Here is a 55,045-nt window from a genome sequence, read left to right on the forward strand (position 1 = left end):
AGTTCTGAGGTCGGCAGCAGTGGCGGACCGGACTCTTCTGAGCGAAATCGAGGCCCAGGAAAGTTCGTCGATAAATCGCTTGCAATTAGATCGTGCGCTATGTAAATTGCGCTCATGGACACCGCCACAGTCAACGCCGCCCGAACCAACGCGCTGCTGCAGCTCGATAACCAGCTGTGCTTTGCGCTGTATTCGGCCAACCTGGCGATGCACAAGCTCTACCGCGGGTTGCTGAAGGCACTGGACCTGACCTACCCGCAGTATCTGGTCATGCTGGTGTTGTGGGAGACCGACGAACGCAGCGTGTCGGAGATCGGCGAGCGCCTGTATCTGGATTCGGCCACGCTGACGCCGTTGCTCAAGCGCCTGCAGGCGGCAGGGTTGGTCACCCGCACGCGTGCGGCCAATGACGAGCGCCAGGTGATCATCGCGCTGACCGAGACCGGCCACGCATTGCGCAGCAAGGCAGGCGCGGTGCCGGAACAAGTGTTTTGTGCGTCGGCTTGTTCGTTGGACGAACTGCGTCAACTCAAGCGGGAATTGGAGACGTTACGTTCCAGCCTCGGCGCCGGGTAGGTTCGCTCGCGCGCCATCATGTTGTGCAGCATGTCGTACACGATTCAAGCGTCAACTCTTCAACCCCTCATGCGCCGACCGCGCTCACCCTGGAGTATCACCATGGCCTCACCTGAAAAAATCCTCTATACCGCCCACGCCACTGCAACCGGCGGCCGCGAAGGCCGTGCGGTGTCCTCGGACAAGGCGCTGGATGCCAAGCTGTCCACCCCGCGCGAACTGGGTGGCGCCGGCGGCGATGGCACCAACCCGGAACAGCTGTTCGCAGCCGGGTACGCCGCCTGCTTCATCGGCGCGATGAAGGCCGTGGCCGCACAGGACAAGCTCAAGCTGCCGGGCGAAGTAAGCATCGATAGCAGCGTCGGCATCGGCCAGATTCCGGGCGGCTTCGGCATCGCCGTGGAACTGCGCATTACCGTGCCGGGCATGGAGAAGGCCGAGCTGCAGACGCTGGTCGACAAGGCCCATCAGGTCTGCCCGTACTCCAATGCGACCCGCGGCAATATCGACGTGACCCTGACACTGGCGTAATACAGGCCAGGCCTTGCTGCGCATTGCGCATCGCGGTAGCAACAACGGCCCGGCGCATGCGTCGGGCCGTTGTTCGTTGTGGCGTGAGAAGGCTCCCGATTCGCGAACGCGCACTGCCGCGATGACGCGGCAGCGGCACACCGGCGTCGCCTGCGATTCCCCGCACCGCACAGAGCGCTTGCACCCTGTTGCGCAGCGCTAGCGCCGACCCACGCAGGCGTACCGCCAGATGCGCTGTTTCAGCGCGTCACCCTCGCCATGATGCTGCTGGAGGCCGGCGCATGCGCCGGCGCTGGATGCGTGTTGACTTCCAGCATCTGCAAGGGCTTGCCGTTGAAGCGGTACTCCAGCGCTTGCTGGACCGCGTAGAGCGCTTGTGCCTGCACGCACAGGGCGCGCGCCTGGGCTTCCAGCGCGCCGCTGCGGCCCTGCATCTGCCGGTCCATCTGCGCATCCAATTCTGCACCGCGGCGTTCCATCTGCGCGGTGCGTCCGGTCAACACCGTCCACAGCACGCTGCGGGTCAGGCTGCCGGCCAACTCTTCTGCGGCATGCTCGACGCTGGCTTCGAAGCGCGCGTTGAACGCTGCTTGCTCCCAGCGCCCGCGCCCGAGGCTGTCCCCCACTTGCGTCCGTGCGGCCGTGCGCAGCTGCTCGACCTTGCGCTGCTGGCGCGCGCTGCCAGACAGCACGTGCACCACCCCGGTCAGCGCGTCGAAGGTGATGTCGACCACCGACTGGGCGATGGACGTCACCGCCGGCATCAATGCGCGCGTGCGTTGCTCCAGCTCGCGCAGGCGCTGCGCGTCGGCGGCGCTGACAGGCTGCGGCTGGCGGTCCACGTTGAGCTCGCCACCATGGAAGAAGATTTCACGCGGCACGCCCTGCTTGCGGCGCAGCCAGATGCCGCCGCTGTCTGCCAGCACGTCGTAGGGGGTGCTGACATCGCACTGCTGCGCGGACAGCTGCGGGGTGCCGGTCTCGGCATGCGCAGCGCAGACCAGCAGCAGCAACAGCGGTGCGAGAAGAGCGGTGCCACGCATGGGGATGGCCTTGCAATCGGGGCCTGCAGCATTGCGCAGGGCCGACGCCGCCGTCATGGGGCGAAAGTCAGGGTGCCGCAGGTCGTGGTGGGAGATGGTGGCTGCGAAGCGTGAACCGGGTCCGGTATCGGCGCACTGACAGCTTTTAAACGACTAGCTCACTTGATTCTCACAGCGTATGGTGTGAATTATGTTGCACAGCAGCATCGGAGCTCCGCAATGCTCGACCCACGCATCGAAAAGGTAGACCTGGCGCTTACCGAGATTGCCCAGGACCCATCGGCAAAGATGGCGTTGTGGCAATGGGCGTGCCGCGAGATGCTGCACGAGACGCTGATCGGCATGCATCAGCTCTCGCACTTGGCCGGCATCGCCAGGCAGGTGGCCAACGACTGGCGCGAGCCGGTGGACGTCATCGCACCGGCGAAGCCCTATCTGGCCGCATCGGCGCTTGCCGATCGCCGTTTGCCGCAAGTACTCGACGGCCTGGGCAACACGCACGACGACAACGACCGTGCCACCCTGTGGCGGCTGCGTTACGCCAGCCTGATCGCCTCGACAGTGCAAGGCATGCAGGCGCTGGCCGAAAAGCACCGCATCGACCGCCAAGAGGTGGCGACCGGTCAGTTGAACTAGCGGATAGCGTATCGCGCCGTGTGCAGTCTCGCGTGTTTTGCGGCGCGCAGTGATCCGGCGACGCGCTGCGATCGCGCTGGGGTTCCGATGACTGTCTAACGCGCGACAGGCATGACTGCCGGGCGCTGCCGGATTGGCTTTGCGGTTGTTTCGATGTCTCGCGGAAGCGAGCGATGCGCACGATCGACCGCATGCTCTTCGCAGTGCCCATGAACCAACGAAGTCGCGCCTAATTTAGCGCTTCAACAGTGACCTCAACGCTGAGCGGGTAACGAACTCGTTGTGAGCGGCTTAATGCCGAACGGCCGCATCTTCCAGATGCCGCCAGGCATGCCGCACGATCCAGCGCGCCTGATCCCAGGGCACCGACAGCATCGGCAGACAGTGATAATAGGCATCCTGCAGCACGCGGTAGAGCTGTGCTTCGGTTGCGCGCGGGTAGGCCAGGTAGATGTCGTAACCGAGGGCGAGCAGTCGGGCATAGTCGGCGAAGGCGTAACCGCCCAGATGCCCTTCGGCATGGACGTCGCGCCAATAAGCGATTTCAGCGTCGAGATTGGCGCCGCGGCGGGTCAAGACGGATGCGCTGTGCATGGATAGGGCTCCGGAATCGAGACTACCCCCCTGTGCTGCCACCGTAGCAGCGGCTGGCGCAGGCAGCCAGCGCGCGACGACGAGCGGTCGTCGCGGCTGTTGCTGCCATGCACCAGCGATCCGGATGCATGGCGGAAACCAGGACCTCAATCCCAGTCGGGCGCGATCGCTTTCGGGTTGGCCAGGCGGTGCCCACGGTCGAGTGCGGCAATCTCGCCCATGTCCTGCTCGGTCAGCTGCAGCGTCTGCGCCTTCAGGTTGCTTTCCAGATTCTCGCGCTTGGTCGAGGAAGGAATCACCGAGTATCCCTGCTGCAGTGCCCAAGCCAGGGTGACCTGTGCCGGGGTGGCGGCGTGACGTGCGGCAACCGCCTGGATCACCGGATCCTTGAGCACTTCGCCAACTGCCAGCGTCATATACGATGTGACATGGATGCCTTGCTCGCGCAGGAAGTCGGTCAACGCACGATTCTGCAGATAGGGATGCACTTCGATCTGGTTGGTGGCGATGGCGTCGGCACCCAGGATTTCGATGGCCTGCTTGGTCAGGGCGACGGTGAAGTTGGACACGCCGATCGCGCGGGTCAGGCCCTGCCGTTTGGCCTGCGCCAGCGCTTCCAGATACTCGCGCATGGGCACCTGGTCGTTCGGCGACGGCCAATGGATCAATGTGAGGTCGACATAGTCGGTGCCGAGCTTGCGCAGGCTTTCCTGCAGGCTGGGCAGAAAGGCGCCGTCGCCGAACTTGTCGACCCAGATCTTGGTGGTCAGATATAGCTGATCGCGCGCAATGCCGGAGGCCGCGATCGCTTCGCCGACCTGCGCTTCATTGTCGTAAATCTGGGCGGTATCGATCGCGCGATAGCCAAGTTCGAGTGCATTGCGCACCGAGTCGATGACGACGTGGTCTTTGAGGCGAAAGGTGCCGAGGCCGAATGCGGGGACGGTCATTGTGTTCCTTTGTGAATGGGGAATCGGGAATGGGAAATCGTGAGCGCGAAAGGCGTGCAAGGCGCCACGGATTTCATTCGTCGAGGGCGACGACGGCTTTTCCGAAATTCTTGCCACGCAAAACATCGATCAGGCCCTGCGGAGCGCTGTCCAGGCCGTGCAGCACATGCTCGCGGTACTGGATCTTGTGCTCGCGCAGCCACTGGCCCATTTCGCGCAGGAAGGCAGGCATCAGGCGGATGAAATCGTGCTGGATGAAGCCGCGCACGGTGAGGCGGTTGCGCAGCACCTGGCCCATGAACTCCGGCAGGCGATCCGGGCCGGGCAGCGCTTGCCCACGGCTGTTGTAGGTCGCGATCACGCCGCACACCGGGATGCGCGCGAAGTCGTTGAGCTGCGGCAATACCGCATCGAATACCTTGCCGCCGACGTTTTCGAAATAGATGTCGATGCCGTCGGGTGTCGCGGCGCGTAGCTGCTCGGCAAAATCGTCGGCGCGGTGATCCAGCGCCGCATCCACGCGTAACGTGTCGCGCAGGTAACGCACCTTTTCTTCGCCACCGGCAATGCCCACCACGCGCAGGCCTTGCAGGCGTGCCAGCTGTGCCACCGTGGCGCCGACCGGACCACTGGCGGCGGCCACCACCAACGTTTCGCCGGGCTGCGGCTTGCCGATTTCATGCAGGCCTGCATACGCAGTAAAGCCGGGCATGCCATACACGCCGAGCGCGGTGCTCAGCGGCAGGCTGTCGTCCTTGGGCAGCTTGCGTAACGGCGTTGTCGGGGTCAGCAGGCGATGCGTCTGCCAGCCGCCGGGCAGCACCAGCAGATCGCCAGGGTGATAGTCGGCGTGATTGGATTCGATGACCTCGCCCACGGTACCGCCTTCCATCACCGCGTCGATCGCCACCGGTGCGGCATAGGAGGGGCCTTCGTCCATGCGTCCACGCATGTACGGGTCCAGCGACAAGAAGCGGTTGCGGACCAGGATCTGGTCGTGTCCGGTCGGCGCGATGGCAACGTCTTCGATGCGGAAGTTGTCGGCGCTGGGTTCACCACGCGGACGCGATGCCAGCACGATGCGGCGATTGGTGATGGATGTCATGGGGAATTCCTCGCGAAGAGTCCGCGCGTGCGCGGTCGGATGCGCACAGCCGCCAGGGCGGCCATGCGAAGGAGTGCCGTAGGAGGCGTATCAGGGCGCATGTTCGGGAAACAAGCGACATGCCCACGCGTTGCATCACGCCGCTGCCGATGGCTCCGGCGCGCTGGCGCTGTCGAGCTGCGCAATCTGATCGCCACTCAGCGACACGTGCGCGGCTGCCAGCACGTCGTGCAGCTGGGTCACGCTGGTGGCGCTGACGATCGGTGCGGTCAGACTCGGGCGTGCGATCAGCCACGCCAGTGCGATCTGCGCAGGGGTGGCGTTGTGCGTGGCGGCCAGATCGTCCAGCGCCTGCAGGATGCGCAGCCCACGCGGGTTGACGTATTGCTTGACCACCGAGGCACCGCGCGCGCTGCTTTTGCCGGCATCGTCGGCGCTGCGATATTTGCCGGTGAGAAAGCCGCTGGCCAGCGAGTAGTAGCTGATCACGCCGAGTTCGCGCTCGCGCACCAACGGTTCGAGTTCGGCTTCGTAACCAGCGCGGTCGTAGAGGTTGTATTCCGGCTGCAGGCTTTCGTAACGCGGTAGCTTGTATTGCTCGGAAATATCTAGCGCATCGCGCAGGCGCGCAGCGCTGTAGTTGGACGCGCCGATCGCACGCACCTTGCCTTGTTCGATCAATCGGCCGAACGCAGCCAGCGTGGCTTCCAGCGGAATCGATTCGTCGTCTTCATGCGCCTGGTATAGATCGATCACATCGGTCTGCAGACGTTTCAACGAGTCTTCCACCGCCGCGGCGATGTTGTCCGGCGACAGGCCCGGGTGCTCGCTCCACTTGGCGACCTTGGTGGCGATCAGCACTTTGTCGCGTTTGCCGCTGCGCGCAAGCCAACGCCCGATGATGGTTTCCGATTCGCCACCGCGATTGCCAGGCACCCAGCCGGAATACCCATCGGCCGTGTCGACCAGATTGAAGCCGGCATCCACGAACGCATCGAGCAACGCGAACGAGGTCGCCTCATCGGCGCTCCAGCCGAAGACATTGCCGCCGAAGACGATTGGTTGAACCTGCAGGCCGGAGCGGCCGAGTGCGCGGGATTGGGTCATTGTGGATGCTCCTGTTTCGAACTGCGCTCAGGATAGTCACGCGTATCGATGTTGCGTGTGACATCTGTGTGGATTCAGCGTTCCGCCGATCGTCCTCGGTAGCTCACAGGATCTGAACATGTCGGCGGCAGACGATGCCGAAGCCCGCTTTGCACGATGGTGCTTCGGGCACATGGCATGCCCCGGAGCACATGCTAGGCTCGCGCTACTTTTCCCGGAGGAGGGCGCTGCGATGATCCGCAACAAGCTGGCGTGTGCATGTGTGATGAGTGTGGTGGTGGCGATGAGCGTACCCGTGGCGATGGCCGTGAAGCCAGCCGATAGTGCGACGTTGCCGGCCCCGGACGCCGCGTTGCAGGCGGCCATCAACGGCAACTGGCGCGACCGCGTGTACGTGCAGCGCGATCAATATCGCCACCCTGGCCAGACGCTGGCGTTCTTCGGCATCAAGCCGACCCAGACCGTCATCGAGATCAGTCCGGGTGGCGGCTGGTATTCGGAAATCCTGGCGCCGTACCTGCGCGAGAAGGGCAAGTACGTTGCGGCAGTGGTCGACCCCGCATCGGCGCCCGAAGGTCGTAGCCGCGACTACGCACAGCGCGCGCGCGACGACCTGGAGAAAAAGTTCCAGGCCAAGCCGGAGGTCTATGGCAAGCCATCGTTCGTGTCGTATGTGCCGAAGTCGCCCTCCTTCGGCGTGGACAACTCGGCCGACCTGGTGCTGACCTTCCGCAACGTGCACAACTGGCGCATGGCCGGCAATGCCGAAGCGATGTTTGCCGGCTTCTACAAGGTGCTCAAGCCCGGCGGCGTGCTCGGCGTGGTCGAACATCGCGCCAAGGCCGACGTGCCGGCCGACGACAAGAGCGGCTATGTCGGCCAGGCGCAGGTGATCGCAATGGCGGAGGCAGCCGGTTTCACGCTGGTGAGCAAGAGCGAGCTCAACGCCAATCCGCGCGACACCAAGGATTATCCGGGCGGTGTGTGGACGCTGCCGCCGAGCAACAGTCATGACAAGGCCGACGACGCCAAGTACAAGGCTATCGGCGAAAGCGACCGCATGACCTTGAAGTTCGTCAAGCGCTGACGCATGGCCCACATGCCGGCGCGTTGCGCGTGCCGGCATGCGGGCATCTGGAGTCATTGGGGCTTGGGCAGCGCGTCGCGCAACAGGATTGGCATGTTGGTGTTGTTGAACAAACCCTACGGCGTGCTGTCGCAATTCAGCGACCGCTCGCAGCCGCCCAAGCGCACGCTGGCCGAATTCGGCTTGCCGGCCGATGTGTATGCGGCAGGCCGGCTCGACCACGACAGCGAAGGCTTGTTGTTGCTGACCGACGATGGCGCATTGGCGCATCGGCTGACCGACCCGCGCCACAAGCGGCCCAAGACCTACTGGGTGCAGGTGGAAGGACAGCCGCACGCCGAGCAACTGCAGGCGTTGCGCGACGGGGTGGTGCTCAACGATGGTCCGACCCGGCCGGCACAGGTGCGCCGCCTCGATCCGGCACCGCAGCTCTGGCCGCGCGATCCACCGGTCCGCGTGCGCAAGACCGTGCCCGATGCCTGGCTGGAACTGCAGATCACCGAAGGCCGCAACCGGCAGGTGCGGCGCATGACCGCAGCGGTGGGCTTACCGACCTTGCGTTTGGTGCGCGTGGCCATCGGCGGCTGGCGGCTGGACACGCTCGCACCCGGGCAGTGGCGCATTGCAGACACGACCAGCGCGCGGCCGAGCCGGAGCCGCCGCTGAGCGTGTGCATCTGCCGCGTGTGCGGCACGACGCGACACTGCATTGGCGTCTAGCAGCTAGCGCCACGATTCGTGGCTGGAAAAATGATCGCCTGGCTGTCGGGTGGGCTTGCCAGTGCTTTGACCTGGGACGTCCCAGGCCTGCATCACACCTCGTCTGCGCCATCCACGGCTAAAGGTTGCTCGGTCCGTTTGATGGTCGCCCTATCGCATGACGCGCACGGCCCGCAGAGCGGATATCGCAATGGCGGACATCGATGCAGTGCGCTGCATGTATGGCAGAAACGACAACGCCACGGCGTAAGGCCGTGGCGTTGTGGGCCGCTTCGAGGGTTGGCTTATTCGATGCCGTCGCTCGGGGTCACGGCACCGCGACGCTGGTAGGCTGCGCGACGCGCATTGGCATTGCCGGCATGTTCGCGATCCAGGCGATGCACATTGCTGCCGAGCACCTGCTGGTCACGCTGACGCTTGCGGTACACCGCGTAGCCGATCAGTCCCAGGCCTGCGACCGCCGCGGCAACCGTGACGGCCGGGTTGCGCTTGACCAGCTTGCCGGCAGCTTTGCCACCATTACGTACTGCACCGATTGCGGCGCCGCTCTTGAGCCATTCGCTCGCGCCCGGGCGGAAGTGACGCAGGCTGCTACCGGCATTGCGCGCCTGATCGCCCGCATTGGACGCGGCATGACGCAACTGGTCGCCTGCAGTGCCGGCCAGTTCCAGGGCACGCTCCAGGGCGCGTTCGGTGATCACAGTCAGCTTGCTCATCGGAAGCGTTTCCTTTCTGATTACGTGGCCCGCAGTCTGTGCGCTGATGCGTATAGGCGGCGTTAGCGGGCTCGCGTGCCGTTTGGCTTACGGTTAAGAACAGCGCTGCACGTCGGTGTGATGTGCCGGTGCGAAGTGCTTAGGCAATGCGGGATCTGTGGCTTGGTGTGGCTTCGCTAGAGCAATGGGATGTCGCCCGTTCCTTTTCTTTCTGGAACATCTCTCTCTGCGCGCCCACAAGGCAGATGAGGGGCGAGGCCACTGGGCGGTTGCATGAGTTGGCGGCTTTGCCCCGTGCCCTACCCGCCTCTGCTGCCGACGCGGGATGTGTTCTCAGGTGCCGCGTGGCTTGGCTCGATGGGTCGCTGCGGCCGTCCAGGGGGGCGCCTCGGAGGAACTCGACTACGGAATGCGCTCACCGCCGCCGCGGGTCCGTGCGTATCAAGTGCCGCGTGGTTTTGCTCGGTGCGTTGCTGCTGCGGTCCAGGGGTCATCTGGCCACGGATGCCGCGGATACCGCCCTTTCATCTCCTTTCGGACATCCGGATACGTCGTCGCCCAGAAACTCTTCAAGTCCTGGGTGACCTGCAATGGGCGCCCGCCCGGGGAGAGCAGGTGCAGGGTCAACGGGATGCGGCCGTCGGCGATGCGTGGGGTTTCGGCCAGGCCGAACAATTCCTGCAGTTTCACTGCCAGCACCGGCGGCAGCGGTTGGCCGGTGTCGTCGAGCGCGTAGCTGATCTGCCGCTCCATGCCCGACGGCACGCTGATGCGGGTGGGGGCATGACGGTCGATGGTCTGGCGGCGCTCCCATGGTAGGGCGGCCTTGAGCGCTTCGCCCAGGCTGGCCTCGTCCAGCGCGTCCAGGCGGGTCTTGCCGGCGAAGGCCGGGCGCAGCCAGGTGTCGAGCGTGTCCAGCAACGTAGTGTCGGACAGATCGGGCAAGGCGAGCTCCGGCATCCACACGCGCAGCGACTGCACGCGTGCGCGCCATTGCTGCAGGGTCTCGGTCCATGGCAGGGCGTCCAGGCCGAGCTGACGCACCGCGTCGGTGAGCGCGTCGGCCGCGTGTGCCGGATCGACGCGGCCGGCCGGGCGGCTGTCGAGGACGATGCGGTCGAAGCTGGATTGGCGGCGGGCGACCAGGGCGCGCTTGTCGGCGTCCCACTGCACCACGTCCTGCTGCAGGAAACGCTCGGGCACGCTGCGGCGCAGGTAGGCCTCGTCCACCGGGGCGGCACGCAGCAGCAAGGCGTCCTTGGCTTCGTAGCGCAGTTCGCTGGCCACCAGCCACGGTTCGCCGCGCAGATCGCTGTGGTCGAACAGGCGCGCGTTGCGGCCGTTGGCGAGCAGGTAGCGCAGCGGGTCGGCCGGGTGACGGGCGGCGATGCGATCGGGGAAGGCATGCGACAGCAGGTCGCCGAGCGCGTGCGCCTCCACGCTGGAAGGCGGGGCGCTGTCGCAGCGCAGGCGGCGTCGCCATTGTTTGGCGGCGCTGTCGATGGCGGCCAGGCCGCCGCGATGGGCATCGGCCGCGCTGCGACCCTGACGGAATGCCGCCAGCGCACGCCAACGCGCGGCCAGCCCGTCGCCGCCCTGACGCAGCGGGTCGCGTGCTTCCAGCAGTGCGGCCAGGTCGCAGGCCAGCGCCACACGCGGCGCATCGCCGGCCTGCGCCAGCATCGCCGCCAGACGTGGATGCGTGCCCAGCGCGAGCATGCGCCGGCCCAGCGCGGTGATGCCGCCGCTTGCGGTGAGCGCACCCAGCCGCTGCAGCAGTTCATGCGCGGCGGCCAGCGCACCGCTGGGTGGTGCATCGACAAAGCGCAGCGCAGTACTGCCCCAGGCAGCCAGTTCCAGCGCCAGGCCTGCCAATTCCACCTGGGTAATTTCGGCACGACGCTGCGGTTCCAGCCGTTGCGATTGCGGCCACAGCCGGTAGGCCCAGCCGCTGGCGACACGCCCGGCGCGGCCGGCGCGCTGGTCGGCCGAGGCCTGCGCAATGGTCGCGACGTCCAGCCGCGAAAAGCCGCTGTTGGGGTCGTAATGCGGCTCGCGTGCGAGTCCGCTGTCGATCACCACGCGCACGCCGGGCAAGGTGACCGACGATTCGGCCACGTTGGTCGCCAGCACGACGCGGCGGCGGCCTTGCGGGCCGGGCTGCAACACCTGGCTTTGCGCCTCCACCGATAGCTCGCCATGCAGCGGCAACACCTGCACCGCTGGGTCCAGCACGTCCTGCAGTGCGGTGTGCACGCGCGCGATCTCGCGTTGGCCGGGCAGGAACACCAGCACATCGCCGGGATGGGTGGACAGCGCGTGTTCCACCGCCCGCCGCGTCTGTGGCTCCAGCGCTTCGTCGCGGCGTGCGGGAAAGTGCGCCACGTCCACCGGGAAACTGCGCCCGGCACTGCTCAGCCGCGGGGCTTCCAGAAAGCCGGCCAGCCGTTCGCCGTCCAGCGTGGCCGACATCGCCACGATGCGCAGGTCTTCGCGTACCTGCGCCTGCACATCCAGCGCCAACGCCAGACCCAGGTCGCCGGCCAGGTGACGTTCGTGGAATTCGTCGAACAGCAGCACGCCGACGCTTTCCAGCATCGGGTCGTCCTGGATCAGCCGGGTCAGGATGCCTTCGGTGACGACTTCGATGCGGGTGCGCGCGGAGGTCTTGTTCTCGAAACGAATGCGGTACCCCACTGTCTCGCCGACCGGTTCGCCGAGCTGACGCGCCATGAACTGCGCCGCGCTGCGGGCCGCCACGCGACGCGGCTCCAGCATCACGATCTTGCGGCCGGCCAGCCACGGTGCGTCCAGCAGCGCCAACGGCACCTGGGTGGTCTTGCCGGCGCCGGGCGGCGCTTCGAGCACCAGCCGCGGATGCGCGGCGAGACTGTCGCGGATCTGCGGCAACAACGGGGAGATCGGAAAAACGGGGTCGGTCATGCGCGGCAAGGATACGGGCTGCGGCACGCTGCGGCGACGCTGTGACGGGCGGCTGGGTGGCAACACGGACCGTGCGAGGTACGCGTTGCCGCAGTCAGTGGATCGATGCGGCTGCGGCACGCGGATGCAATGCAGGTCTTGCCTGCACCGTCATCAGTTCCCTGGCAGCGGCGGCGACACGTCGCCCTGGTACTGCTTGCCGAAGCATTTCTGCAAGCGCTGGTCGCGCTCGCCTTGCGTGCAGGGGCGCTCCAGTGCGCCAGTCAACGAGAGCGCTGCACCGGCCAGTTTGGAGCGGAATGCCCAGGTCTGCTGGATCTCGCCACCGTCCGGTGTCCAGGCCTTGGCGAAGCGGGTGGTGTGGTAGTCCACAGGTGCCGTGCGCTGCATCAGCGTGCGCGTGGTGGGTGCAGGTGCGATGGTCGCTGCAGGCAGTGCGAGATTTAGCGGTTGCTGACTGTTAACTGCTGTCGGGGCGGCGCTGCCATGAATGCTCTCATCCTGGGCAGCGTGCGCTGCTGGTGGCTGAAGCGCGGTGCGGTTGGGTGCTTGCGCGCGCTGAGGGAGTGCCGCGGTGGTTACGCTGCCGGAATGCGAGGCTGCAATCGGCCGGGTTGCGATGACAGTTGGTGTTGTCTGCGAAGTGGTTGGCGGCTGTACGCGCGCGATGAACTCCAGCGTCATGCGTGGCGCGTCGATGTGGTTGCGATCCGCTATCGCCGATGACCCAACGCGGCTCAGACAAAGCAGCAGTAGGCTGTGTACTGCCAATACCAGAGCCATCGCCGCGGCATGCTCGGGCCAACGCGCACTGCGCTGGCGCAACCTTGCAAAGTCCATCCGATCACATCCGTGTATGCAGGCCGCGAGCGTATCGTTAGCGGCATTGGATTTGCGTTACGCGCTGCGGCGAGCGGATATGCACTGCATCCCATCGCGATTGATCTCGTAGTGGCGTGTAGATGAAGCCACTTTGCAGCTGCGGAATCAGAGGCACCTCATGCATTGCTGGCACCCTGCAGCAAATTCGCGGTGTCAAGTGCGCGGTGTCCTCAGCGCTTGCGCGATACGCCGTGAACCCGTCCCTGCGGGCTCGATGGCGGCATCCATGCCGCCAACGGTCCCGCATCGGCGAGGACACCACGCCAGAACGTTTGCTGGTTGAAAAACGCTGAGCACCGGCTAACTCGACTGGTGCTTGCCCGCTCACCGTCACGGGACCTGACGCGGCATGGATGCCGCAAGTGCTTACAAGGACGTACTTGCAGCGTGTCGCGCGATGGCGAGCGAGCGAGGGCCCTGCGGCAAACGCAACGAGGGCGAGGAGATCACACGAGATAGTTTGTTGATGGTTTGTTGGAGAAAGACGACACCGCGTCGCGGTGTCGTCAGACCGGCCGAGTCAGACCGATCCCACCAACGGGACGTCGACCGGACATCAACCCGCTTCGCGCATCCGGGCAGTCAGGCCCTTGAGGAAGGCGCGCAGCAGCTGGTCGCCGCAGGGGCGGAAATTCTTGTGGCCGGGTTGGCGGAACAGTGCGGAGAGTTCCGGCTTGGACAGCGGGAAGCCGGCGCTGGCGAAGATGGCGTGCATGTCGACGTCCTTCAGCTCGAAGGCCACACGCAGCTTCTTCAACACCAGGTTGTTGCCGACGCGCGTTTCCAGCGGGCGGACCGGTTGGCTCTCGTCGCGGCCGCGGAAGCGCAGCACCAGGCCGTCGAGAAAACGCACCAGCATCGCATCGGTGCAGGACTCGAAACCGGGCTCGTCTTCCTTCTTCAGCCAGGTCTGTACCTGCGGCTTGTCGAGCGCGAACTCCGGGTCGGCCAGGTGGGTGATCTCCACCACCTTGTCGTCGCTGAGGTCGAGCATGTAGCGGATGCTGCGCAGTACATCGTTGTGGATCATGACAATTCCGGGGCCCCGGCCTGTCGCCGGAAAGGCGCCATTCTACGGCGCTTGGGTGAAACCGGTCTGACACCACGCGTAGCAGTTCACTCGCGCTGGCACGACGGTGGAAGCGCAGACCGTCGAGCAGCGCAGCCCGGGCTGCCTGCGCTGCGGGCGACGCAGCGCGCTCAGCTGCCGCGATAGGTGGAGTAGCCGTAGGGCGAGAGCAACAGCGGCACGTGGTAGTGGCCGTCGTCGGCGATGCCGAAGGCGATCGGCACCTGGTCCAGAAACGGAGGGTCGGCCAGCGCCATGCCGGTGGCCTGCCAATAGCGGGCGACGTCGAATTCCAACCGGTAGCGGCCGGGCTGCAGCGTGAGTGCGGCCAGGTCCGGGCAGCGGCCGTCCGCGTTGGTTACGGTTTCGAAGCGCAGGGTGTCGCCGGCGAACAGGCGCAATGGCACGCCGGCGGCGGGGCGGCCGCTGGCGGTGTCCAGCACGTGCGTGGAGAGCGTACTCATGCCACCGCCTGGCTGGGTTGCGGCCATTGGCCGACGAATTCGGGCTGGTCGTAGGCCAGATAGCTGTCGACGATGGCCTGGCGATCGTCCAGGAACAGCTGGTCGGCCACCGCGCGGGCCAGCCGCGGCAGTGCCACCTTCAGCCCGGACAGCGCCGCCGCCGAGGGGCCGTGGTTGATCAGCGCCGAATAGTTGAACGCGAACAGCCCGTGCAGCAGCGCCGCATCGTCGGGCGTGCGCGGCAGCAGCTCGAAGCCCGGCCCCAGGTAGGGATGCGCATCCAGCACCGGGTTGGCCTGGCCCGGCGGCGGCTGGTAGCGATCGGCCCAGCAGGCGATGCGCCCGGACAGCGCGGCCAGTTCCGGGCGCAGTTGGGGATCGGTGACCAGGCCGGTGGCCACGGCCAGAAAATCGAAACGGTGTTCGCCCTGCGGTGTGCGCACCACCACCTCGCCATCGCGCTCGGCCACGTCCAGCCATGGCGCACCCAGATGCAGCGCAAAGCCGGTGTGCGCGCAGGCGCGTTGGAAGGTGTCGTTGGTGGGCGGTTGGTTGTGTGCGAAGAAGCTGGCCATCATGCGGTACTTGTCTGCATCGGGCAGCGTCAGAAAGCGCGGAATGATGCCGGCCTGCTCCATGTGGCGGAACGGGTTGATGCGCGGCAACGCGTCGCGTCGCACGAACACCTCGGCACTGGCAACGCCTTGGTCCAGCGCGAAACAGGCGTTATCGAATGCGGAAGCGCCGCCGCCCAGAATGCCGACGCGCTTGCCGGCCAATACGCCGAAGTCGATGTGGCCGGAGGTGTGGGCGTAGCGGTGGGCAGGCAGGGCACGCCCGATCCAGTCGGGCACCACCCACTGCCCGCCGCCCTGGATGCCGGTGGCCAGGATCAGCTTGCGCGTGAGCAGCGGGGCGCCCATCGTCAGATGCAGGCGGTGGATGCCGGGCGCGACGTCCGGTTCGACGCGCGCCAGCTGGGTGGCGTTGCGCACCGGCAACCGCAGCGCCGCGCGATACCAACGCAGATAGTCCATCCAGCTGCCGCGCGGAATCTTGTCCAGCGTGTCCCATGCGGCGCTGCCGTGCTGGGCCTCCCACCAGGCGCGGAAGGTGAGCGATGGCATGCCCAGGTCGATCGAAGTGATGTGCTTGGGCGTGCGCAGGGTCTGCATGCGCGCGTAAGTCACCCATGGGCCTTCCTGCCCGGCGGGGTTTTCGTCGATCACCAGCAAGTTGTGCACGCGCTCGCGTTGCAACGCGAATGCCGCGCCCAGGCCGCTCTGGCCGGCGCCGACGATGATCACGTCATACACGTGCCCGGCCGGATGCACGCGCGGTTGCACCCACGCATCGCCACCGTGGGCCAGGCATTGCAGGTCGCGGGCGAGCGCGCGTTCGAGGTGGGCCAGGCTCATGGCAGTGCCTCCAGGCGCATGTGAACGATCTTGCCGATTTCGGCGATGGCGGTGGCGATCTCTGCGTTGCGCGATGCATCCAGCCGCCGTTCCAGCGCGGCGAGAATGCCGGCCTTGTCGTGCAGCCGCACGCAGATCACGAACGGAAATCCGAACCGGTGGCGGTAGGCCTGGTTGAGCGCGTGGAAGCGCTTGAATTCGTCTTCGCTGAGCCGATCCAGCCCGGCCGATGCCTGCTCTGCGGCCGATGCGGCGGTGAGCGTGCGGTCGATCGACGCCTTGCCGGCCAGCTCGGGATGCGCGCGAATCAGCGCGACCTGATCGTCCGGCGATGCATCCAGCACCACCTGCATCAAGCCGCGATGCACATCGTCGAACGGGCGACGCTGTGCGGCACGTTCCACCACCCATGGCGAATGCTCGAACAACTCGCGGTAGCGCGCGACGAACGCTGCATCGTCCAGCACCGGATCATCGGTCACGCTCATGCGTGGCTCCCCTGCAGCGACACATGCGCCGCCACCACCTTCCAGCCATCGGCAAAGCGCACCCAGCTCTGGCTTTGGCGGCCGCGCACGCTGCTGCCTTCGCGCAGGAACTCGGCATGCGTGGTCGCGCAGTCGTGGCCGTAGCTATGTACCTCCACATGTCGAAGCTGACGTTGCGGTGAGCCGCCGCGGCCGATGCGAAATGCGCGGATCGCATCGATGCCGTAGAGCACTTCGCCGATGCCATAACGCACGGTGCTGGGGGCTGCGTGAAACAGCGCATCCATCGCGGCGATGTCATCGCGCATCAATGCGCTTTCGTAAGCATGGAAGGCGGCCGTCACCTGCGCGATCACCTTGGGCAGATCGATGTCGGAGGCTGCGATGCTCACGCCGGATGCATCTGCAGCCAATGGCGGGCGATATCGATGCGGCGCGCCACCCATGCATCGCCGCTGGCCAGCACGTGATCGACAAAACGCGCCAGTGCGGCCGCGCGTGCGGGCTTGCCGACGATGCGCCCGTGCAGGCCGATCGAGAGCATGCGCCCGCCTTCGCTGCGCAGCTGCTCGAAGCTGTCGCGCAGATAGCGGAAGAACGGCTCGCCATCGGCAAACCCGTTGTAGGCGACGAACTTCATGTCGTTGGCGTCCAGCGTGTACGGCACGATCAACTGCGCGCGGCCGTGGCGGCTGTCGTAGTACGGCACATCGTCGGCGTAGCTGTCGGCGTCGTAGACGAAGCCGCCTTCTTCGGCGATCAAACGCGCGGTATTGGAACTGGTGCGGCCCTGGTACCAGCCTAGCGGGCGGCTACCGGTGACGCGGGTGTGCATTGCGATGGCTTGCGCGATATGCGCGCGCTCGGTGGCTTCATCCACATGCTGATAGTCGATCCAGCGCAGCCCGTGGCTTGCGATTTCCCAGTCGGCCGCCTGCATTGCGGCTACCGCCTCGGGATTGGAGGCCAATGCCTGCGCCACGCCGAACACGGTGACCGGCACGTCGCGTGCGGTGAACAGCCGATGCAGCCGCCAGAAGCCGGCGCGGCTACCGTATTCGTACAGGCTTTCAATCGCCATGGCGCGCGTGCCGGGGTGCGATGGCGCACCGACCATTTCGGACAGAAACGCTTCCGAGCCGGCATCGCCGTTGAGCACGCAGTTCTCGGCACCTTCTTCGTAATTGATGACGAACTGCACGGCGATGCGCGCGCCACCGGGCCACTGCGCCGGCGGCGGCGTGGCGCCGTAGCCGACCAGCTCGCGCGCCGCGCTCATGCAGCCGGCTCCGCATGCCAGGCCGCCAGAGCCGCTTCCACAGCCAGGCCTTGCGTGCAGGCATAGCCTTCGGCGCGCAGCACCGCTTCCAGTGCGGCCAGGGTGATCAGCACCTTGTGCTTCATCGCGTTGTAGCCCATCGCGCCGATGCGCCAGATCTTGCCCTGCAGCGGACCGAACGCCGTGCCGATCTCGATCTCGAAATCCTCGCGCATGCGGCGGCGCACCGCATCGCTGTCGATCCCCGGCGGAATCACCACGCCGGTGACGTTGGTCATGCGATGCGCACCGTCGCCGAACACGTCCAGGCCCAACGCGCGGATGCCGGCACTCACCGCACGCCCGGCTGCCGCGTGGCGCGCGTAGCGTGCATCCAAGCCTTCCTGCAAGGCCACGCGTGCGCATTCGCGTGCGCCGTACAGCATGGTGGTGGCTTCGGTATGGTGGTTGAGGCGCTTGTCCGACCAGTAATCCATGATCATCGCCAGATCGAAATAATTCGATGCGATGCGTGGGCCGCTGCCGTTGGTGATGTCCTCGCGCACGATGCCGCGTTCCACATGGCGGCGCGCGAAGATCGCCTCGGCCGCGCGCTCGGACACGGTGATCGGCGCCGAGCCGGACGGCCCGCCGAGGCATTTCTGCAAACCGCCGGTGACCACGTCCATCTCCCAGCGATCGCTGGCGATCGGCATGCCGCCGATGGTGGCGGTGGCGTCCACATAACTCAGCGCGCCGGCCGCGCGACACAGCGCGCCGACGCCATCGAGCGGTTGCGCCATGGTGGTGGAGGTGTCGCCATGCACGGTCGCGACCACTTTAGGTGCCACGCGTTCGATCGCTTCGGCAATGGCGCTCAGCGGCAGCACCTCGCCCCACGGCGCATCCACGGTGTGCACGTCGGCGCCGAGCCGGCCCAGGATTTCGGTGAGCAACAAGCCGAAGCGGCCGAAGTTGAGCACCAGCACGCGGTCGCCCGGGCTGATCAGCGACACCAGCGCCGCCTCGATACCGGCACGCGCGGTGCCATCGATCAAAAACGTCCAGCGGTTGTCGGTGCCGAACAATGGCCGGTACAGCGCCATCACCTCGTTCATGTAGGTGGTCATTTCCGGATCGAACTGGCCCAGCAGATCGGCCGCCATCGCGCGCAGTACGCGCGGATGCGCATTGACCGGGCCGGGCCCCATCAACAGGCGCTGTGGCGGGTCGAGTTCGCCGAAGGTGTGCAGGTGGCGCAGATCAGGTGACAAGCGGATCTCCCAGGTGTTCGATGAAGTGGCGCATGGCCGCCAGCGCAAGTTCGGCATCGGCCGGGTCGACATGTTCGTCCGGATGATGGCTGATACCGCCGGCGCAGCGCACGAACAGCATCGCCGTGGGGCATAGCGCGGCCATCACCATCGCATCGTGGCCCGCACCGGAGATCAGTTGGCGCGGTGCGATGCCGTGTGCGGCCACCGCGTGTTCCAGGCGCGTGATCAGTGCCGGCGCGCAGGGGCTGGCGGCCAGTGTCTGCAGCGGCTCGATGGCGATGGCGATGCCACGGTGGATGGCGATTTGCGCAAGTGCCTGTTGGATCTGGTGAACGGCCGCATCGCGGGTTGCGTCGCTGCCGGCGCGCACGTCCAGCGTGCAGTCCACACGGCCTGGCACCACGTTGGTGGCGCCGGGCGCGACCTGCAGCGTGCCGACTGTGGCGACCAGATCGCCGCTGCCTGCGCGCGCGATGCGTTCGATGGCCAGCAGCGCTTCGGCCGCTGCACTCAATGCGTCGCGGCGCAGCGCCATGCTGGTGGTGCCGGCGTGACCGGCGCGGCCATCGAAACGCAATGCGAAGCGACGCTGGGCGGCGATGGCGCTGACGATACCGAGCGGCAGTCCTTCGGCTTCCAATACGGGGCCTTGTTCGATATGCGTTTCCAGATACGCCAGCACGCTGCCCGGTGCGCGTGCGGCGCGCTGCACATCGGCGATGTCCAGGTTCCACTTGGCCAGGGCGCCGGCCACCGTGATACCGGCGGCATCGGTGACCGCCAGCGTGATGGGGTCGAGCGTGCCGGCGAGCGCGCGGCTGCAGAACATGGAGGCGGGAAAGCGCGAGCCCTCTTCGTCGCCGAAGCCGATCACCTCAATGGCGAACGGCAGCCGGCGGCCCTGCGCATGCAGTGCGGCGACGCATTCGATACCGAGCAGAACGCCGAGCGGGCCATCGTAGCGCCCGGCATCGCGCACGCTGTCCAGATGGCTGCCGATCAGCAGGGCGGGCGCGTCTGGCTGCGTGCCGGCGTACCGGCCGACCAGCGTGCCGAGCGGATCGATGCGCACCTGCATGCCGGCCGCTTTCATCCAGGTGGCGACCTGTTCCACCGTGGCGCGGTGGGCAGGGCCAAGCCAACCGCGGAACAGCCCGGTATCGCTGTCGCTATAAGGTGCAATGCCCAGCGCATCGCAGCGTGCCACGGCACGCGCACCGCCAGCAGCGGTGAGATCGGCGGTCGCTCGGCGGGAGGGCGAGGCAGCGGACATCGACAGGACCAACGGGGCTCGCAGAACGTTCAATCGCAGTCCGGGAGCAGGCGGGAGAGGTGATGCGTCGACTATAGGGAGCCAGTCCTGTCGCCATCAAAGAGTTTTTTCGCGAGCTTGTGCTGCAAAAAATGCAACGCGGCGATGGACAGGCGGGTCACGCATCGCACCGCGATGATCGAAGATCGGCCGATGCCAGCCATGCGCATCCGCTCGACCACGAGCGCCAGCTCTGCAGAACGCCAGCACGATCACATGTCTGCACGCAGCTGCCGGCGTCCTGTCATGGGCAGACGGGGCCCCGTCTTGCTCCCCCGCGGGCGCGCAGGCCGAGCGCAAGGATCTGCCAACGGCCGAGGTGAACTGCGTGATCCGGGCCACGTTGCACGGCAGACGCATGCGCTGGAGATTGCCAAGTGCATCACTGATGTGCGCTCGCGCACGCGTGGGGCATCGGCGTCACGCGGTGGGTTCGTCTCCGCAATGCGGAAGTGGCGACAGGGGTGCGTATACGCGCAGATTGCAGGGCAATTGGGCGTGCTAGCTTGCTGCGATCACCGCCGAGATCTGCCGATGATCACCTCGCACCGATGGACCGCGTTGTTCGTGCTCGTCAGCCTGATGCCGGTGGCTGCGTTTGCAGGCACCCCGGAGGGCGGTTATCGGCAGCCACCGGAGCCGCTGCTGGGCGTGATGCGCGCGCCGCTCAATCCATCGCCGCGGCCGGATCCCACCGGCAAGACCTTGTTGCTGGTGCAGCGGACCCAGTATCCGCCGATCGCGCGGGTGGCCGAGCCCTATCTCAAGCTCGCCGGCGTGCGCGTGGAGCCGCGCATGCATAGCCGCCACGACATGTCCAACGGATACGGCATTCGTTCCTGCCTACAGGGCTTCAGCCTGTTGGACATTGCCACCGGCAAGCAGACGGCGGTGAACTTGCCGGCCGGCGCATGTCCGGCGTCGCCGGTGTGGTCCCCGGATGGGCGCCGGTTCGCCTTCAACAACACGGCCGCCGACCGTGTCGAGCTCTGGGTGGGGGACGCTGCCACCGGGCAGGTACGCAAGATCGACGATGTGCAGCTCAATCCTGTGCTTGGGGGCGAGATCCAATGGCTGGGCGGAAGCGACACCTTGCTGTTGAAGACGGTGCCGAACGACCTGGGCCCCGCACCGCGCAGGGCGGCAGTGCCGCCAGGCCCGGAGGTCAAGGAAACCATCCAGGGCAAGGGTGAAAGCAGCACCTATGAAGCGCGCGACACGCTGTCCAGTCCAGAGGACGAGGCGTTGTTTACCTATTACGCCACCGCGCAGCTGCTCACGGTGGACGCGGCAACCGGTCGCCAACGCAAGCTCGGGTCGCCGGCGGTGTACGACACGGTCGACGGCGCGCCGGATGGTCGCCATGTGCTCGTGGAACGGTTGAAGACCCCGTATTCCTACGTCACGACCTATGCGCGGTTCGCCCACGATGTCGCGGTGCTGGACCTGGACCATGGTGGCGAGCGTGTGCTGGCCAATCTGCCGGTCGCCGACCGGGTGCCGGTGCAGGGCGTACCCACCGGCCCGCGCGCCTACGCATGGCGTGCCAACCAGCCAGCCACGCTGGTATGGGCCGAGGCGCTGGACGGCGGTGACTGGAAAACCAGCGTGCCCGCACGCGACAAGCTGATGACGTTGGCGGCACCGTTCACCGCCAAACCGCGCGAACTTGCCCGCGTGCAGCAGCGGTATGCGGGCCTGTCGTGGTTCGCCGAAGGCGGGCAAGCATTGCTGGACGAGTACGACGAGAACCGCCATTGGCGGCGGACCACGCTCGTCGATGCCGACCGCCCCGGCGTTGGCGAGCGCGTGTTGTTCGATCTGTCCACCGACGATCTTTATGCGGACCCAGGTCTGCCCGAGATGCAGGTGCTGGCCAACGGCCAGGCCGTGCTGCGCGAAATGCAAGGTGCGTTGTTCCTGAGCGGGCCAGGTGCCTCGCCGGCGGGTGACCGGCCATTCCTGGATCGCTACGTACTTGCCACCGCCAAGACCCAGCGGCTGTTCCGTAGCGACGCCAAGGTGGACGAGGTGTTCTTCGGATTTGCAGGAGACGATGCGTCGCGCCTGTTGACCTGGCATCAGTCGCCGACTGATCCACCCAATGTGTATCTGCGCACCTTGGGCCAACCGCTGCCGGCACCGGCAGCGGGCGAAGCCGCCGTTGCGTCCACGGCCACGCCGGTGACCGATTTCCCGGATCCGACCCCGCTGGTGCGGAAGATCAAGAAGCGGTTGGTGAGCTACAAGCGCAAGGACGGCGTGGACTTGTCGTTCACCCTGTACACACCGCCCGGCTACAAGGAAGGCACACGCGTGCCGGCCATCCTCTATGCCTACCCGCTCGACTATGCCGATCCCTCCAAAGCCGGCCAGGTCAGCGGCGCCAGCGAGCGCGATTTCACCCGTCTCAATGACCACCAGCTGCTGCTGCTGGCCGGTTACGCCATCATCGACGATGCTGCGTTCCCTATCGTGGGCGACCCCAAGACCGCCTACGACACCTATCTGCAGCAACTGGTGGACGACGCCACCGCTGCGGTGGACAAGGCGGTGGCGTTGGGCGTGGTTGACCGTCAGCGCATCGGCGTTACCGGACATAGCCACGGCGCGCTGATGACCGCCAACCTGCTGGCGCACACAGATCTGTTTCGCGCAGGGGCCGCCACCAGCGGAAGCTACAACAAGACGTTGACGCCCTTCGGATTCCAGAGCGAGCGTCGCTCGTTCTGGACGGCACCGGACGTCTATGCGCAAGCGTCGGCGTTCTTCCACGCCGACAAGATCAACGAACCCTTGTTGATCGTGCATGGCATGGACGACGCCAACCCCGGCACCGAAACCACGCAGGCACCCCGCTTGTTTCAGGCCATTCGTGGCAACGGTGGCACCGCACGCCTGGTGCTACTGCCGTTCGAGCCGCACTGGTACAGCGCACGCGAATCCAACGAAGATGTGGTGGCTGAAATGCTGGAGTGGTTCGACCGTTACGTAAAGAACGCGCCGCCACGCAAGACGGGCAGCACGCCAAAGATGTGAGATGCGGGCACCTCACACCAAGGCAACACGTGCCAGGCTCAGTCCGCCGACAGCGATCCCAGGGTGAAGCCGGACACGGCATTGACCTTGCCACGCCACAGCACGCCACGGTTGCTTGGCAGCGGCTGGCCGCCGGGTGAGAAGCAACGCGATTCGATCAGGTGGATGAACTGCGGCGGTGTACTGCTCTGCTGCGCATCGTCTTCGGAGTCGTAGATGCTGGCGTGGCTGGCAAATGCGCGACGGATCTCCTCTTTTTCGTCGTCACCGCCGGGGTAGGCAGCAGAGAACTCTTGCGCAAATGCTTCGAAATACCGCTTTCCGCTGACCATCTGGCCGGAAACGACGATGCCTTCGACAAACAGCGTGATGCCGAACTGCACGTCCGCGGTGTTGGCAATGCCGACCAGCTTCTGGAGATACCAATCCACGCTCTGGCCATCGAATGCCAGCTTGACGTCTTCCAGCGACGGTTGATTTTGATCTTGGTCTGTCATGTTGCTTTCCTTGAGAGTGGATTCAACGACGCGTTAGCAGTAACGCAGATGTGGATGGCTCGCCATCGGCGTGCTTAAGCATGGCACACCGATCGCCGAAGGTGCCGCGGTTGGGTTCGCTATGGACGCTCCGGCACGACGGTCTTGCGACGCATGGATGCTTTCATCCCGTGGGAGAAGCCGCCCCAGGAGCGCAACGACCGCGATGGTCACCACGCCGCCACCGCGCCATCCGAGCGCGGATCGCTTGCGCCACTCAGGACGCCATCGACCTCGCGCACCAACGCGCCGGCATGCCCCATCACCGAGGTGTAGGCCGGGTGCAGTTCCACCGCATGCCCGGCATCGCGCAGGGCCTGCACCACTGCAGGATCGAAGCGGTTTTCCAGCTTCAATGACGTGCTCTGTTCGCCCCAGCCGCGGCCGAGCAGCCAGCGTGGTGCGGTGATCGCTTGTTGCAGCGGCATGCCGAAGCGGGCGTAGCGGGAGAACACGGCGGCCTGGGTTTGCGGCTGGCCTTCACCGCCCATGGTGCCGTAGGCCATGACCCGGCCGTCGTCGAAGGTGGCCAGGGCGGGGTTGAGTGTGTGGAAGGGTTTGCGCCCCGGGGCGATTGCGTTCCAGCCATCTGGAGCGAGACGGAAGCCGCAGCCGCGGTTCTGCCAGGCGATGCCGGTGCGCGGCAGCACCAGGCCGGAGCCGAATTCGAAGTAGGTGGATTGAATGCAGCTGACCGCACGGCCGTGCGCGTCGATGGCGCCGAACCAGGCGGTGTCGCCGGCTTGCGAGGGGTGCGGCCAGGGCAGGGCAGTGGTCATGTCGATGCGTGCGGCAAGTGCATCGAGCGCGGCGTGGTCGTCGAGCAGGGCTTGTGCGTCGAGCGTCATCCAGGCAGGGTCGCCGATGTGCGCGTCGCGGATCAGGAACGCCTGTTTGCTGGCTTCGATGAGCCCGTGCAGATACGCATAGTTGTCTGCCTGGTCCACCGTCAGACGATCGAACAGCGCGAGGATCAACAGCGATGCCAGCCCCTGCGTCGGGGGTGCATGGTTGTAGAGACGCGCGCCATGGATGGCAACCGATAACGGGACGCTGGCTTCGGCGTGATGGGCCGCGAGGTCGTGTGCGGCGAGCGGACTGCCGAGTGCCTGCAGGTCTTCGGCAATGTCGTGGGCAATCGCGCCGCGATAGAAACTCCCCAGTCCTTCATCGACGAGCCGCTGCAAGGTGCGTGCGAGCTGCGGTTGCTGCAGCAGCGCACCTTCGTGCAGGGGGGCGCCATGCGGCTCGAAAATCTCGGCATAGGCGCCCGGTTGCGCGCGCAGTTCAGCGCCATCGCTGGCGGCAATCTGCGCGCCGCCCAGCGTGACCGGCACGCCTGCGTCGGCGTGATGGATCGCGTCGCTCAACAGGCGATGCAGCGGCAACGTGCCACCCGCGTGCTGCAGCGCCAGCGCCCAGCCGGAGACGGTGCCGGCCACGGTATTGGCGGCACCGGGGCCACGCCACGGGATGCTGGTGTGGCCGTTGTAAAAGTCCAGCGTTGCTGCGCGTGCGGCACGGCCGCAGGCGTCGATGGCATGCACGCGCCCATCGGGCTCGTGGATCAGCCAGAAGCCGTCGCCGCCGATGCCGGTCATGTGTGGGTAGACCACGGCCAGGCAGGCGGCGGTGGCGACGGCGGCTTCGATGGCATTGCCGCCGTCGCGCAAGACGTCGCGGCCGGCCTGTGCCGCGAGATGGTGCGGTGCGACCACCATGCCGCGGCGTGCGCGCAGGGTATGCAGCATCAGCGCGTCTCCGGCGGTGGGCTGAAGGCGAGCAGGCCGTCGCGTTCGAGCTGCGCGGCGAGCGCAAACAGGCGGTCCTCGCGGCCGGGCGCGGCGATCAGCTGCACGCCCAGCGGCAGGCGCCCGGGACGCGGCAACGGTGCGGCCAGGACCGGGCAGGCGGCCAACCCCAGCGGCTGGGTGAAGATGCCGAGATTCGCGCGTGCGGAGACCGGCAGGCCATCGATCTGGATGGTGTCCTGGTCGATGCGTGGTGCCACGCACGGCGTGGCCGGTGCAATGAGCACATCGACGTCGTCCCACAGCGCGTGCATGGTCTCGGCAAACCAGTGCGCGAAGCGGTGCGCGTCTGCCACTGCGCTGGCGGGCAATTGCAGGCCGGCGAGCAGACGGTCGCGCGTGGCCGGGTCGAACTGCGCGCCGTGTGCGCTCAGCGCGCTACGGTGGCGGTGTCCGCCCTCGGCAGCGGTGAGGACGAAGGCCGCTGCGCGCGCGCGTTCTGCGTCCGGCAGGTCGATCGAGGCTGTGCTGTTGCAGGCAGCGAGCAACGCCTCTAGTCCGGCCTCGAGATCCGGATCGAGATTGCGTTGAAACCAGCCGCCCAGCCGGGCGATGCGCAGGTTGCCGGCAGTGCGCGAGGGCAGCGCATGCCCGCACATCACCTCGTAGACGCGGCGTAGATCGGCCACCGACGTGGCGAAGGGGCCGACCACATCCAGTGCATCGACAAACGGAAACACGCCATCCAGGGGCACGGCGCCATGCGTCGGGCGCAGGCCGTAAATACCGCACAGCGCGGCCGGCACGCGGATGGACCCGTTGGTGTCCGAGCCGAGCGCGAACGGTACCAGCCCGGCGGCCACCGCTGCCGCCGAGCCGCCCGATGAGCCGCCGGCCAGGTGCTGCTGGTCGTGCGGATTGGTGGTGGTGCCGTAATGCGCGTTGACAGTGGCAAAGCCGTACGCGAATTCGTCCATGTTGGCAGTGCCCACCAGCACCGCGCCGGCATCGCTGAGCCGTTGCACAACCGCCGCATCGCGGGTCGCAGGCAAGCACTGCGCGCGAACCGCAGCACCGGCAGTGGTGACGTGCCCGGCGACATCGAACAGATCCTTGACCACGAAGGGCACGCCGGCCAACGCACCACCATCGCTGCCGCCGGCGAGCGCGGCCTGCACGCGTGCGGCATCGGCGGCGGCACGCGCCGGCAGCAGGCGGGTGATGGCGCACAGACGCTCGTTGGCCTGATGGATGCGCGTCAGCGTCTGGGTCGCCAGCCGCGCGGCCAGCGCGGGCTGGGTGCGCGTGGTGCTGACGATGCCTGCAATTTGGCCGCGTGGCCCGCCGCCATCCCGTGCAGTTGCCGGTGGCGCGTGGAAGGTGGCCAGCAACTGCGTGTGGCCGCGGAGCACTTCGGTATTGCGATCGACGCCGGCCTGCCACTGCGCTGGGAGTTGCATGGGTCACCTGTTGGGAAGCGGGGATTTGAGATTCGCATTGCTGCTAGCGTGCAGGGAGCGTAAATGTGCTTGCTACTGCGTGGGAAGCTGGATGCCACGCTGCTGCAAGGAGCGCGTGAACCGTTGAAGCACGAGCTGGTACTGCAAGGACAGCGTGTGTGCGGCTTCTTGCATTGGATCTAACACGCGAAAGCGGCATGGGTCGTCGTTTTTTCTCAGGCTGGCCGCCCCTGTCACTGGCTCCTCTCCTGCCGGGGCGGCAAGGCACGGCTTGCGCGCCACTGACGCGCGTGACTTGGAGCGCCCGCGCTGCTAGCGCGGGCCGGAGCGTGGAGCAGAGGTTGGGGTGAGGGTGCCCCACGAGTTGGAGATGTGTCAGGCATTCGCTTCCACATTGTTTACGGGCTATCCAATCAGCGCAGCACTGTCATCCGCCCTACGGGGCCCTTTTTCCCGAAGGGAGAAGGGGGAGCGGCAGCCCCACCGCCGGCGGTTGCGGCGCAGTGAGTCGGTCAATCAAGAGTTGCTCGAATGCCTGCACATCCACCGTATGCACCACCGTCTGCGCCTGCTCGCCCAGCCCTGGCTGATACCCCGGTGCCCACGACACGATATCGCCATAGCCGGCGTCGAAGGCGGTGTTGGTGTCGATATAGAGCGTTTCGGTATGGATTGCCAACTCCGGGTGCAGCCACACTGCGGTGGCCAGCTCGTCCCACATCGGAAAGCCCGGTTCGCGGCGGCGCAGTGCGTGGCCGATCGTGGTGTCGGCAGCACTCATGCGCGCCAGCAACTCGGGTGTGAGTTCGGTGGCCGTGGATGGGTCGACCGGCACCATGGTGATCTGGCGCCACGGTGCGCGCATGACGATGCTGGCCGCTTCCGGGTCCCAGCGGAGATTGAATTCGCGCCGAGGGGAGTTGACGAATTCGCGCGCGAATTGCTGTGCGCTCACGCTGTTGCGCTGCTGCCGCGGGTTGAGGCTGCCGCCCATGTAGACCAGCTCGCGCGCTAACGTGGCGAAGGCCGGGTCCAACGATTGCGCCAGGGCCAGATTGGTCAACGGGCCGGTGGCAACGATGCTCACCTCGCCCGGGTATTGGCGCACCATGCGCAGCATGAACAACGCGGCCGGTTCATCGGATGCGCGCACTGCGCTGGGATTGCCCAGCGCCAGATCGGGCACCACATCGTGCGCGTGATAGCGCGGCGCGCTTTGCACGGTGTCGCCCTCCACCCAGTGTTTGGTCCACGCGCCTTTCCAGACGAGTTTGCCGTACAGCGCTTCCCAGCGTTCGGTGGCCAGCTCGCTGTTGAGCAGCGGATGCACCGGGCCGGGCAGCACCGGGATCTGCGGATGGCCGGCCAGCTCCAGCAGGCGGCAGGTGTGCGCCAGCACTTCATCGCGCCAGATGTTGCCGCTCACGGCGCTGATCCCCAGTACCTCGACCTCGGGCGATTGCAACAGCAGCAGCTGCGCGGGCGTGAAGCCGTCGATATCGTCTTCGAGAATGACGCGGCGTTTGGGCAGAACAGCGAAAGAATCGGTCATTGGTGTCCGGCGATCGGAGGGGATGCATCGGGGCGATGGGAAGCCATGTAGCGATTGCGAGGCTGTCGGAGCGCGTCCGCGTGCAGTCTGGCGTTACCGGTGAGGCAGCATCGCGCCAGTGCTCCTGTGTGATGCGCATCGGCACTAGCGACGCTGCGCAAGCAACGTACGCTCGTACTGCGCCAGGTCGGTTTCCAGCTGCCATTGCAGGCGCGCCTTTTCGCTGCTCTTGCGGAAGTCGCGACAGGCCGCGTCATCCGTCTCGCGCTGTAGTGCCGTGGCGCAGGCCGGTGCAGGAATGCCTTCGGCACTCCACAGGCTGGCACCTGGCAGGAAACTGTAGCTCAGACCATTGCGGGCGAGTTGTTTGAGGCTGGGGTAGTCGATGCCTTGTTCCTGCATCGCGCGTTGGTATTCGTGGGTCATGTCCGCGCGCGAGACGCCGGCATCGTCGGTCGACAACACCACCGGCACGCCGGCACGCAGATACATCGCCAGCGGATGCGCGGCTCCCTTGACGCCGAGGATTACATCGTTGCTGGTGAGGTTGATCTCCACCGCAATGTGCTCACGACGCATGCGTTGCAGCAATGCATCGGCATCGTCTTCATAGGGCAGATCCACGCCGTGACCGATGCGGCGCGCACCCGCCTCCACCGCCTGCCGGATATGCGAGCGTAGCTGCACCGGCGGCACCAGTCCCAGCGCCAGCTCGCCGGCGTGCAGCGACAGCGGCACACCGGGGTAGCGCGTTGCGAAGAAGCGGAACATCGCCATATGCCGTGCGTAATCGGCAAGTGCCACTGGGTTATCTTCCGGCGCGACGATGTTCAGCGCCACCACGCGGCTGCCGCCGGCAGCGACCAGCGCATGCGCCAGCGCCATCTGCCCGAACACCATCGGTTGCGGCAGCACACGCAACACATAGGCAACGTAGCGGTAATCGACCTTGCAGCCGGGACGCGCATCGGCCTGGTCGCACCGCAGCACACCACGTACCTGAGCATCGACGTCGGCGAGGTCGCGTTGCGCGGCATGCACCAGTGGCGGTAGATCGGCCTGCAGTGCGTGCAGATTGGCTGCATCGTCCTCGCCCTTCCACGGCGAGGCTTGCATGCGCTTGGCAGCCTGATCCATCTGCGGTGGGTTGGCGATGATTTCCACATACGGCACGCGGTCGCGTGCGGCCTGTTCCAGGACCGCGGCGACGGTGTCGGCAACGCGGGTGCGCACCACCGCATCGAACTTGCCGAAGGTGCTGAAAAACTGATCGTGGCCGCTCGATGGCGCCGGGCCGGGCAGGAAGTTGCGCATCGATAGGGAATCCACCACCCGTCCATACAGCGCAGCGTTGCGTGCAGCCAGGCCATTTGCCGGTTCACGGCCGGCACCGCATGGCGGCGCGCGCAGGCTCAGATCGTCCAGTTGCACGCAAGCGCCATCCTCGCTGGCCCATTGCAGGTATTGCTCGGCATACACCGACCCGGAGAGGTGGTTATGCAAATCACCACCTTTCGGCATGGCCTGTAGCCAGGTGCGCAACTGCGCCGGTTGCTCGGCCGCAGTACGGAACAAGTGCGCCACCTGTTGTTCGCGTTGTTGCGCAGATGCGGACGGCGGGCGGGCATGCGCGAGGGTAGGGAACACAATGCACATGCTCAGGAGCAGGCAGCGGTGAAGCGTGGGCATGCAGGACGCTCGGTAAGAGGTGCGGTGGCGTGCGACCGCCAATGAAGCTGTAGCTTGCCTTGCAGCGTGGCGCGCGGCCAGCCGCTTGCGCGCCTGCCAGTAGGCGCAGCGCACATGGAGGCGCGGGTCATTCCAGCGCATAGCGCAGCACGAACAACCCCGCGATCGCCCAGGTGGCCGGGTGCACGCCGCGCCAGCGCCCACTGCCGAGCCTGAGCGCCGCATAGGTGATGAAGCCGAACGCCAGTCCGGTGGCAATGGAATAGGTCAGCGGCATGGCCAGCATGCAGAGGGCGGCCGGCAAGGCCTCGCCCACATCGTCCCAGCGGATCTGCGTGCATTCGCGCAGCATCACCGAGGCCAGGTAGATCAGCGCCGGTGCGGTGGCGTAGGCCGGCACCATCGCGGCCAGTGGCGAAAACAGCAGGGCAAGCAGAAACAAGGCGGCAATCACCAGCGCGGTGAGGCCGGTACGCCCGCCCACCTGCACGCCGGCCGCGCTTTCCACATAGGCGGTGGTGCTGGAGGTGCCGAGCAGCGAGCCGGCCAGGATGGCGGTGCTGTCGGCAAGCAGCGCGCGGTCGAACTGGCGGTGCTGTGCAGGCGTGTGCAGCAGGCCGGCGCGTTGTGCCACGCCCATCAGCGTGCCGGTCGCATCGAACATCTCCACCAGCACGAACACCAGCACCACGTGCAGCACCGCAGCGAGCGCGCCGCTGCCGCCCTGGCCATGCAGGGCGCCGACGATGTCCAGCTGCAGCAAGGTGGGCGCCAGGCTCGGTGGCAGCGACAGCACGCCTGCGTACTGCACCAGTCCCAGTGCCAGCGCGGCCACGGTCACCGCCAGAATGCCGAGCAACATGGCGCCACGCACGCGGCGCAGTTCCAGCACGCCGATCAGCAGCAATCCGGCCAGCGCAAGCAGCGGCTCGGGCTGGTGCAGATCGCCCAACGTCAGCAAGGTCTGCGGATGCGCCACCACCAACCCGGCTTTCTGTAGTCCGATCAAGGCTAAAAACAAGCCGATACCGGCTGCAATGGCGCTGCGCAAGGTGGGCGGAATGCCATCCACCAACCAACGCCGCGCACCGCTGACGGTGAGCAGCAAAAAGATGCAGCCGGAAACGAACACCAGCCCCAAGGTCTGCTGCCAGCTGTAGCCCAGCGTGCCGACCACGCTGAAGGCGAAGAACGCGTTCAAGCCCATGCCCGGCGCCATGCCGATGGGATAGTTGGCCAGCACGCCCATCAACAGCGAGCCGAGTGCGGCGGCCAGGCAGGTGGCCACGAACACCGCGCCGTGATCCATGCCGGTGGTGGTCAGGATGTCGGGGTTGACGAAGACGATGTACGCCATCGTCAGGAAGGTGGTGGCACCGGCCAGCACTTCGGTGCGAACCGTGCTGCCGTTGGCGGCGAGCGCGAAGCCAGGCCAGCGCATCAGCGTGTGCTCTGACGGTGGAGCCGATTGACGGCAGGACAAACGAACATCGGCAGATATCTCATCAATACGGGACAGCGTGCGGTGGTAGCGCACGCATGCGGGGTGCTTATCTTGACCTGTTGTGCTGCGCTTGCCACGGATAGCGGGCACGGATTGCGGTGCAAGAGCCACTCACAAAAAAAGCAGCGCAGAATTGTCAGGCGGGGACATCGCGCAGTGTCGCGCTGTATGTGCAAGGGCTGGGCGTGCAGCGCAGCGTGGATGCGGTCGGATGGCGCCGTCGGTTGCGCGTCAGCGGCGTACGCAAGCGAATCACCAGACAGCGCGAGGTTTGAACAAGCACAGTCGCATCTCAAAGACAGCGTTCAAAGATCCAGCACCAACCGCGGCGTGCGGCTGCGCGAGCAGCACAGGGTCATCTGCCGGTTGGCCGCGCGTTCGGTATCGCTAAGCACACTGTCGCGGTGATCCGGCGTGCCAGCCAGCACGCCGGTCAGGCAGGCGCCGCACATGCCTTGTTCGCACGACAGCGCCACCTCGATACCCGCATCGAGCAGGGCGCTGGCGATGCTGCAATCGGCCGGTACCTGCACTACGCGGCCGCTGGTGGCCAGCTCCACGTCGAAGGCACTCTCGGCATCGTGGGTAACACCAGGCGCGGTGGCGAAGTGTTCGCGATGCAGTTGCGCCGCCGTCCAGCCATGCGCCTTCGCCAGCACGGTGAAGTGGTCCATGAAGGCCGCCGGCCCGCAGAGATACAACTGGTCGCGCGCACGCGCCTGGCCCAATTCCTCGGGCACATGCACGCGTGGGCTCTGCCCACCGTCGCTCAGATGCAGGTGCACCTGTCCATGTCTAAAGCCTTGTTGCAGCCGCTGCGAAAACGCCACATCCGCATGCCGGCGCGCGTAGTAATGCAGCACGAAGGACTCCCCGCGCGCTTCCAGCGCTTCGGCCATCGACAGCAGCGGGGTGATGCCGATGCCGGCCGCCAGCAGCACATGGCGATCGCCGGGATGCAGTGGAAACAGGTTGCGCGGTGTCGAAATACGCAGACGATCGCCGGGTGCGAGCTGTTCGCACAGATGCCGCGAGCCGCCGCGCGAAGCATCGGCCAATTTGACGCACAGCAGATAGTGATCGCGCACATGCGGCGCGCTGGCGATCGAATACTGGCGGATCAACCCATCCGGCAGATGCAGGTCCACATGCGCGCCGGCTTCGAATGCCGGCAATTCCGCGCCGACCGGTTCCAGCCGGATCGCGCGTTGGCGATGGCCTTGATCGACGACGTCGGCAACACGCACTTCATGCAGGCTCATGGCGCGCTCCTTGGCGGTCAACGCAGGAAGAAGTCGCTATAGCCCTGGCTGCGCAGCCCACGGCGATAGGCGATGGAACTGCGGTCGGCCGGGATATGCACCTCCAGCAGCGGGTCCAGCGGCAGGTATTCGGGCCGCTGCGCTTCGACCATGGCGCGGTCTTCTTCGAACACGCGCAGGTTGAACGCATGCACGTCTTCCACCGGCAGATGCGTATCGAAATTACGCGCAATCGGCACCAGCAGCCGGGTGATGTGCTTGGACACCGGGCTAGCGGCATTCATGATCACCAGCCGCTTGCCCGGTACCGGGAAATGGATGGTGAGCGTGGCGGTGAACGGCAGATGCACCTCGAAATGCCGCAGCCACTGGAAGTTGGGGTCCACGTCCGGCAGCGGCATGTCCACCGAATAGTTGGCCACGCTGCTGAGGTAATCGGCGTTGAAACCGGTTGGCGTTTCGGTGGTGGTATAGGCCGGCACTTCGCGCTTGTCCGGCTGGGCGAAGGTGGCGGTGTGCACGAAGGCGAAATGCGCCACGTCGATGAAGCCTTCCAGTTGCCGCGCCGCGCTGCCGCCGATGTCGAAGGCCGGGCACACGATCCGCTGGAAGCCGTCTTCCTCCCAACCCGGCATCGGCGGAATCTGTATTTCCGCATCGTTCACGCCCGCCGGTTTGGCCAGGCATACCCAGATCAAACCGTAGCGCTCGGCCACTGCATAGGTGTGCAGGCGCATCTTGGCCGGGATGTTCTGCGTGGGACTGGCCGGGATGTGATTGCAGCGCCCGCCTGCGCCGAAGCGTAGGCCGTGGTACGCGCACACCACGCCGCCGCCGTCGGCGGTGCCCATACTCAATGGCACCCCGCGGTGCGGGCAGACATCGCGCGCGGCCACCAGCTCCTCGCCCAGCCGGTACAGCACCAGCGGCTCGTCCAGCAGGGTGGCCTTGAACGGCGCCTGCCCCACCTCGCTACTCAGCGCCACCGCGTGCCAGTGCTGGGCCAGACGCTGCCAGTCGGCGGCCTCGAAGGTGCAGTGCAGCGGCAGGGCGGGGACGGCGACATCCATGGGGCAGTCTCTGGCGTGAGGCGGGAGTGGTGCCCGATTGACTCTAGGAAGCCGGGAGTGTGTGATCAAACATCGTTTTTCCGCCAAACCATTGCAAAAAATGCAACGCCAACCGAGCGCCGCCGCATGCTGACCTTCTCCCGCTTCACCCGCTACTTCATCGAAGTGGCCCGCTGCGGCAGCATCCGCAAGGCCTCGGAGGTGTTGCACGTGTCGGCCTCGGCGATCGACCGGCAGATCCTCAAGGCCGAGGAGGAGCTGGGTGCGCAGCTGTTCGAACGCCTGCCCGGCCGGCTGCGGCTGACCGCCGCCGGCGAACTGCTGCTGGTGGATGTGCGCGGCTGGGAGAAGGCGTATGCACGCACCCTGGAGCGCTTCGACGAGCTCAAGGGCCTGCGCCGCGGGCATGTGGAGATCGCCATGATCGACGCGCTCAGCGAGGGCGTGGTGCCGGCGGCGGTGGCGGCGCTGGTGCAGGAGTACCCCGGCATCACCTTCAACCTCTCCACCGCGCGCAACCAGCGGGTGATGGAAATGGTGACCTCCGCCGATGTGGACATCGGTCTGCTGCTGGACCCGGTAAGCAGCGTGGACCTGGAGGTGCGCGCGTTTGCGGACATTCCGTTGGGGATTGCAATGCCGGTCGGTCACCCGCTGAGCACCCGCACCGAGCTACAGCTGAGCGAGACGCTGGAACACCGCCTGCTGCTGCCGGCCGCGCCGCTGATCGTGGGCGAGCACGCCAAGGTGCTGTACCAGCGCCAGCACATCGACGTGAAGCGGCTCACCCATTGCAACGACGTGCGCACCCTGCGCGGCCTGGTGCGCGCCGGTGCCGGCGTGGGGTTGATGTCGTGGCTGGACGCTGCGCCCGATGTAGCCGATGGACGCCTGGCGTTCGTGCCGTTTCGCCAGCACCTGACCAAGCCGATGACGCTGGCGCTGTGCGTGGCCCCGCAACGGCAACTCTCGCGCTCGGCGCAACTGGCGATCCAGGCGCTGGCGGCGAAGATCGATGCGATGGTGGTGCCGGTGGTGGGCTAGCCCCTCATCCGGCGCTGCGCGGCACCTTCTCCCGCAGGCGGGAGAAGAGAGATGCCGCCTTATCCTGCCTGTGGGAGAAGCGAGACGCTGCTTTCCCCCGCCTGCGGGAGCAGGGATGCTCAGCGGAGCTAGACCCCCGCTCGTTACACTTACCCGGCTCACCCCCACACGACACCCGCAACATGCAGTTGATCGATATCGGCGCCAACCTCACCCACGACTCCTTCGACCGCGACCGCGACGCGGTGCTGCAACGCGCCCGCGAAGCAGGGGTGTCACAGATGGTGATCACCGGCGCCAGCCGCGAGCATTCGCCGCTGGCACTGCAACTGGCGCAGCAACACCCCGGATTTCTGTACGCCACCGCCGGCGTGCATCCGCACCACGCCGTGGAATTCACTGCCGAATGCGAGGCGGAAATGCGCACCTTGCAAGCGCATTCGCAGGTGGTCGCAGTGGGCGAGTGCGGGCTGGATTACTTCCGCGATTTCGCCCCACGCCCGGCGCAGCACAAGGCCTTTGAGCGCCAGCTGCAGCTGGCCGCCGACAACGGCAAACCGCTGTTCCTGCATCAGCGCGATGCGCACGAGGACTTCATCGCCATCATGCGCAGCTTCGACGGCAGGCTGGGGGCGGCGGTGGTGCATTGCTTCACCGGTACGCGCGAAGAACTGTTCGCCTATCTGGACCGCGATTACTACATCGGCATCACCGGCTGGCTGTGCGACGAGCGTCGTGGCGCGCATCTACGCGAGTTGGTGCGCAACATCCCGGCCAACCGCTTGATGATCGAAACCGATGCGCCGTACCTGCTGCCGCGCACGCTCAAGCCGATGCCCAAGGACCGCCGCAACGAGCCGATGTTCCTGGCGCATATCGTCGAAGAACTGGCGCGCGATCGTGGCGAAGACCTCGCGGTGACCGCCGCCAACAGCACGGCCGCGGCGCGTGCGTTCTTCCGCTTGCCGGAGCCTGCAGTCGCGTCATGAGTAGCGCAGGCTGAGGTCGGGATCGAGGCAGGGCAGCAACAGGTGGCGAAGACGCAAGGCGAGCGCATGCGGCGCAAGGAGAAGGTATTGCACGACCTCCATCGCGGTTAAGGTCACGCCGTGCGTGCGGATGGCGTGGGGCGCGACGCGGGCGCTCTTGGGGGCGCCATGTCGTGCACGCGGGCGCTCATGCGATCGGTGCGCGCTGGGTGGGTCAGAGCCTGCTGGCTCACAGCACGTCCGCCAGCGCCCATAAATGCCGCACCAACGGTGTGGTCTCCAATGCACCCGGCGCGGCAGCCAGGGCAAGCCGCGCCAGCGGCATATGGCCTTCGATATCCAGATAGCGCACGCCGGGCCGTTGTAACTGCGCAGTGGAGGCGGGTACCACCGAGACGCCCAGTTCGGCGGCCACCAGGTTGATGATCGACGACATCTGCGGCGCTTCCTGGGTGATGCGCAAGGTCACGCCGGAGTCGCGGCAGGCGGCCAGGATTTCGTCGTAGAGGCTCGAGCCGAAGCTGCGCGGAAACAGGATGAACGGCTCGCCAGCCAGCGCTGCCAACGGTGCGCTGTCGCGCGTGGCCAGGGGGTGCGCGGCGGGGACGGCGATCTTCATCGGCTCGTCGGCAAAGCGCAGCAGCTGCAAATCCGATGGCGTGCTCAGCCCGTAGCGCACGAAGGCCGCATCCAGGCGGCTTTCGGCCAGACCGATCAGCAGGCTGGCGGTATTGGTCTCTTCCAGCAGCAACTCCACGTGCGGCCACTTGCGGCGGAAATCGCGAATCAAGCGCGGCACCACCGGGCTGAACGCGGCCGAGGCGGTGAAGCCCAGGCGCAGCCGGCCGGATTCGCCACGCGCCACCCGCCGTGCGGTTTCCGCAGCGCGCTCCACATCGGCGAGCACGCGACGCACCTTGACCAGGAAGGCCTCGCCGGCCAGAGTCAGTTCGGCACCGCTGTGGGTGCGCCGGAACAATGGCGTGCCCAGTTCGCGTTCCAGGGTCTGGATCTGCTGGCTCAGCGGCGGCTGGCCAATGCCCACGCGCGCGGCAGCACGGGTGAAGTTGCCTTCTTCGGCAACCGCCAGGAAATAGCGCAGATGACGTAGCTCCGTCTATCTGTTCCACATATGGCAACTGACACCATCATATATTGGACAGGGGGGTGGTCCGGGCGAATACTTGCCTCCCACGTCTCAAGTGCGCACCCGTGTCTTCCACCGATCGCCGCCCGGTTCCGCTGCCCGACCCAACCGCTCTGGCCCAGGCCAGCGCCGTCGCGACTGCAGCGCTGCGCATTCGTGTGGCGCTGTTTCTGGCCGGCTTTGCCACCTTCTCACTGCTCTACAGCGTGCAGCCGGTGCTCCCCGAGTTTGCGCGCGCCTTCAACGTGGACGCGGCCACCGCCTCGCTGCCGTTGTCGCTGGCCACCGGTGCGCTGGCCCTGGCGATCTTCTGCGCCGGCGCAGTGTCGGAGAACCTGGGCCGGCGCGGGTTGATGTTCGTGTCGATCGCAATCGCGGCGGTGCTCAACCTGATCGCCGCCTTCCTGCCGCACTGGGGCGCGCTGGTGCTGGTGCGCACCTTGTCCGGCATCGCGCTGGGCGGGGTGCCGGCGGTGGCGATGGTGTATCTGGGCGAAGAATTGCCGGCCAACAAGATGGGTGCGGCCACCGGCCTGTACGTGGCCGGCAATGCCTTCGGCGGTATGAGCGGGCGCATCGTGATGAGCGTGCTGACCGATCACTATGACTGGCGCACCGCACTGGCGGTGTTGAGCGTGTTCGACCTGCTGTGTGCGCTGGCGTTCTTCTGGTTGCTGCCGCCGTCGCGCAACTTCGTGCGCCGGCACGGCATCAATCTGCGCTTCCATCTGCGCGCCTGGGCCGGGCATCTGCGCGATCGCAATCTGCCGTTTCTGTTCGCGCTGCCGTTCCTGTTGATGGGCGTGTTCGTGTGCCTGTACAACTACGCCGGTTTTCGTCTGGGTGGGCCGGAGTTCGGCTTGAGCCAGAGCCAGATCGGCATGATCTTCAGCGCGTATGTGTTCGGCATCGTCAGTTCGTCGGTGGCCGGTGCGGCGTCGGACCGCTTCGGGCGCGGACCGGTGGTGACGACCGGCATCGTGCTGTGCGTGCTCGGCGTGGCGCTGACCCTGGCGCACGCACTGGCGGTGGTGGTGACCGGTATCGTGCTGGTGACGATCGGCTTTTTCATTGCGCATTCGGCTGCCAGCGCCTGGGTGAGCCGGCTCGGCGGTGTGCATCGCAGCCATGCGGCATCGCTGTATCTGCTGGCGTATTACGCCGGCTCCAGCGTCATCGGTGCGCTGGGCGGCTGGTTCTGGCAACACGGCGGCTGGGGCGCGCTGGTCGGCATGTGCCTGACCTTGCTGGCGATCGCCTTTGCGGCGGCCTATGTGCTGCGCCAACGCGCCGACGATGCACGTCCCTACGGTCGGTTTGCGCCGCATCCTGCGCGCGGCGAGTGATGCGGCTCGCCCGGGTTCGCTCTGGCGTTCGATCGGCTGCAGGCGTGGCCGAGACGCATAGCGCCCGGTGGCCGACGCGCACTGCGGCACGCCGATGGCGCCGGAGCTATGTCGCCATCGGTGCTTACGCCGTTGGCGATCTGCCGGCGGGTGCAGATCCGGTCGCCGGGTCGTACTGCGGATGGCTGGGGTCCATGCTGCGCGGCCGCGTGGATTTTTCTGGTTGCAGCGCGCTTTCGCGCCAGGCGCGCACCAGCAGGTCGCGCAGCATCGCCGCGCCATCGCCGGCGGTGCGATAGACCATCGCGCGCCCATCGGTGCTGGAGGCATCGTCGAAGGCGCCGGCTTTTTCGAGGCGGTAGACCTGCTCGACGCGGCCGGTGCCGATGGCGGGAAAGTCCAGGATCTGCTCGAACACATCGCCTTGTTGATGCGCAACGGTTGGCATGCGGGTCAGCAGATCCTGCGGAGTCAGCGCGATTTTTTCGACATAGTCGCTTTCGAACTTGCCGTGCACCTTCGGGTCGGTGCTGTAGCCATTGGGGTTTGGCCCCTGCCAGCCGTCGTGGTGGATGCTGTCGTGCTGCGGCTGCGCGCCATCGCCGATGTAGTGCGCAAACCAGCTCACGTGAAAAGCGCAGGTGCGTTCGAGTTCGCCGGTGTCCTGGCCCTTGGCACGCAGCGTGCGCAGTTGCCGCATAGTCGCCACGATGCGTTCGTAGCCTTCGGTGGCTGCGTAGGGCAGGGTGCCGGCCCAGCGGACGTTCATGCGCTGCGCCAGTTGCGGGTCGCGTTGGGCGATGCGCCGTTGTTCGTCGTACAGCGCCAGCACGAAGGCGTAACGCGAGCGCGGCGGGTGCTGCATGAAGGCGAACTGCTCGCGGAACCAACCGTGGTTGGGGTCTTCGTCGATCTTGAGAAACGGCTCGCTTTCGCTGCGCCAGCCGTCCGGCAGGGTGGCGCCGTCGGCAATTACCTGCGCGTACCGCTTGAGGAAGACCGGGCCGTCGTCGGGCAAGGCCTGCACGGCGGCGGTGTCGATGGCGGCATGCGCCCGGTGGCCCCAGGCGGCGGCATTGCCGGAGCACGTCGCTGCTGCAACCAGCAGCGCACAGGCAAGACGGGAAGGTGTCATGGTGGTCCTTGTGGCCTGCAGCGCGTCGGGCGCGCTGCAGGCGATGCATCGAGAAAGTGGAGTGCCGGCATCGAACGATGCAGCGCATCGACGTCAGCGCACTCAGAAGTGGTACGTCACCACCAGCCGCGTGTTGCGTTCGTAGATCGGGCGACCGTAGATCGGCGCGCGCGTGCCCTGGCCGGAGATGGTGTCGGTGCGCGGGTTGCCTTCGGTCAATGCGAAGGTGTTGGTCAAGTTATCGACCGACAACTGCACATCCCACGGCCCGCTGCGCACCAGGATGTTGGCCGCCAAGGTGTCGTAAGCAGCCAGTACGGTGGTGTTCTCCAGGTCGGCGTAGCGCTTGCCGACATAGGCGTATCGCAACGAGGTTTCCCAATCGAACGCGCCGGTGGTGAAGAGCACCGTGGGCCCCGCATTGCCGTAGAGCTTGGGCTGCCGGTTGGGCATGTTGCCGTCCACATCGACCACCGCCACCGCGCCATTGGCCACCACTTCGGTGAGGTCGGAGACCTTGGTGTCGTTGTAGGTCAGGTTGGCGTCCAAGCGCAGCCACTGCGCCGGCGTCCACACCGCCGCCAGTTCGATACCGGGGTTGGTGACGCTGCCGCGGTAGTCCTTGGATTCGGCTGCGCCGGTTTGCGGGTTCACCGCGCTGGTGCCGATGTTGTACGGGTCGTACTTGGTATAGAAGGCGGTGGCGAAGACGTCCAGGGTGTCGAAGTTGAGCTTGGTGCCCAACTCGAACTGGTCGGCGGTGGGGATGTTGACATTGCCTTCGTTGGCGCCCTCGCTGGGTGCGCGCTGCGCACGCGAGGCGCGGCCGTAGATGCCGACCATCGGGTTGATGTCGTAGTTGAAACCGGCGGTCCAGTTGGTCACGCCCACGTCCAGCGCGGTGTGGTCGCGGGCACCGGTCAACAGGCGCGCGGCATCGTCGGCCAGGGTGTCGGCCATGCCCAGGTTGCCGGTGGGGCGGGCCATGTTCCAGGCGCGATAGCGGTAGCGCTCGTGACGCACGCCGCCTTCCAGGCGCAGCGTGTCGGTCACCTGCCAGGTGTCGGCGAGGTAGGGCGCCAGCATGCTGGTGTAGGCCTTGCCCTGGGTGCGCGGTCGGCGCCGTAGATCACCACGCCGTCCTTGGTCACGCCGCCGACCACGTTGCCGGCGGCGTCGTAGCCGAGCAGGTCGATGGTGCGCGGGTTCTGCCGCATCTCGAACAGATAGCTCTGGTAACCCGAATTGTAGGAGCGCGCGTAATAGGCGCCGTACACGCCCAGCGTGATGTCGTGGCTGTCGCCGCCCCAATCGAAGCGGCGGTGCAGGCGCAGGTCGTCGGCGAACGAATCGGCGCGCACATTCATCGCGCGGTACTGGCCCTGGATCACCAGGCCGTCGGTGCTGGCCGGAGCGAAGCGGCTGCCATCGTCGGTGTGGACGTAGCCCAGCGAGGTGAGGCCGGGAAACGCAGCGCTGGCGGCGGCGCGGCGGCTGTTGGCATACGTGTTTGCATCCTGCGGCGCATTGCTGGAATACAGCGCGTCGAAGGTCATGACCAGGCGATTGACGATGGCCTTGTTGGACAGGCTCCAGCCGTTGTCGAACGCCAGGTCCAGGTTGGCGCCCAGATGGTTGAACGTCATGTGGCGGCCGTCGGACAGGTCGCGCAATTCCCGTTGCGGTGCGCCGTCGGCATCGCTGGACACGATGCTGGCGCGCTCCAGTTGCGCGGTGCTCAAGGTGCCGGTGAAGCGGTCGATCAACGGGTCCAGCGAGCGCGAGGTGTTGCGCGGGTCGTACAGCGGGATCGGCATGTAGAACGCGTTCCTGTCGTCCAGATGCTTGGCTGTGAAGGTCAGCTTGCCGTGCTCCAGCGTGTGCGTGAGGTTCATGCGGAACTGTCCGCCCTCGTCGGCCGGAAAGCCCACATCGCGGTAACCGTCGTTGCGGCGCACGAAGCCGCCGGCCGCCAGATACCAGTCGTCGGCCAGCTTGCCCGACCAATAGCCATCGAGCCGATACAGCCCGGTGTCGCCGACGGTGGTACGCACCGCGCCTTCGGGCGTGTCGCCGCCCTGGCGGGTGACGAAATTGACGATGGCCGCAGCATTGGAGGCGAAGATCGGCGAGGGCCCGCCGCGCACGGTGTCCACCGATTCGACCATCAGGTCCGGGCGCACCAGGCCTTCGGTCTTGTAGAAGTAGCCGTTGTTGTCCGGATAGGGGCTGATGCCGTCTTCCTGGATCACCGCAAACGAACCTTCGTCGGGAATGCCGCGGATGCGGTAGACGTTCTGCACTTCGCCGCCGGTGGATTCGGCATAGATGCCGGGCATCGAGCCGATCAGGCTGGCGAGGTTGAGCGGGGCCAGCTTGTCGATCTGCTCGGCGCTCAGCGCAGTGATCGCATACGAGGCATCGAATTGATTCTGGGCCTGGCCGGCACCGGTGACGATCATGCGGTCCAGCGAGAAGATGCCGTCCTCGCTCTTGCGCGTGGCAGGCGTGGAGGGTGCGGCTTCCTGCGCAAGCGCGGGAGTCGTCAGAGTCAGTGCAAGAACGACCGCGAGCGGACGACGCAACACGGCACGACGCACTCCGGAGAGGGTCCGGGTGTGGGTGTAGGGCATGGCGGGTTGGGGGCAGCGAGGGAGCCGCCCACCGTCGCAGCGCGATGTGTCCGGCACGTTGCGTGTGGCCGGATCACGCCAGATGGGCGATCCGGCGTCATCGTCCGTGATGCGTACCCGACCTGTGGGAGCCGGAGTGCCGAGCGCATGCCGCGATGCACCTGTCCTGTGCATCCAGGCGCGCGCGGCAACACGCAACCTCGCCAGGCGCACTACAACGCGTAGTTCGCCATCAGCGTGAGGTTGCGATAGCCGCCTGTGCCGCCAATCACGCGGATGAAGTAGCTGTCGATGACTGGCGCTGCCAGCTGCACGTTCTGGGTGGTGCCGGAGCGCGTCGAGCTGTAGTCGGCATCGCTGCCGTCGGCGCCGGGCGCGCGCGTGGTGCGCACATACAATTTGACCTGACCACGGCCGGACAACGTGCGGATCTGCAGATTGCGCGCATTGACCGGCACGTCCAGCCGGTACAGCGGGCCTTCGCCAGCGGCCGCGCTCACGGCGGTGACGGTCGCGCCGCGGGTGAGCAACACCGCCTGTTCCTCGCCGCCACCGCTGGTGACGCCGGCCGCCCGCGCGACGGCGGCATTGGCATTGAGAATGCCGGCGCCGATACGCAGCGTTGGCTTGACCGGGAAGGGGATCGAGGTCTGGGTCAGAATTTCGCGCAGCCTGGCCGGTGTCGGCACCGGCTGGTTGTGCGCGATGGCGGCGCTGATCGCCAGTGCCGCGACACCGGCCACGTGCGGCGATGCCATCGAGGTGCCGGAGTAGCCGGCATAGCTGGGCTCGCCCGGTGCGTGGGTGCCGCGATTGAGGCTGGACCAGACCAGCCCGACACGGACCACGGTGCCGCTCGCGGCGTCGTCCGGGTACACGCCGCCACCCGGGGCCGCCAGGGTCACGCTATTGCCGTAACTGGAATAGTACGCACGCTTGCCGGTGATGCCGGTGGCCGCCACGTTGAGCACGCCGGGGCAACTGGCAGGTGTGGAGCTGGCCGCATCGATCCCCTCGTTGCCGGCGGCGACCACCACGGCGGTGCCGCGCGCGATGGCGGCCGCAATGGCCTGGGCGGTGATGGTGTCGCTGCTGCAGGTGCCGGAACCGCCAAGGCTCATGTTGATGACCTCGGCCGGATTGGGGTTGTCCGGCACGCCGGCGACACTGCCGCCGGAGGCCCAGATGATGGCATCGGCGATGTCGGCGGTGCTGCCGCCGCAATGGCCCAGCGCGCGGATCGGCAGGATCCGGGCCTTGGGCGCGATGCCCACCATGCCGACATTGTTGTTGCTCAGCAGCGCGATGGTGCCGGCCACGTGGGTGCCGTGCCAGGAACTGTCGGACTGCTGGCCCGGCTGTGCGCAGCCGCCATTGCTGGCCAGGTATTTGTCGTCGCTGGTCCAGTCGCCGGTGTCCCAGCCGCCGGCCACCCGGCCATCGGTGGCGCGACCGGAAATCAGGGCGTTGCTGGTGAAGTCGTAGCCGGCATCGGCCAGCGACAGGTCCAGATCCGGGTGCCGGGTGATGCCGGTGTCGATCACCGCCACCACGATGCCGGCGCCATCGCCGTACTGCCAGGCCGGCAGCAGATCGATGCCGCCGTGGTTGGCATAGCTGGCGGTGTCCGGTGCCAGCGTTTCCAGATGCCCGTCGGGCGCTCGCAGATGCCATTGCATGGTAAAGCCCGGATCGTTCGGCGTCGCCACTGCGCTGGCGGTGGCGTTGGTGGTGCTGCGGATCGGCTGCAGCAGCAGGTTCGGTTCGACGTGCGCCACTGACGGATCGGCCTTCAGTGCCCGCATCACACTGTCGAGCTGGGCCTGGTTGAGGCGACGGTTGGGACGCACCAGATCGGCGCCGATCGCCAGCCGGCGCACCCGCTGCAGGTTGGGCGCGCTCTGGCGGTAATGGCTGGACCACTGCGTGCGGGTGGCGGGCGCGGCCATGATGGTGTTCAACCGGGCGGCCGCTGCGCTGGCGTCGCGGCGTTCGGTGCTGCCGTCGCGGTAGGTGACGATCAGGCCGTCGTAAAGACGCGATTGGGTGCCAGTGGTGAGGACCGACAATGACGCAGGCGCCGATTGCGCGTGGGCGGCGGGCAGCGCCAGGCTCAGCGACAACGCCAGCAGCGTCGGTGCCAGGGACGAACGAGAGGTCGACATGAGGAAGTCTCTGGAAGAAGTCGATGGGAGCAGGCGGGCGAGGGCGGGCAGACGGCTCACCAGCTGAAGCCGGCGCCGGCCGACACGCTTTTTTCGTTGCCGGCGACCGCGCCGCCGATGGACACGCTGGCGCGGTTGCCGAGTACACGCTGATAGCCCACCGCCAACGCGCTTTCGCCGCCCTGCGAGCCGATGCCCACACCGACCCGGTTGGCGCCGGACAGGCCGGCAGTGTTGGTCGCCATGCCGGCATACGCGCCGCCGATCGCGCCCATGCGGTCGATGCGCTGGTCCAGGTGATGGAAGCGGCGGTCGGTGTCCTCGCGCAATGCGCTCAGGTTGGTGTCCCAGCGGTCGATGCGGTTGTCGGTATACGCATTGGCCGTGGCCACTGATGCGGCGTCTGCGGCCTGCATCTGCTGCACATTCACCGCATCGGTGGCGGCGGTGCCGGCGGCGACGTTGACCACCTGGCGCTCTGCGCCGGCACTGCCCACCGACACCGTATTGGCGCGGTTGGCTACCGCAGCGCGGCCCACCGCTACCGCGTTGTCGGCGGTCACCGCCGCTCCCTGGCCGATGGCGGTTCCCGAGGCGGCGCTGACGCTGGCGCTTTCGCCCACCGCCACCGCATTGGTGGCCGCGGCGGCGATGCTGGTGTTGGCGCCCACCGCGGTGCTGCCGTCGGCATTGACGCGCGCATTGGCGCCCAGCGCGGTGTCGTTGGGGCCGTAGGCCAGCGCGCGGGTTCCCACCGCCATGCCGTTCTCGCCATTGGCGGTGGCATTGGGGCCGATCGCCACCGCGTTGGTGCCGACGCCGATCTGCGCCTGGCCGCCGCCGCCCACCGCAACCGTGCCTGCGCCTGCGCCTGCGCCGATGGTGTCCAACCCGTCCAGTGCCTGGTCCAGGGCGGTCATCGCCGCGCCGACGCTGGCGTAGCGGGTGCCCTGGATCACGTAGGTGCCGCCGACCAGCACACCGTTGTCGAGGACCGAGCCGGCGCCGAGCGCGGTGGCGATGCTCTGCAACTGCGAGACGTTGACCGCATCGGTGGCCGCAGTGCCGGCGGCCACATGGGTCAGCTGGCGTTCGGCGCCTTCGCTGCCGAACGCCACACTGTTGACGCGCTCGGCGGAGGAGCCGGCGCCCAGCGCGACGCTGTTGGATGCCAGCGCCGACGCGTTGAACCCCACTGCCAACGTGGTGTCGCCCAGCGCGGTGGCGCCACTGCCCAGCGCCGCCGCGCCGCTGCCGTTGGCGCTGGCGATCGAGCCCAGCGCCAGCGCGTAGTCGCCCGCGGCGAGCGCGCTGTCGCCGAGGGACACGCTGCTCAGGCTGGCGGCGATGGCGTGCGCGCCGATGGCGATGCTCAGTTCGGCATCGGCATGGCTATCGAAACCCACGGCGGTGCCGTAGTCCGACAGCGACCATGCACCCGCGCCGACGGTGGTGCTGCCAAGGCCATTGGCCTGGGCGGGAATGCTGGCGTTGCTGGCGCCGATGGCCACGCTTTGCTGCCCGGCGGCCGAGGCGGCATCGCCGATGGCGATCCCGCCATCGCCGTTGGCGGCGGCGCCGTAGCCGATGGCAACGCTGAAGAAGCCCGAGGCCGAACTGAAACCGCCCTGGCTGATCGCGCCGACGTTGCTGGCGCTGGCGGCATAGCCGGAGGCCAGTGACTGCTCGGCATCGGCAACGGCGGAACTGCCCAACGCGGTGGCGTACTGCCCACTGGCACCGGCCGAGGTGCCGACGGCCAGCGCGCTGCCGCCACTGGCACTGGACGCCCAGCCCAATGCGGCGGCGTTGCTGCCGCTGGCCTGCGCGTAGGTGCCCACCGCCAGTGCGCCGAAGCCGGTGCTGGTGGCGCCCTGCGCGTCGGAAGAACCGCTCCCGAAGAAGCTGCCGCCGATGGCGATGGACGAGACGCCGCTGGCCACCGCGCCGTCGCCCATGGCGATGGCGGCATCGGCCGAGGCGGTGCTGTGGTGCCCAACCGCGACCGAGAATCCACCGCTCGCATCGGCGCGCGCGCCCATCGCCACCGCGCGCTGTCCGGCGGCTGCGGCATTGTCGCTGCCATCGTTGAGCCCCTCGGCCTGGAAGTAGGGCTCGGCGGCTTGCGCCGACAGCGGCAGTGCCTTGTCGGTGGCCGTCTGCGCGTCGGTCGACTCGGTGGCGTCGGTTGGCGCGATGGCGGTGGTGTCGTCTGCGGCTGCGGCTGCGGCTGCCGCAGACGCAGACGCAGGTGTCGGGGCTGTCTGCGCAAACGCGGCGGAGCTGGCCAGGGCCAGCAACAGGCCGGTGGTCAACAGGCTGTAAGAGAATTTCGGAAAGATGCGAACGGCAAGGCGCGAGCATGGCGCCGGCAGCGGACGTGGCGAAGACATATGGGATACCTGGGCAGCTGCGTCGGGGGATTTATGCCCGATTAAGTCAGCCAGGTTTTCGTCGATCAATGCGCGAAGATTTCTGCGTGGCTCACGCTAGACTCACCGCATGCGACCGCCGGGGCAACGCCTTTTCCACCTGCGGCCACTCGGCTGGCTACGGCTCCGCTGGCGCAGTGTGGCGGTGTGGTTGCGACGGGTACCACTGCGCGACCCGGTGGATATGCGCAACGCACCGGCGCTGCAACTGTTGCTGCTGTATCTGGGCGTGGAGATTCCGCTCAACAAGGTGTACATCCTGCTCAACGCCAGGCTGCAGATGAGCGCCGTGCAGCTGGCAGTGGACCTGGGCACCGATGCAGCAATCACCCTGGCGGCCTGGTACGGCATCTGGCGGATTCGCCAGGGCGCGCTGAAGCCGGCCATCGGCACCTTCATCGCGGTGGTGCTGTGCTCGTCGGTGAGCGCCAACCTGGCTTTCGGGTATCAACTGCAGGCCTTCGATCCGTTCCCGATGCTGCTGCTGACGCTGGCGGCACTGGTGATCGGGCGGCGCGCGCTGTGGCGTGTCTATGCGTGCATCGCGCTGGTGTTTGCGCTGGGCATGGCCAGCCCCTGGGGGCGCAACCCGCGGGACGGACAGAGCCCGTTCCAGAACCTGCCCTCGCTGGTGATGAGCTATTTGATGATCACACTGGTGCTGGACCGTACCGTGACCGCGCTGCGCGAAAGCCTGCACCGCGCGCGACGGACCACGGCGCGCCTGCAGGTGGAAATCCGCGAGCGCGAACAGGCGCAGCAGCGGGTACTGCATCTGCAGAAGATCGAATCGGTGGGTCATCTGGCCAGCGGTGTGTCGCACGATTTCAACAACATCCTCGGCGCGATCCTGGGCTATGCCGAGCAACGGCATCGCCTGCACGAATTGGACTTCGATCCGCCGCGCGATGCGGTCGCGATGGCGCAGGCGCTGGACGGCATCGCCCTGGCCGCGCAGCGCGGCACCACCATCAGTCGCAAACTGCTGAGCTTCAGCCGGCGCGACCTGGCCGTGCCGACGCGCCTGGACGCGGTAGAGGCGGTGCAGGCGATTGCACCAATGCTGGCCCAGTTGCTCGGCGCGCAGGTGCTCCTGCGGCTGCACACCTGCGCAGAGCCGGTGCCGGTGTTCCTGGATCGCAGTCAGTTCGAGCTGGTCATGCTCAATTTCGCCGCCAATGCACGCGACGCCATGCCCGGCGGCGGCACTTTCACCGTGCGCGTATCGCGGCAGCAGACCATGGTGTGCCTTGCCCTGGCCGATACCGGCCACGGCATGCCGGCGGAGGTGCTGGCGCAGGTCTTCGAGCCGTTCTTCACCACCAAGCCGGTCGGCAAGGGGACCGGTCTGGGCCTGGCGGTGGCGCACGAACTGGCGCTGCACGCCGGTGGGCTGCTCAGCGTGGAGAGCATGCCCGGCGCAGGCACGCAGTTCGTCATGCGTCTGCCGTTGGCGCCCGCAGCCGCGGCATGAGCAGATATCCGGCGCCGCGCACCGAGGTCAGCGGCAGCGCCGCTCCGCTGCGTTCGAGCACCTTCTGGCGCAACCGGTGCAGCAGTGCATCCAGCCGATGCGGATCGATCTCCATGCCCAGGCTGTCGCCGAGCACGGTCAGCAGCGCGCTGCGCGTGACCAGCCGCCCGGACGACTGCCATAGGCACTGCATCACCAGGCGTTCGGAGCCGGTCAACGGCACGGCGCTGCCATCGGGTGCGAACAGGCACCAGCCGTCGTCCTGCAGCTGCCAGGGAGCGTGCGCGATGCCGCCGGGCTGGACCGATGCACCGGCCGGCCCGCGCGTGAGCCGCCGGGCCACGCTGAACAAGGTGGCGGCCAGCATCTCGATCTCCACCGGTTTGACCAGGTAGGCATCGGCGCCCTGGCTCAGGCCGCGTAGCCGGTCGGGTTGGTCGCCGCGCCCGCTCAGGATCACGATGCCCAGCGCCGGGCGCATCGCCTGCAACTGCTGTGTCAACGTAAAGCCATCGCCATCGGGCAGGCCGATATCCAGCACGATCAATTCGACGCTGGCACTCTGCAACAGCGCATGCAAGGCGCCGATGGTGCGCAATGGCATCACCTCGAAACCGTGGCGTTGCAGTCCTGGCAGCAGCACGCGGTCGCGCAGCACGTCGTCGTCTTCCAGCAACGCCACTCGCAATGCCGTCCGCGCGCAGCGGGCCGGGGAAACAGTGTCCGGACGAGAGAGGGTGCTCACGATGTGAATAACGGATGCATGTCGGCGTTCCGATGTAACGCGTTGCGCGGGTGGTCGCGCATGATGCCTCGCACGCGATATGGATTCGCTTCTGCGACAACCGACAGTAGCCAGTTTTCCTGGGGCTTTCAATGCGGTCGCGTCCGCAACACGCATTGCGTTGCAGGCATGCGTGCGATGATCCGCCGCGTTCCCCCGGGCGAGGTGTTGCACGCATGTCCGATTCGATGCTCAGCGATTTCGTGCAGCGCCATCGGCGCCTGTTCGTGCTCACTGGCGCCGGTTGCAGCACCGACTCGGGCATTCCCGATTACCGCGATCGGCAAGGCGGCTGGAAGCGTCCGCAGCCGGTGACCTTTCAGGCCTTCATGGGCGAATTGTCCACGCGGCAGCGCTACTGGGCGCGCAGCCTGGTGGGCTGGCCGCGCTTCGGCCTGGCGCAACCCAATGCCACGCATCATGCACTCGCAGCGCTGGAAGCGCGCGGGCAACTGGAAGTGTTGCTCACCCAGAACGTGGACCGCCTGCATCAGGCCGCTGGCAGCCAGGCGGTGATCGACCTGCACGGCCGGCTCGATGTGGTGCGTTGCATGGGCTGCGAGCGGCGCATGCCGCGCACCGAATTTCAGCGACTGCTGGAACGGGACAATCCCGGCTGGGCTGGGCTGGGCTGGGCTGGGCTGCGCTGGACGCGGCGCAGGCGCCCGATGGCGATGCGGATCTGGACGATGTCGCCTTCGAGACCTTCGTGGTGCCGCCGTGCCCGGTGTGTGGCGGCGTACTCAAGCCGGATGTGGTGTTCTTCGGCGAGAACGTGCCGCGCGAGCGGGTGGAGCGCGCGTTTGCGCATCTGCAGGCCGCCGATGCGGTGCTGGTGGTGGGCTCGTCGTTGAGCGAGAAGATGCCGTCCTCGCTCTTGCGCGTGGCAGGCGTGGAGGGTGCGGCTTCCTGCGCAAGCGCGGGAGTCGTCAGAGTCAGTGCAAGAACGACCGCGAGCGGACGACGCAACACGGCACGACGCACTCCGGAGAGGGTCCGGGTGTGGGTGTAGGGCATGGCGGGTTGGGGGCAGCGGGGGGAGCTGCCCACTGTCGTGGCAACATGTTTCCGCGGTGTTGCGTGTGCGCCATATCACGCAATTTGTGCGATACAGTGCCTAAATATGTGGCACGTTGCATAGTTCACAGCGGGCGCGACAATGCTCATCTTCGCGCCCGGATGGGTGGACTCAGCCCTGGGTGACTCAGTGCCGCATCACCACGCCAATCGTCCACCTTCGGTGTAATACCCGCCCGTGCCCAATTCGGACATCGCCACATGCGCGACTGTGGCGGCCGCTTGCTCCACGCTGCCTGGGCCGGTGTGTCCGTTGAGATCGGTCGCGGTGTAACCGGGATTGACCGCATTGACCGCAAAGCCTTCGCTGCGCAATTCCTTTGCCAGCAACACGGTGAAGGCGTTGAGCGCGGTCTTGGACGAGCAATAGCCCAGCACGTTGACCGCGTGATAGCGATAACCGGGGTCGCCCTGCAGCGACAACGAACCCAGATCGCTGGAGACATTGACGATGCGTTTGAGCGTGCCGGCGCGTAGCGCTGGCAACAGTGCCTGGGTGACGGCGACCTGGCCGAACAGATTGACCTCATAGGTGGCGCGCAGGTTGTCCAGCGTCGCGGTGACGGGCGTGCCGTCATCGACAATCACCGCCGCATTGTTGACCAACACATCGAGCGCGGTGCCGGTTGTCTGCAGCTGCGCCACCGCTGCGGCGATGCTGTGGGTGTCGGTGATATCCAACGGCACCACATGTACGTTGTCTGGATTGTGCAGCTTGCTGCGTGCGGCCTCGCCACGTGCGGGGTCGCGGCTGCCCAGGTAGACGGTCCAGCCTGCGTCGGCCAGGTGGGCGACCAGCGCCAGGCCAATGCCTTTGTTGGCGCCAGTGATCAATGCAACCGGTGCGGAAGCGGACATGCAGGAGTTCCTTGGAATCGCGAAGAAGTCACCCCAGACTAGGGGTCATCCGCCAGTGTGTACATTCGCATTCGTGAGCACCTCCTTGCCACTGCAAAAAACGCGTAAATCCCCGCAACAAGCGCGTTCGCGTGCCACCGTGGAGGTCATTCGCCAGGCCAGCATTCAGGTTTTGGTGGCCGAAGGACTGCAGGGTTGCACCACCACGCGCGTGGCAGACCGTGCCGGCGTCTCGGTGGGCAGCGTGTATCAGTACTACCCGAACCGTCAGGCCATGTTGATCGCAGTGTTGGACTGGTATTTGCAGACGGTGGTCCATGCGGTGGAGCAGGCCTGCGCGCAACAGCACGGGCGTCCGCTTGCCGAGCAATGCGAGGCGTTGGTGCGTGCGTTCGTACACGCCAAGTTGCAGCACGTGGATGTCTCGCGCGCGTTGTATGCCATCTCCGAACTGCACGGTGGTACGGCGTTGGGATCGCAGGCGCGCAAGCGCTCGCAGCAGGCATTTGCAGCCGCGCTCGCTACCGCGCCGGATGTGCGCTTCGACGATTGCGAGGCAGTGGCCGAGATCGGCATGGCGGCCATCACCGGGCCGCTGAGAAGCCTGCTGGAAGATGGTGCGCCAGCCGCGCGGGTTGCACCGCTACAAGCGCAACTGGTGTTGTTGCTGCACGGTTATCTTGCTGCCACCGGAGTTGCACGATGAATACCGCGATGGTTCAAGCCGGCAACACGCTGCAGGACTTCATCGAGCGCCATCGGCGTCTGTTCGTGCTGACCGGCGCCGGGTGCAGCACCGACTCGGGCATTCCCGATTACCGCGATCGGCAAGGCGGTTGGAAGCGCCCGCAGCCGGTGACCTTTCAGGCCTTCATGGGCGAGTTGTCCACGCGGCAGCGCTACTGGGCGCGCAGCCTGGTGGGCTGGCCGCGCTTCGGCCTGGCGCAACCCAATGCCACTCATCATGCACTCGCAGCGCTGGAAGCGCGCGGGCAACTGGAAGTGTTGCTCACCCAGAACGTGGACCGCCTGCATCAGGCCGCTGGCAGCCAGGCGGTGATCGACCTGCACGGCCGGCTCGATGTGGTGCGTTGCATGGGCTGCGAGCGGCACATGCCGCGCACCGAATTTCAGCGACTGCTGGAACGCGACAACCCCGGCTGGGCTGCGCTGGACGCGGCGCAGGCGCCCGATGGCGACGCGGATCTGGACGATGTCGCCTTCGAGACCTTCATGGTGCCGCCGTGCCCGCAATGCGGCGGCGTGCTCAAGCCGGATGTGGTGTTCTTCGGCGAGAACGTGCCGCGCGAGCGGGTGGAGCGCGCGTTTGCGCATCTGCAGGCCGCCGATGCGGTGCTGGTGGTGGGCTCGTCGCTGATGGTGTATTCGGGCTTTCGCTTCGTGCAGACCGCCGCGCGCAATGGCTTGCCGATCGCTGCGCTGAACTTCGGGCGGACGCGCGCCGACGATCTGTTGACGTTGAAGGTGGAGCAGTCGTGCGCGCAGGCGCTGGCGTTCCTGCAGCCGCCACCGGACCCGCTGCATACCGCGCCGGCCAGGTACGCCAGTGCGCGCTCTGCATGACGCAGTGATCCATCGCAGCGGTTGTGCGGCGGCGCGCGGCGCAGTGCAATGGGCATTCCCATCTCGTGCCTGGATGTTGCCTTGAGCCAGTTGTTCACCCCCATCGCCTTCGGCCCGCTCGCGCTCGCTAATCGCATCGTCATTGCACCGATGTGCCAGTACTCCGCACAGGACGGTCGCGCCAGCGATTGGCACCGCATCCACCTGGGCACGCTGTCGCAATCGGGCGCCGGCCTGCTGATTCTCGAAGCGGCTGCGGTAGTGCCGGAAGGGCGCATCAGCTACGCCGATCTGGGCTTGTACGACGACGCCACCGAGCAGGCGCTGGATGAAGTGCTGCAGTCGGTGCGGCGCTGGTCGCCGATGCCGATCGGCATCCAGCTGGCGCATGCCGGCCGCAAGGCCTCGACGGATCTGCCTTGGAAAGGCGGCGATGCCATTGCCCCCGATCACGCGCAGGGCTGGCAGACCGTGTCTGCCTCGGCGCAGCCGTTTCAGCCAGGCAAGCCCGCGCCGCAGGCGCTGGACGACGCCGGCATCGATGCCGTGGTCGCCGCGTTCGTCACCGCGGCAACCCGCGCCGAACGCCTGGGTCTGGACCTGATCGAACTGCATGCCGCCCATGGCTATCTGATGCATCAGTTCCTGTCGCCGCTGAGCAATCAGCGCAGCGACGCATATGGCGGCTCGCTGGAAAACCGCATGCGGTTGACGCTGCGCATCTTCGACGCGGTGCGTGCGGCGGTGTCCGAAAAAATCGCCATCGGCGTGCGCATCTCGGCCACCGATTGGGTCGAAGGCGGCTGGGATCTGGAGCAGAGCATCGCCTTGTCCAAGGCGCTGGATGCGCGAGGCGCGCATTACATCCATGTCTCCAGCGGCGGGCTGGATCCGCGTCAGCAGATTGCGGTGCAGGCCGGCTATCAGATCCCGTTTGCGCAGGCGATCCGTGCGCAGGTCGCCACGCCGGTGATCGGCGTGGGCCTGATCACCGAGCCGGCGCAGGCCGAGGCGATCCTGCAGGACGGCCAGGCCGATGCAGTCGCGCTGGCACGCGGCATCCTCTACGACCCGCGTTGGCCGTGGCATGCCGCCGCCGCGCTGGGTGCATCGGTCACGCCGGCGCCGCAATACCTGCGCTGCGAACCGCGTGAAGCGCGCGGCGTGTTCGCCAGCTGATCCGCACCACTGACGTCATACCGAACAAGGACAACGCATGCCGATAGGATTTCTGGGCTTGGGGACGATGGGCCTGCCGATGGCGCACAACCTGCTGCGCGGCGGGTTCGAACTGAGCGTGTGGAATCGCTCGTCCGAACGCGCCCAACCGCTACGTGACGCTGGTGCCACGGTGGTGGAGCAGGCGCGCGACGCCGCGCACGGCCCGCTATTGTTTTCGATGCTGGCCGACGACAACGCAGTGCGTCAGACCTTGCTGGAGCGCGGCGTGCTGGATGCGCTGCCGGCGGGCAGTGTGCACGTCAACATGGCCACCATCTCGGTGGCGCTGGCGCACGAGTTGACCGCACTGCATGCCGAGCGCGGCATCGCCTACGTGGCCGCACCGGTGCTTGGGCGCGTCGATGTGGCCGAAGCCGGCAAGCTCAATATTCTGGCGGCCGGCGATGAAGCGGCCGTTGCTCGGGTGCAGCCGATGTTCGATGTGCTGGGGCAGAAGACCTGGCACATCGGCGATGCGCCGGAGCAGGCCAATGCGGTGAAGCTGGCCGCCAACTTCTGCCTGGCCAGCGCCATCGGGGCCATGGCCGAGGCCAGTGCGCTGGCGCGCGGTCACGGCGTGGATGCCACGCAGTTTTTGGGAATGCTCACCAACACCTTGTTCGCTGCGCCCGCTTGCCAGGGCTATGGCCGCCTGATCATGCAACGCGAGTACCTGCCCGCCGGCTTCACTGCCACGCTCGGTCGCAAGGACGTGGACCTGGCGATCCAGGCCGGCGCCGACAAGCAGGTGCCGATGCCGTTGGGCGAATTACTGCGCGCCGGCCTGGACGAGGCCATCGCCCATGGCGATGGCAACGCAGACTGGGCGGTACTGGCAGAGGTCTCGGCGCGGCGGGCAGGGCAGGTGGCCTGATCACACGCATAACGCGGAGTTGGCCTTGCCCAGGGCGCTTCGCTTCAAGGCACGCCAGCCTACTGCTTACTCACCTAAGCTGCAGCAGACCTTCTAAAATATCGGCCCGTGACAGCCGCCGCTCCAGGGAGGATGCGATGCGACACCTGCATATCACGTGCGGTTCGACCGAGCGCACACCGTGTGCACTGGCGTGCGCCGGCGGCACCCGATGACCGACGCGCCGGTCATCGCCCAAGGCCCG

Annotated in this window: 47 protein-coding genes and 1 pseudogene; 15 read left to right on the forward strand and 33 right to left on the reverse strand. The window is 66.7% G+C overall.

Features of this window, described 5'->3' with window-relative positions; genetic code table 11:
• Window positions 1-114 precede the first annotated feature (114 nt).
• Together XBLMG947_RS16720 and XBLMG947_RS16725 are read left to right on the forward strand one after the other, a co-directional pair.
• The gene (locus tag XBLMG947_RS16720; protein WP_065469746.1) at window positions 115-576 is read left to right on the forward strand and encodes a MarR family winged helix-turn-helix transcriptional regulator; all 462 of its coding nucleotides are present in this window, start codon (window positions 115-117) and stop codon (window positions 574-576) included.
• A 102-nt stretch (window positions 577-678) separates the two neighbouring features.
• Window positions 679-1,107 carry an organic hydroperoxide resistance protein gene (locus tag XBLMG947_RS16725; RefSeq protein ID WP_065469747.1) on the forward strand — a complete coding sequence of 143 codons (429 nt, stop codon included), beginning with the start codon at window positions 679-681 and terminating at the stop codon, window positions 1,105-1,107.
• Between the two features lie 239 nt (window positions 1,108-1,346).
• Here the strand turns inward: XBLMG947_RS16725 and XBLMG947_RS16730 are convergent, their stop codons facing one another.
• Window positions 1,347-2,207: a DUF2884 family protein gene (locus XBLMG947_RS16730; protein ID WP_065469748.1), complete on the reverse strand. Its 861-nt coding sequence runs from the start codon at window positions 2,205-2,207 to the stop codon at window positions 1,347-1,349.
• A gap of 162 nt (window positions 2,208-2,369) precedes the next feature.
• Here XBLMG947_RS16730 and XBLMG947_RS16735 point away from each other — a divergent pair, with 162 nt between their 5' ends.
• Window positions 2,370-2,786, forward strand: coding sequence for a hypothetical protein (locus XBLMG947_RS16735; RefSeq protein WP_065469749.1), 417 nt, complete (start codon window positions 2,370-2,372; stop codon window positions 2,784-2,786).
• Between the two features lie 291 nt (window positions 2,787-3,077).
• Here XBLMG947_RS16735 and XBLMG947_RS16740 read toward each other — a convergent pair whose 3' ends face one another.
• The 4 genes from XBLMG947_RS16740 to XBLMG947_RS16755 all read right to left on the reverse strand — a co-directional run bounded on the left by XBLMG947_RS16740 (window position 3,078) and on the right by XBLMG947_RS16755 (window position 6,542).
• Window positions 3,078-3,380, reverse strand: coding sequence for a hypothetical protein (locus tag XBLMG947_RS16740; RefSeq protein ID WP_065469750.1), 303 nt, complete (start codon window positions 3,378-3,380; stop codon window positions 3,078-3,080).
• A 146-nt stretch (window positions 3,381-3,526) separates the two neighbouring features.
• A complete protein-coding gene (gene dkgB / locus XBLMG947_RS16745) occupies window positions 3,527-4,330 on the reverse strand; it encodes a 2,5-didehydrogluconate reductase DkgB (RefSeq protein WP_065469751.1) in 804 nt (267 codons plus the stop codon).
• Between the two features lie 73 nt (window positions 4,331-4,403).
• Window positions 4,404-5,435 (reverse strand): NADP-dependent oxidoreductase, encoded by a 1,032-nt coding sequence (locus tag XBLMG947_RS16750; RefSeq protein WP_065469752.1) that lies wholly within the window; start codon window positions 5,433-5,435, stop codon window positions 4,404-4,406.
• Window positions 5,436-5,570: 135 nt separating this feature from the next.
• The gene (locus XBLMG947_RS16755; protein WP_065469753.1) at window positions 5,571-6,542 is read right to left on the reverse strand and encodes an aldo/keto reductase; all 972 of its coding nucleotides are present in this window, start codon (window positions 6,540-6,542) and stop codon (window positions 5,571-5,573) included.
• A 232-nt stretch (window positions 6,543-6,774) separates the two neighbouring features.
• Here XBLMG947_RS16755 and XBLMG947_RS16760 point away from each other — a divergent pair, with 232 nt between their 5' ends.
• Both XBLMG947_RS16760 and XBLMG947_RS16765 read left to right on the forward strand, forming a co-directional pair.
• Window positions 6,775-7,629, forward strand: a complete 855-nt coding sequence (locus XBLMG947_RS16760; protein WP_065469754.1) for a class I SAM-dependent methyltransferase — start codon at window positions 6,775-6,777, stop codon at window positions 7,627-7,629.
• Between the two features lie 93 nt (window positions 7,630-7,722).
• Window positions 7,723-8,295, forward strand: coding sequence for a pseudouridine synthase (locus XBLMG947_RS16765; protein ID WP_065469783.1), 573 nt, complete (start codon window positions 7,723-7,725; stop codon window positions 8,293-8,295).
• A 337-nt stretch (window positions 8,296-8,632) separates the two neighbouring features.
• Here XBLMG947_RS16765 and XBLMG947_RS16770 read toward each other — a convergent pair whose 3' ends face one another.
• The 12 genes from XBLMG947_RS16770 to XBLMG947_RS23240 all read right to left on the reverse strand — a co-directional run bounded on the left by XBLMG947_RS16770 (window position 8,633) and on the right by XBLMG947_RS23240 (window position 20,357).
• Window positions 8,633-9,064 (reverse strand): hypothetical protein, encoded by a 432-nt coding sequence (locus XBLMG947_RS16770; protein WP_065469755.1) that lies wholly within the window; start codon window positions 9,062-9,064, stop codon window positions 8,633-8,635.
• 441 nt (window positions 9,065-9,505) lie between these two features.
• Entirely contained in the window at window positions 9,506-12,007 is a 2,502-nt protein-coding gene (hrpB, locus tag XBLMG947_RS16775; protein ID WP_065469756.1) for an ATP-dependent helicase HrpB, read from the reverse strand.
• 153 nt (window positions 12,008-12,160) lie between these two features.
• On the reverse strand, window positions 12,161-12,397 hold the full coding sequence (locus XBLMG947_RS23765) for a hypothetical protein (RefSeq protein WP_245228225.1): 237 nt from the start codon (window positions 12,395-12,397) through the stop codon (window positions 12,161-12,163).
• A gap of 1,048 nt (window positions 12,398-13,445) precedes the next feature.
• Entirely contained in the window at window positions 13,446-13,919 is a 474-nt protein-coding gene (locus XBLMG947_RS16785) for a YehS family protein (RefSeq protein ID WP_065469757.1), read from the reverse strand.
• Window positions 13,920-14,089: 170 nt separating this feature from the next.
• Window positions 14,090-14,449, reverse strand: coding sequence for a hydroxyisourate hydrolase (uraH, locus tag XBLMG947_RS16790; protein ID WP_083993192.1), 360 nt, complete (start codon window positions 14,447-14,449; stop codon window positions 14,090-14,092).
• On the reverse strand, window positions 14,419-15,840 hold the full coding sequence (hpyO, locus tag XBLMG947_RS16795; protein ID WP_065469759.1) for an FAD-dependent urate hydroxylase HpyO: 1,422 nt from the start codon (window positions 15,838-15,840) through the stop codon (window positions 14,419-14,421). Before hpyO ends, uraH begins: the two co-directional genes overlap by 31 nt.
• Window positions 15,837-16,328 (reverse strand): 2-oxo-4-hydroxy-4-carboxy-5-ureidoimidazoline decarboxylase, encoded by a 492-nt coding sequence (gene uraD / locus XBLMG947_RS16800; RefSeq protein ID WP_065469760.1) that lies wholly within the window; start codon window positions 16,326-16,328, stop codon window positions 15,837-15,839. Before uraD ends, hpyO begins: the two co-directional genes overlap by 4 nt.
• Window positions 16,325-16,720, reverse strand: a complete 396-nt coding sequence (hpxZ, locus tag XBLMG947_RS16805; RefSeq protein WP_065469761.1) for an oxalurate catabolism protein HpxZ — start codon at window positions 16,718-16,720, stop codon at window positions 16,325-16,327. The genes uraD and hpxZ overlap by 4 nt, the downstream gene beginning before the upstream one ends.
• Window positions 16,717-17,607: an allantoinase PuuE gene (puuE, locus tag XBLMG947_RS16810; protein ID WP_065469762.1), complete on the reverse strand. Its 891-nt coding sequence runs from the start codon at window positions 17,605-17,607 to the stop codon at window positions 16,717-16,719. The genes hpxZ and puuE overlap by 4 nt, the downstream gene beginning before the upstream one ends.
• Window positions 17,604-18,860 carry a pyridoxal-phosphate-dependent aminotransferase family protein gene (locus XBLMG947_RS16815; RefSeq protein ID WP_065469763.1) on the reverse strand — a complete coding sequence of 419 codons (1,257 nt, stop codon included), beginning with the start codon at window positions 18,858-18,860 and terminating at the stop codon, window positions 17,604-17,606. Before XBLMG947_RS16815 ends, puuE begins: the two co-directional genes overlap by 4 nt.
• The gene (locus XBLMG947_RS16820) at window positions 18,850-20,070 is read right to left on the reverse strand and encodes an allantoate amidohydrolase (protein WP_245228229.1); all 1,221 of its coding nucleotides are present in this window, start codon (window positions 20,068-20,070) and stop codon (window positions 18,850-18,852) included. Before XBLMG947_RS16820 ends, XBLMG947_RS16815 begins: the two co-directional genes overlap by 11 nt.
• A gap of 137 nt (window positions 20,071-20,207) precedes the next feature.
• Window positions 20,208-20,357 (reverse strand): hypothetical protein, encoded by a 150-nt coding sequence (locus XBLMG947_RS23240; RefSeq protein WP_167352037.1) that lies wholly within the window; start codon window positions 20,355-20,357, stop codon window positions 20,208-20,210.
• Window positions 20,358-20,709: 352 nt separating this feature from the next.
• On the opposite strand from XBLMG947_RS23240, the gene XBLMG947_RS16825 reads away from it, so the two are divergent.
• Window positions 20,710-23,214 (forward strand): S9 family peptidase, encoded by a 2,505-nt coding sequence (locus XBLMG947_RS16825; RefSeq protein ID WP_065469765.1) that lies wholly within the window; start codon window positions 20,710-20,712, stop codon window positions 23,212-23,214.
• A gap of 38 nt (window positions 23,215-23,252) precedes the next feature.
• Here XBLMG947_RS16825 and gvpU read toward each other — a convergent pair whose 3' ends face one another.
• The 8 genes from gvpU to XBLMG947_RS16865 form a co-directional block, all read right to left on the reverse strand.
• A complete protein-coding gene (gene gvpU, locus XBLMG947_RS16830) occupies window positions 23,253-23,711 on the reverse strand; it encodes a gas vesicle accessory protein GvpU (RefSeq protein ID WP_065469766.1) in 459 nt (152 codons plus the stop codon).
• A gap of 209 nt (window positions 23,712-23,920) precedes the next feature.
• Window positions 23,921-25,501: a gamma-glutamyltransferase family protein gene (locus tag XBLMG947_RS16835; protein WP_065469767.1), complete on the reverse strand. Its 1,581-nt coding sequence runs from the start codon at window positions 25,499-25,501 to the stop codon at window positions 23,921-23,923.
• Entirely contained in the window at window positions 25,501-26,961 is a 1,461-nt protein-coding gene (locus tag XBLMG947_RS16840) for an AtzE family amidohydrolase (RefSeq protein WP_065469768.1), read from the reverse strand. The genes XBLMG947_RS16835 and XBLMG947_RS16840 overlap by 1 nt, the downstream gene beginning before the upstream one ends.
• Window positions 26,962-27,397: 436 nt before the next feature.
• Window positions 27,398-28,513, reverse strand: coding sequence for a nucleoside hydrolase (locus XBLMG947_RS16845; protein WP_065469769.1), 1,116 nt, complete (start codon window positions 28,511-28,513; stop codon window positions 27,398-27,400).
• A gap of 144 nt (window positions 28,514-28,657) precedes the next feature.
• Window positions 28,658-30,202, reverse strand: a complete 1,545-nt coding sequence (locus XBLMG947_RS16850) for an adenosine deaminase family protein (protein ID WP_065469785.1) — start codon at window positions 30,200-30,202, stop codon at window positions 28,658-28,660.
• 127 nt (window positions 30,203-30,329) lie between these two features.
• A complete protein-coding gene (locus XBLMG947_RS16855) occupies window positions 30,330-31,643 on the reverse strand; it encodes an NCS2 family permease (RefSeq protein ID WP_065469770.1) in 1,314 nt (437 codons plus the stop codon).
• A 368-nt stretch (window positions 31,644-32,011) separates the two neighbouring features.
• Window positions 32,012-32,968, reverse strand: coding sequence for a PDR/VanB family oxidoreductase (locus XBLMG947_RS16860; protein ID WP_065469786.1), 957 nt, complete (start codon window positions 32,966-32,968; stop codon window positions 32,012-32,014).
• Between the two features lie 17 nt (window positions 32,969-32,985).
• Entirely contained in the window at window positions 32,986-34,038 is a 1,053-nt protein-coding gene (locus XBLMG947_RS16865; RefSeq protein ID WP_065469771.1) for an aromatic ring-hydroxylating oxygenase subunit alpha, read from the reverse strand.
• 126 nt (window positions 34,039-34,164) lie between these two features.
• On the opposite strand from XBLMG947_RS16865, the gene XBLMG947_RS16870 reads away from it, so the two are divergent.
• Together XBLMG947_RS16870 and XBLMG947_RS16875 are read left to right on the forward strand one after the other, a co-directional pair.
• The gene (locus tag XBLMG947_RS16870; RefSeq protein ID WP_065469772.1) at window positions 34,165-35,082 is read left to right on the forward strand and encodes a LysR family transcriptional regulator; all 918 of its coding nucleotides are present in this window, start codon (window positions 34,165-34,167) and stop codon (window positions 35,080-35,082) included.
• A 182-nt stretch (window positions 35,083-35,264) separates the two neighbouring features.
• Window positions 35,265-36,071, forward strand: coding sequence for a TatD family hydrolase (locus tag XBLMG947_RS16875; RefSeq protein WP_065469773.1), 807 nt, complete (start codon window positions 35,265-35,267; stop codon window positions 36,069-36,071).
• A gap of 229 nt (window positions 36,072-36,300) precedes the next feature.
• Here the strand turns inward: XBLMG947_RS16875 and XBLMG947_RS16880 are convergent, their stop codons facing one another.
• Window positions 36,301-37,173: a LysR family transcriptional regulator gene (locus tag XBLMG947_RS16880; RefSeq protein WP_065469774.1), complete on the reverse strand. Its 873-nt coding sequence runs from the start codon at window positions 37,171-37,173 to the stop codon at window positions 36,301-36,303.
• A gap of 110 nt (window positions 37,174-37,283) precedes the next feature.
• Here XBLMG947_RS16880 and XBLMG947_RS16885 point away from each other — a divergent pair, with 110 nt between their 5' ends.
• The gene (locus XBLMG947_RS16885) at window positions 37,284-38,564 is read left to right on the forward strand and encodes an MFS transporter (RefSeq protein WP_065469775.1); all 1,281 of its coding nucleotides are present in this window, start codon (window positions 37,284-37,286) and stop codon (window positions 38,562-38,564) included.
• Between the two features lie 124 nt (window positions 38,565-38,688).
• Here the strand turns inward: XBLMG947_RS16885 and XBLMG947_RS16890 are convergent, their stop codons facing one another.
• From XBLMG947_RS16890 to XBLMG947_RS16910, 5 genes are all read right to left on the reverse strand, one after another.
• Window positions 38,689-39,699: a phospholipase C/P1 nuclease family protein gene (locus tag XBLMG947_RS16890; RefSeq protein ID WP_065469776.1), complete on the reverse strand. Its 1,011-nt coding sequence runs from the start codon at window positions 39,697-39,699 to the stop codon at window positions 38,689-38,691.
• Between the two features lie 102 nt (window positions 39,700-39,801).
• Window positions 39,802-40,785 carry a TonB-dependent receptor domain-containing protein gene (locus XBLMG947_RS23770; protein ID WP_083993194.1) on the reverse strand — a complete coding sequence of 328 codons (984 nt, stop codon included), beginning with the start codon at window positions 40,783-40,785 and terminating at the stop codon, window positions 39,802-39,804.
• Complete coding sequence (locus tag XBLMG947_RS23775; protein ID WP_139074419.1) at window positions 40,749-42,332, reverse strand: TonB-dependent receptor plug domain-containing protein; 1,584 nt, start codon at window positions 42,330-42,332, stop codon at window positions 40,749-40,751. Before XBLMG947_RS23775 ends, XBLMG947_RS23770 begins: the two co-directional genes overlap by 37 nt.
• Before the next feature lie 212 nt (window positions 42,333-42,544).
• Window positions 42,545-44,497 carry a S8 family serine peptidase gene (locus XBLMG947_RS16905; protein ID WP_065469777.1) on the reverse strand — a complete coding sequence of 651 codons (1,953 nt, stop codon included), beginning with the start codon at window positions 44,495-44,497 and terminating at the stop codon, window positions 42,545-42,547.
• 56 nt (window positions 44,498-44,553) lie between these two features.
• The gene (locus XBLMG947_RS16910) at window positions 44,554-46,890 is read right to left on the reverse strand and encodes a YadA family autotransporter adhesin (protein ID WP_083993196.1); all 2,337 of its coding nucleotides are present in this window, start codon (window positions 46,888-46,890) and stop codon (window positions 44,554-44,556) included.
• Window positions 46,891-47,113: 223 nt separating this feature from the next.
• Here XBLMG947_RS16910 and XBLMG947_RS16915 point away from each other — a divergent pair, with 223 nt between their 5' ends.
• Complete coding sequence (locus XBLMG947_RS16915; protein ID WP_065469778.1) at window positions 47,114-48,403, forward strand: sensor histidine kinase; 1,290 nt, start codon at window positions 47,114-47,116, stop codon at window positions 48,401-48,403.
• Here XBLMG947_RS16915 and XBLMG947_RS16920 read toward each other — a convergent pair.
• Window positions 48,366-49,148: a response regulator transcription factor gene (locus tag XBLMG947_RS16920; protein WP_083993197.1), complete on the reverse strand. Its 783-nt coding sequence runs from the start codon at window positions 49,146-49,148 to the stop codon at window positions 48,366-48,368. The two genes, XBLMG947_RS16915 and XBLMG947_RS16920, sit on opposite strands and share 38 nt — an antisense overlap.
• 215 nt (window positions 49,149-49,363) lie before the next feature.
• Between XBLMG947_RS16920 and XBLMG947_RS16925 the strand changes: the two are divergent.
• Window positions 49,364-50,040, forward strand: a pseudogene (locus XBLMG947_RS16925) (NAD-dependent protein deacetylase); the annotation flags it as partial.
• 362 nt (window positions 50,041-50,402) lie between these two features.
• Here the strand turns inward: XBLMG947_RS16925 and XBLMG947_RS16930 are convergent.
• On the reverse strand, window positions 50,403-51,122 hold the full coding sequence (locus XBLMG947_RS16930; RefSeq protein ID WP_065469780.1) for an SDR family NAD(P)-dependent oxidoreductase: 720 nt from the start codon (window positions 51,120-51,122) through the stop codon (window positions 50,403-50,405).
• Window positions 51,123-51,207: 85 nt separating this feature from the next.
• Here XBLMG947_RS16930 and XBLMG947_RS16935 point away from each other — a divergent pair, with 85 nt between their 5' ends.
• From XBLMG947_RS16935 to XBLMG947_RS16950, 4 genes are read left to right on the forward strand one after another with little or no spacing between them, the layout of a single operon-like run.
• Window positions 51,208-51,828, forward strand: coding sequence for a TetR/AcrR family transcriptional regulator (locus XBLMG947_RS16935; RefSeq protein WP_065469789.1), 621 nt, complete (start codon window positions 51,208-51,210; stop codon window positions 51,826-51,828).
• Window positions 51,825-52,706 carry an NAD-dependent protein deacetylase gene (locus XBLMG947_RS16940; RefSeq protein WP_065469781.1) on the forward strand — a complete coding sequence of 294 codons (882 nt, stop codon included), beginning with the start codon at window positions 51,825-51,827 and terminating at the stop codon, window positions 52,704-52,706. Before XBLMG947_RS16935 ends, XBLMG947_RS16940 begins: the two co-directional genes overlap by 4 nt.
• A 60-nt stretch (window positions 52,707-52,766) precedes the next feature.
• Window positions 52,767-53,885, forward strand: coding sequence for an NADH:flavin oxidoreductase/NADH oxidase (locus XBLMG947_RS16945; protein ID WP_065469790.1), 1,119 nt, complete (start codon window positions 52,767-52,769; stop codon window positions 53,883-53,885).
• A 37-nt stretch (window positions 53,886-53,922) separates the two neighbouring features.
• A complete protein-coding gene (locus XBLMG947_RS16950; protein WP_065469782.1) occupies window positions 53,923-54,801 on the forward strand; it encodes an NAD(P)-dependent oxidoreductase in 879 nt (292 codons plus the stop codon).
• Window positions 54,802-55,045 lie beyond the last annotated feature (244 nt).

Source organism: Xanthomonas bromi (assembly GCF_900092025.1).
Taxonomy (GTDB): Bacteria; Pseudomonadota; Gammaproteobacteria; order Xanthomonadales; family Xanthomonadaceae; genus Xanthomonas; species Xanthomonas bromi.

What these genes read in the sequence shown, in the direction of transcription:
- XBLMG947_RS16720 (WP_065469746.1), top strand. Translation starts at nt 115, where the DNA reads ATGGACACCGCCACAGTCAACGCCGCCCGAACCAACGCGCTGCTGCAG.
- XBLMG947_RS16725 (WP_065469747.1), top strand. Translation starts at nt 679, where the DNA reads ATGGCCTCACCTGAAAAAATCCTCTATACCGCCCACGCCACTGCAACC.
- XBLMG947_RS16730 (WP_065469748.1), bottom strand. Translation starts at nt 2,207, where the DNA reads ATGACGGCGGCGTCGGCCCTGCGCAATGCTGCAGGCCCCGATTGCAAG.
- XBLMG947_RS16735 (WP_065469749.1), top strand. Translation starts at nt 2,370, where the DNA reads ATGCTCGACCCACGCATCGAAAAGGTAGACCTGGCGCTTACCGAGATT.
- XBLMG947_RS16740 (WP_065469750.1), bottom strand. Translation starts at nt 3,380, where the DNA reads ATGCACAGCGCATCCGTCTTGACCCGCCGCGGCGCCAATCTCGACGCT.
- dkgB (WP_065469751.1), bottom strand. Translation starts at nt 4,330, where the DNA reads ATGACCGTCCCCGCATTCGGCCTCGGCACCTTTCGCCTCAAAGACCAC.
- XBLMG947_RS16750 (WP_065469752.1), bottom strand. Translation starts at nt 5,435, where the DNA reads ATGACATCCATCACCAATCGCCGCATCGTGCTGGCATCGCGTCCGCGT.
- XBLMG947_RS16755 (WP_065469753.1), bottom strand. Translation starts at nt 6,542, where the DNA reads ATGACCCAATCCCGCGCACTCGGCCGCTCCGGCCTGCAGGTTCAACCA.
- XBLMG947_RS16760 (WP_065469754.1), top strand. Translation starts at nt 6,775, where the DNA reads ATGATCCGCAACAAGCTGGCGTGTGCATGTGTGATGAGTGTGGTGGTG.
- XBLMG947_RS16765 (WP_065469783.1), top strand. Translation starts at nt 7,723, where the DNA reads ATGTTGGTGTTGTTGAACAAACCCTACGGCGTGCTGTCGCAATTCAGC.
- XBLMG947_RS16770 (WP_065469755.1), bottom strand. Translation starts at nt 9,064, where the DNA reads ATGAGCAAGCTGACTGTGATCACCGAACGCGCCCTGGAGCGTGCCCTG.
- hrpB (WP_065469756.1), bottom strand. Translation starts at nt 12,007, where the DNA reads ATGACCGACCCCGTTTTTCCGATCTCCCCGTTGTTGCCGCAGATCCGC.
- XBLMG947_RS23765 (WP_245228225.1), bottom strand. Translation starts at nt 12,397, where the DNA reads ATGCAGCGCACGGCACCTGTGGACTACCACACCACCCGCTTCGCCAAG.
- XBLMG947_RS16785 (WP_065469757.1), bottom strand. Translation starts at nt 13,919, where the DNA reads ATGATCCACAACGATGTACTGCGCAGCATCCGCTACATGCTCGACCTC.
- uraH (WP_083993192.1), bottom strand. Translation starts at nt 14,449, where the DNA reads ATGGCCGCAACCCAGCCAGGCGGTGGCATGAGTACGCTCTCCACGCAC.
- hpyO (WP_065469759.1), bottom strand. Translation starts at nt 15,840, where the DNA reads ATGAGCCTGGCCCACCTCGAACGCGCGCTCGCCCGCGACCTGCAATGC.
- uraD (WP_065469760.1), bottom strand. Translation starts at nt 16,328, where the DNA reads ATGAGCGTGACCGATGATCCGGTGCTGGACGATGCAGCGTTCGTCGCG.
- puuE (WP_065469762.1), bottom strand. Translation starts at nt 17,607, where the DNA reads ATGAGCGCGGCGCGCGAGCTGGTCGGCTACGGCGCCACGCCGCCGCCG.
- XBLMG947_RS16825 (WP_065469765.1), top strand. Translation starts at nt 20,710, where the DNA reads ATGATCACCTCGCACCGATGGACCGCGTTGTTCGTGCTCGTCAGCCTG.
- gvpU (WP_065469766.1), bottom strand. Translation starts at nt 23,711, where the DNA reads ATGACAGACCAAGATCAAAATCAACCGTCGCTGGAAGACGTCAAGCTG.
- XBLMG947_RS16835 (WP_065469767.1), bottom strand. Translation starts at nt 25,501, where the DNA reads ATGCTGCATACCCTGCGCGCACGCCGCGGCATGGTGGTCGCACCGCAC.
- XBLMG947_RS16840 (WP_065469768.1), bottom strand. Translation starts at nt 26,961, where the DNA reads ATGCAACTCCCAGCGCAGTGGCAGGCCGGCGTCGATCGCAATACCGAA.
- XBLMG947_RS16845 (WP_065469769.1), bottom strand. Translation starts at nt 28,513, where the DNA reads ATGACCGATTCTTTCGCTGTTCTGCCCAAACGCCGCGTCATTCTCGAA.
- XBLMG947_RS16850 (WP_065469785.1), bottom strand. Translation starts at nt 30,202, where the DNA reads ATGCCCACGCTTCACCGCTGCCTGCTCCTGAGCATGTGCATTGTGTTC.
- XBLMG947_RS16855 (WP_065469770.1), bottom strand. Translation starts at nt 31,643, where the DNA reads ATGCGCTGGCCTGGCTTCGCGCTCGCCGCCAACGGCAGCACGGTTCGC.
- XBLMG947_RS16860 (WP_065469786.1), bottom strand. Translation starts at nt 32,968, where the DNA reads ATGAGCCTGCATGAAGTGCGTGTTGCCGACGTCGTCGATCAAGGCCAT.
- XBLMG947_RS16865 (WP_065469771.1), bottom strand. Translation starts at nt 34,038, where the DNA reads ATGGATGTCGCCGTCCCCGCCCTGCCGCTGCACTGCACCTTCGAGGCC.
- XBLMG947_RS16870 (WP_065469772.1), top strand. Translation starts at nt 34,165, where the DNA reads ATGCTGACCTTCTCCCGCTTCACCCGCTACTTCATCGAAGTGGCCCGC.
- XBLMG947_RS16875 (WP_065469773.1), top strand. Translation starts at nt 35,265, where the DNA reads ATGCAGTTGATCGATATCGGCGCCAACCTCACCCACGACTCCTTCGAC.
- XBLMG947_RS16890 (WP_065469776.1), bottom strand. Translation starts at nt 39,699, where the DNA reads ATGACACCTTCCCGTCTTGCCTGTGCGCTGCTGGTTGCAGCAGCGACG.
- XBLMG947_RS23770 (WP_083993194.1), bottom strand. Translation starts at nt 40,785, where the DNA reads ATGCTGGCGCCCTACCTCGCCGACACCTGGCAGGTGACCGACACGCTG.
- XBLMG947_RS23775 (WP_139074419.1), bottom strand. Translation starts at nt 42,332, where the DNA reads ATGCCCTACACCCACACCCGGACCCTCTCCGGAGTGCGTCGTGCCGTG.
- XBLMG947_RS16905 (WP_065469777.1), bottom strand. Translation starts at nt 44,497, where the DNA reads ATGTCGACCTCTCGTTCGTCCCTGGCACCGACGCTGCTGGCGTTGTCG.
- XBLMG947_RS16910 (WP_083993196.1), bottom strand. Translation starts at nt 46,890, where the DNA reads ATGTCTTCGCCACGTCCGCTGCCGGCGCCATGCTCGCGCCTTGCCGTT.
- XBLMG947_RS16915 (WP_065469778.1), top strand. Translation starts at nt 47,114, where the DNA reads ATGCGCAACGCACCGGCGCTGCAACTGTTGCTGCTGTATCTGGGCGTG.
- XBLMG947_RS16930 (WP_065469780.1), bottom strand. Translation starts at nt 51,122, where the DNA reads ATGTCCGCTTCCGCACCGGTTGCATTGATCACTGGCGCCAACAAAGGC.
- XBLMG947_RS16940 (WP_065469781.1), top strand. Translation starts at nt 51,825, where the DNA reads ATGAATACCGCGATGGTTCAAGCCGGCAACACGCTGCAGGACTTCATC.
- XBLMG947_RS16950 (WP_065469782.1), top strand. Translation starts at nt 53,923, where the DNA reads ATGCCGATAGGATTTCTGGGCTTGGGGACGATGGGCCTGCCGATGGCG.